The organism is Mesorhizobium sp. B2-4-18 (assembly GCF_006441385.1).
In the GTDB taxonomy this organism is placed as follows: domain Bacteria; phylum Pseudomonadota; class Alphaproteobacteria; order Rhizobiales; family Rhizobiaceae; genus Mesorhizobium; species Mesorhizobium australicum.
The window spans coordinates 228,189-284,620 of sequence record NZ_VFUW01000009.1 but is presented as its reverse complement, the minus strand read 5'-3'; the positions used below and the strand labels follow the sequence as shown (position 1 = coordinate 284,620).

53 protein-coding genes and 2 pseudogenes (2 of these 55 cut by a window edge) are annotated in these 56,432 nt (G+C 61.5%); 30 read left to right on the top strand and 25 right to left on the bottom strand.

The features are described from left to right. Positions 1 to 282: the 5' end (the start) of an SDR family oxidoreductase gene (locus tag FJ527_RS22335; protein ID WP_246677778.1), read on the bottom strand. It extends 477 nt beyond the left edge of the window; 282 of the gene's 759 nt are visible here — the first part of the coding sequence; the start codon lies at positions 280 to 282; its stop codon lies beyond the left edge, outside the window. On the opposite strand from FJ527_RS22335, the gene FJ527_RS29395 reads away from it, so the two are divergent. The 4 genes from FJ527_RS29395 to FJ527_RS22320 all read left to right on the top strand — a co-directional run bounded on the left by FJ527_RS29395 (position 233) and on the right by FJ527_RS22320 (position 6,516). Next, a complete protein-coding gene (locus FJ527_RS29395; RefSeq protein ID WP_181166445.1) occupies positions 233 to 742 on the top strand; it encodes a hypothetical protein in 510 nt (169 codons plus the stop codon). The two genes, FJ527_RS22335 and FJ527_RS29395, sit on opposite strands and share 50 nt — an antisense overlap. A 286-nt stretch (positions 743 to 1,028) precedes the next feature. Further along, a complete protein-coding gene (locus FJ527_RS22330; protein WP_140620371.1) occupies positions 1,029 to 2,288 on the top strand; it encodes a DNA repair exonuclease in 1,260 nt (419 codons plus the stop codon). After that, positions 2,285 to 5,755 (top strand): AAA family ATPase, encoded by a 3,471-nt coding sequence (locus FJ527_RS22325; protein WP_140620373.1) that lies wholly within the window; start codon positions 2,285 to 2,287, stop codon positions 5,753 to 5,755. The genes FJ527_RS22330 and FJ527_RS22325 overlap by 4 nt, the downstream gene beginning before the upstream one ends. 290 nt (positions 5,756 to 6,045) lie before the next feature. After that, the gene (locus FJ527_RS22320; protein ID WP_140620375.1) at positions 6,046 to 6,516 is read left to right on the top strand and encodes a hypothetical protein; all 471 of its coding nucleotides are present in this window, start codon (positions 6,046 to 6,048) and stop codon (positions 6,514 to 6,516) included. Positions 6,517 to 6,697: 181 nt separating this feature from the next. Here FJ527_RS22320 and FJ527_RS22315 read toward each other — a convergent pair whose 3' ends face one another. Both FJ527_RS22315 and FJ527_RS29710 read right to left on the bottom strand, forming a co-directional pair. Then, on the bottom strand, positions 6,698 to 6,964 hold the full coding sequence (locus FJ527_RS22315) for a hypothetical protein (protein WP_140620377.1): 267 nt from the start codon (positions 6,962 to 6,964) through the stop codon (positions 6,698 to 6,700). A gap of 527 nt (positions 6,965 to 7,491) precedes the next feature. Next, entirely contained in the window at positions 7,492 to 7,887 is a 396-nt protein-coding gene (locus FJ527_RS29710; protein ID WP_246677772.1) for a hypothetical protein, read from the bottom strand. Positions 7,888 to 8,124: 237 nt separating this feature from the next. Between FJ527_RS29710 and FJ527_RS22305 the strand changes: the two genes are divergently transcribed. Next, complete coding sequence (locus FJ527_RS22305; RefSeq protein WP_224682167.1) at positions 8,125 to 8,349, top strand: hypothetical protein; 225 nt, start codon at positions 8,125 to 8,127, stop codon at positions 8,347 to 8,349. Between the two features lie 291 nt (positions 8,350 to 8,640). Then, on the top strand, positions 8,641 to 9,135 hold the full coding sequence (locus FJ527_RS22300; RefSeq protein ID WP_140620381.1) for a hypothetical protein: 495 nt from the start codon (positions 8,641 to 8,643) through the stop codon (positions 9,133 to 9,135). A 121-nt stretch (positions 9,136 to 9,256) separates the two neighbouring features. Here FJ527_RS22300 and FJ527_RS22295 read toward each other — a convergent pair whose 3' ends face one another. The 3 genes from FJ527_RS22295 to FJ527_RS22285 form a co-directional block, all read right to left on the bottom strand. Next, entirely contained in the window at positions 9,257 to 9,796 is a 540-nt protein-coding gene (locus tag FJ527_RS22295; protein WP_224643157.1) for a thermonuclease family protein, read from the bottom strand. Between the two features lie 164 nt (positions 9,797 to 9,960). Then, the gene (locus tag FJ527_RS22290) at positions 9,961 to 10,494 is read right to left on the bottom strand and encodes a thermonuclease family protein (RefSeq protein ID WP_140620385.1); all 534 of its coding nucleotides are present in this window, start codon (positions 10,492 to 10,494) and stop codon (positions 9,961 to 9,963) included. Continuing rightward, positions 10,491 to 11,105 carry a hypothetical protein gene (locus FJ527_RS22285; protein ID WP_140620386.1) on the bottom strand — a complete coding sequence of 205 codons (615 nt, stop codon included), beginning with the start codon at positions 11,103 to 11,105 and terminating at the stop codon, positions 10,491 to 10,493. Before FJ527_RS22285 ends, FJ527_RS22290 begins: the two co-directional genes overlap by 4 nt. Positions 11,106 to 11,253: 148 nt before the next feature. On the opposite strand from FJ527_RS22285, the gene FJ527_RS22280 reads away from it, so the two are divergent. From FJ527_RS22280 to FJ527_RS22220, 13 genes are read left to right on the top strand one after another with little or no spacing between them, the layout of a single operon-like run. After that, positions 11,254 to 12,162, top strand: a complete 909-nt coding sequence (locus FJ527_RS22280) for a lytic transglycosylase domain-containing protein (protein ID WP_140620388.1) — start codon at positions 11,254 to 11,256, stop codon at positions 12,160 to 12,162. A gap of 11 nt (positions 12,163 to 12,173) precedes the next feature. After that, a complete protein-coding gene (locus FJ527_RS22275) occupies positions 12,174 to 12,512 on the top strand; it encodes a TrbC/VirB2 family protein (protein ID WP_140620390.1) in 339 nt (112 codons plus the stop codon). A 3-nt stretch (positions 12,513 to 12,515) separates the two neighbouring features. Next, positions 12,516 to 12,815, top strand: coding sequence for a VirB3 family type IV secretion system protein (locus tag FJ527_RS22270; RefSeq protein ID WP_140620392.1), 300 nt, complete (start codon positions 12,516 to 12,518; stop codon positions 12,813 to 12,815). Between the two features lie 2 nt (positions 12,816 to 12,817). Beyond that, positions 12,818 to 15,232, top strand: coding sequence for a VirB4 family type IV secretion system protein (locus tag FJ527_RS22265; RefSeq protein WP_140620393.1), 2,415 nt, complete (start codon positions 12,818 to 12,820; stop codon positions 15,230 to 15,232). Continuing rightward, entirely contained in the window at positions 15,229 to 16,305 is a 1,077-nt protein-coding gene (locus tag FJ527_RS22260; protein WP_140620395.1) for a lytic transglycosylase domain-containing protein, read from the top strand. Before FJ527_RS22265 ends, FJ527_RS22260 begins: the two co-directional genes overlap by 4 nt. Next, positions 16,302 to 16,997 (top strand): type IV secretion system protein, encoded by a 696-nt coding sequence (locus FJ527_RS22255; protein ID WP_140620397.1) that lies wholly within the window; start codon positions 16,302 to 16,304, stop codon positions 16,995 to 16,997. Before FJ527_RS22260 ends, FJ527_RS22255 begins: the two co-directional genes overlap by 4 nt. Continuing rightward, positions 16,994 to 17,221, top strand: coding sequence for a hypothetical protein (locus FJ527_RS22250; protein ID WP_140620399.1), 228 nt, complete (start codon positions 16,994 to 16,996; stop codon positions 17,219 to 17,221). The genes FJ527_RS22255 and FJ527_RS22250 overlap by 4 nt, the downstream gene beginning before the upstream one ends. A 7-nt stretch (positions 17,222 to 17,228) precedes the next feature. Then, on the top strand, positions 17,229 to 18,230 hold the full coding sequence (locus tag FJ527_RS22245) for a type IV secretion system protein (RefSeq protein WP_140620401.1): 1,002 nt from the start codon (positions 17,229 to 17,231) through the stop codon (positions 18,228 to 18,230). A 45-nt stretch (positions 18,231 to 18,275) separates the two neighbouring features. Beyond that, on the top strand, positions 18,276 to 18,971 hold the full coding sequence (locus FJ527_RS22240) for a type IV secretion system protein (RefSeq protein WP_140620403.1): 696 nt from the start codon (positions 18,276 to 18,278) through the stop codon (positions 18,969 to 18,971). Beyond that, on the top strand, positions 18,971 to 19,783 hold the full coding sequence (locus FJ527_RS22235; protein WP_140620530.1) for a TrbG/VirB9 family P-type conjugative transfer protein: 813 nt from the start codon (positions 18,971 to 18,973) through the stop codon (positions 19,781 to 19,783). The genes FJ527_RS22240 and FJ527_RS22235 overlap by 1 nt, the downstream gene beginning before the upstream one ends. Next, positions 19,783 to 21,006, top strand: a complete 1,224-nt coding sequence (virB10, locus tag FJ527_RS22230; protein ID WP_140620532.1) for a type IV secretion system protein VirB10 — start codon at positions 19,783 to 19,785, stop codon at positions 21,004 to 21,006. The genes FJ527_RS22235 and virB10 overlap by 1 nt, the downstream gene beginning before the upstream one ends. Further along, on the top strand, positions 20,972 to 21,997 hold the full coding sequence (gene virB11, locus FJ527_RS22225; RefSeq protein WP_140620405.1) for a P-type DNA transfer ATPase VirB11: 1,026 nt from the start codon (positions 20,972 to 20,974) through the stop codon (positions 21,995 to 21,997). The genes virB10 and virB11 overlap by 35 nt, the downstream gene beginning before the upstream one ends. Further along, positions 21,994 to 23,946, top strand: coding sequence for a type IV secretory system conjugative DNA transfer family protein (locus FJ527_RS22220; protein ID WP_140620406.1), 1,953 nt, complete (start codon positions 21,994 to 21,996; stop codon positions 23,944 to 23,946). Before virB11 ends, FJ527_RS22220 begins: the two co-directional genes overlap by 4 nt. 33 nt (positions 23,947 to 23,979) lie before the next feature. Here the strand turns inward: FJ527_RS22220 and FJ527_RS22215 are convergent, their stop codons facing one another. The 3 genes and pseudogenes from FJ527_RS22215 to FJ527_RS22205 all read right to left on the bottom strand — a co-directional run. Then, positions 23,980 to 25,293, bottom strand: a complete 1,314-nt coding sequence (locus FJ527_RS22215) for a type II toxin-antitoxin system HipA family toxin (RefSeq protein WP_140620408.1) — start codon at positions 25,291 to 25,293, stop codon at positions 23,980 to 23,982. Further along, positions 25,293 to 25,544 carry a helix-turn-helix domain-containing protein gene (locus FJ527_RS22210; protein ID WP_140620410.1) on the bottom strand — a complete coding sequence of 84 codons (252 nt, stop codon included), beginning with the start codon at positions 25,542 to 25,544 and terminating at the stop codon, positions 25,293 to 25,295. The genes FJ527_RS22215 and FJ527_RS22210 overlap by 1 nt, the downstream gene beginning before the upstream one ends. 155 nt (positions 25,545 to 25,699) lie before the next feature. After that, positions 25,700 to 26,193, bottom strand: a pseudogene (locus FJ527_RS22205) (helix-turn-helix domain-containing protein); the annotation flags it as partial. Between the two features lie 449 nt (positions 26,194 to 26,642). Here FJ527_RS22205 and FJ527_RS22195 point away from each other — a divergent pair. Both FJ527_RS22195 and FJ527_RS22190 read left to right on the top strand, forming a co-directional pair. Continuing rightward, positions 26,643 to 26,876, top strand: a complete 234-nt coding sequence (locus FJ527_RS22195; protein ID WP_140620412.1) for a hypothetical protein — start codon at positions 26,643 to 26,645, stop codon at positions 26,874 to 26,876. 239 nt (positions 26,877 to 27,115) lie between these two features. Next, positions 27,116 to 27,445, top strand: coding sequence for an ArsR family transcriptional regulator (locus tag FJ527_RS22190; RefSeq protein WP_246677771.1), 330 nt, complete (start codon positions 27,116 to 27,118; stop codon positions 27,443 to 27,445). Positions 27,446 to 27,795: 350 nt separating this feature from the next. On the opposite strand, the gene FJ527_RS22185 is transcribed toward FJ527_RS22190, so the two are convergent. After that, positions 27,796 to 28,269, bottom strand: a complete 474-nt coding sequence (locus tag FJ527_RS22185; RefSeq protein WP_140620416.1) for an Lrp/AsnC family transcriptional regulator — start codon at positions 28,267 to 28,269, stop codon at positions 27,796 to 27,798. Positions 28,270 to 28,392: 123 nt separating this feature from the next. Here FJ527_RS22185 and FJ527_RS22180 point away from each other — a divergent pair, with 123 nt between their 5' ends. Next, entirely contained in the window at positions 28,393 to 30,789 is a 2,397-nt protein-coding gene (locus tag FJ527_RS22180; protein ID WP_140620418.1) for a 1-deoxy-D-xylulose-5-phosphate synthase N-terminal domain-containing protein, read from the top strand. Between the two features lie 36 nt (positions 30,790 to 30,825). Here the strand turns inward: FJ527_RS22180 and FJ527_RS22175 are convergent, their stop codons facing one another. Beyond that, entirely contained in the window at positions 30,826 to 32,970 is a 2,145-nt protein-coding gene (locus tag FJ527_RS22175; RefSeq protein WP_140620420.1) for a conjugal transfer protein TraA, read from the bottom strand. Continuing rightward, a complete protein-coding gene (locus FJ527_RS22170) occupies positions 32,970 to 33,284 on the bottom strand; it encodes a plasmid mobilization relaxosome protein MobC (RefSeq protein WP_246677770.1) in 315 nt (104 codons plus the stop codon). The genes FJ527_RS22175 and FJ527_RS22170 overlap by 1 nt, the downstream gene beginning before the upstream one ends. A gap of 381 nt (positions 33,285 to 33,665) precedes the next feature. On the opposite strand from FJ527_RS22170, the gene FJ527_RS22165 reads away from it, so the two are divergent. The 4 genes and pseudogenes from FJ527_RS22165 to FJ527_RS22150 form a co-directional block, all read left to right on the top strand. Continuing rightward, complete coding sequence (locus FJ527_RS22165; protein ID WP_140620424.1) at positions 33,666 to 34,364, top strand: ParA family protein; 699 nt, start codon at positions 33,666 to 33,668, stop codon at positions 34,362 to 34,364. Further along, positions 34,364 to 34,699, top strand: coding sequence for a hypothetical protein (locus FJ527_RS22160; RefSeq protein ID WP_140620426.1), 336 nt, complete (start codon positions 34,364 to 34,366; stop codon positions 34,697 to 34,699). Before FJ527_RS22165 ends, FJ527_RS22160 begins: the two co-directional genes overlap by 1 nt. Positions 34,700 to 34,876: 177 nt before the next feature. Then, positions 34,877 to 35,359 carry a helix-turn-helix transcriptional regulator gene (locus FJ527_RS22155; RefSeq protein WP_140620428.1) on the top strand — a complete coding sequence of 161 codons (483 nt, stop codon included), beginning with the start codon at positions 34,877 to 34,879 and terminating at the stop codon, positions 35,357 to 35,359. 172 nt (positions 35,360 to 35,531) lie between these two features. Beyond that, positions 35,532 to 35,762, top strand: a pseudogene (locus FJ527_RS22150) (WGR domain-containing protein); the annotation flags it as partial. A gap of 500 nt (positions 35,763 to 36,262) precedes the next feature. Here the strand turns inward: FJ527_RS22150 and FJ527_RS22145 are convergent. From FJ527_RS22145 to FJ527_RS22125, 5 genes are all read right to left on the bottom strand, one after another. Further along, entirely contained in the window at positions 36,263 to 36,559 is a 297-nt protein-coding gene (locus tag FJ527_RS22145) for a DUF736 domain-containing protein (RefSeq protein WP_140620432.1), read from the bottom strand. Between the two features lie 400 nt (positions 36,560 to 36,959). Continuing rightward, positions 36,960 to 37,874 (bottom strand): zincin-like metallopeptidase domain-containing protein, encoded by a 915-nt coding sequence (locus tag FJ527_RS22140; protein WP_140620434.1) that lies wholly within the window; start codon positions 37,872 to 37,874, stop codon positions 36,960 to 36,962. A 222-nt stretch (positions 37,875 to 38,096) separates the two neighbouring features. Next, entirely contained in the window at positions 38,097 to 38,282 is a 186-nt protein-coding gene (locus FJ527_RS22135) for a hypothetical protein (RefSeq protein WP_140620436.1), read from the bottom strand. A gap of 561 nt (positions 38,283 to 38,843) precedes the next feature. Then, positions 38,844 to 39,431: a hypothetical protein gene (locus tag FJ527_RS22130; RefSeq protein ID WP_140620438.1), complete on the bottom strand. Its 588-nt coding sequence runs from the start codon at positions 39,429 to 39,431 to the stop codon at positions 38,844 to 38,846. Between the two features lie 968 nt (positions 39,432 to 40,399). Next, positions 40,400 to 41,284, bottom strand: a complete 885-nt coding sequence (locus FJ527_RS22125) for a DUF3991 and toprim domain-containing protein (RefSeq protein WP_140620440.1) — start codon at positions 41,282 to 41,284, stop codon at positions 40,400 to 40,402. A gap of 522 nt (positions 41,285 to 41,806) precedes the next feature. Between FJ527_RS22125 and FJ527_RS22120 the strand changes: the two genes are divergently transcribed. Then, complete coding sequence (locus FJ527_RS22120; RefSeq protein ID WP_140620442.1) at positions 41,807 to 42,283, top strand: hypothetical protein; 477 nt, start codon at positions 41,807 to 41,809, stop codon at positions 42,281 to 42,283. Between the two features lie 441 nt (positions 42,284 to 42,724). Here FJ527_RS22120 and FJ527_RS22115 read toward each other — a convergent pair whose 3' ends face one another. Next, a complete protein-coding gene (locus FJ527_RS22115) occupies positions 42,725 to 44,935 on the bottom strand; it encodes an EAL domain-containing protein (RefSeq protein ID WP_140620443.1) in 2,211 nt (736 codons plus the stop codon). Between the two features lie 419 nt (positions 44,936 to 45,354). Here FJ527_RS22115 and ligD point away from each other — a divergent pair, with 419 nt between their 5' ends. Then, positions 45,355 to 47,127: a DNA ligase D gene (ligD, locus tag FJ527_RS22110; protein ID WP_140620445.1), complete on the top strand. Its 1,773-nt coding sequence runs from the start codon at positions 45,355 to 45,357 to the stop codon at positions 47,125 to 47,127. Positions 47,128 to 47,519: 392 nt separating this feature from the next. Next, on the top strand, positions 47,520 to 47,861 hold the full coding sequence (locus tag FJ527_RS22105) for a response regulator (protein WP_140620447.1): 342 nt from the start codon (positions 47,520 to 47,522) through the stop codon (positions 47,859 to 47,861). Between the two features lie 47 nt (positions 47,862 to 47,908). On the opposite strand, the gene FJ527_RS22100 is transcribed toward FJ527_RS22105, so the two are convergent. From FJ527_RS22100 to iolE, 7 genes are all read right to left on the bottom strand, one after another. After that, positions 47,909 to 48,847, bottom strand: coding sequence for a sugar phosphate isomerase/epimerase (locus FJ527_RS22100; RefSeq protein ID WP_140620450.1), 939 nt, complete (start codon positions 48,845 to 48,847; stop codon positions 47,909 to 47,911). Between the two features lie 24 nt (positions 48,848 to 48,871). After that, positions 48,872 to 49,864: an inositol 2-dehydrogenase gene (gene iolG / locus FJ527_RS22095; RefSeq protein ID WP_140620452.1), complete on the bottom strand. Its 993-nt coding sequence runs from the start codon at positions 49,862 to 49,864 to the stop codon at positions 48,872 to 48,874. Positions 49,865 to 49,961: 97 nt separating this feature from the next. Then, positions 49,962 to 50,780, bottom strand: coding sequence for a carbohydrate ABC transporter permease (locus FJ527_RS22090; RefSeq protein ID WP_140620454.1), 819 nt, complete (start codon positions 50,778 to 50,780; stop codon positions 49,962 to 49,964). Further along, positions 50,777 to 51,685, bottom strand: a complete 909-nt coding sequence (locus FJ527_RS22085; RefSeq protein ID WP_140620456.1) for a sugar ABC transporter permease — start codon at positions 51,683 to 51,685, stop codon at positions 50,777 to 50,779. The genes FJ527_RS22090 and FJ527_RS22085 overlap by 4 nt, the downstream gene beginning before the upstream one ends. Further along, a complete protein-coding gene (locus FJ527_RS22080) occupies positions 51,685 to 53,004 on the bottom strand; it encodes an extracellular solute-binding protein (RefSeq protein ID WP_181166437.1) in 1,320 nt (439 codons plus the stop codon). Before FJ527_RS22080 ends, FJ527_RS22085 begins: the two co-directional genes overlap by 1 nt. A 1-nt stretch (position 53,005) precedes the next feature. Continuing rightward, a complete protein-coding gene (locus tag FJ527_RS22075; protein WP_140620459.1) occupies positions 53,006 to 54,097 on the bottom strand; it encodes an ABC transporter ATP-binding protein in 1,092 nt (363 codons plus the stop codon). A 28-nt stretch (positions 54,098 to 54,125) separates the two neighbouring features. Beyond that, positions 54,126 to 55,034: a myo-inosose-2 dehydratase gene (gene iolE, locus FJ527_RS22070; protein WP_140620461.1), complete on the bottom strand. Its 909-nt coding sequence runs from the start codon at positions 55,032 to 55,034 to the stop codon at positions 54,126 to 54,128. A 271-nt stretch (positions 55,035 to 55,305) separates the two neighbouring features. On the opposite strand from iolE, the gene FJ527_RS22065 reads away from it, so the two are divergent. Further along, positions 55,306 to 56,432 carry the 5' portion of a PLP-dependent aminotransferase family protein gene (locus tag FJ527_RS22065; RefSeq protein WP_246677769.1) on the top strand. 316 nt of this gene lie beyond the right edge of the window, so only the first 1,127 of its 1,443 coding nucleotides appear in the window; the start codon lies at positions 55,306 to 55,308; its stop codon lies off the right edge, out of view.

Sequence of the window (56,432 nt, the reverse complement as noted above, 5' to 3'; positions counted from 1 at the left end):
GACCGTGTTGATCATCACCGTGTTGATCCAGGCCGCCGGATCGGTTTTCCAGATCAACTGGATAGGGCCAAAGATGCCGGCCGCGTTGATCAGGATCGATGGCGATCCGAGGCGGGCTTCGACCTCACTTTTGATCGAGGCGACGGATTCGGCGGATGCCACATCGCCAGGGATGACAATGCCGGATCCGCCCTTAGCTTCAATGTGCTCCAGTGTATCGTTGAGCTGGTCCATGCTTCGCGAAACCAACGCAACCCTTGCGCCGCCTCCGGCAAGCCGCATTGCAGCCAATCTGCCGATACCCCTCCCGGCGCCGGTGATCAACGCAACCTTACCTATCAAGCCTTCCATGCTGTCCTCCAGCGATTGCGCAGAAAGGGATAGCGAAATTGAAGTGGTCTGTCCACTTGGTCATTTCGCATCCCTTACTCGGATTTGGAACGCCGTCGCTTGGAAGAAAGTTGGGGCGGCCGCGGGCGTCCCGGGACCTGCCGACAATTATGGCCCGTTGAAAGCTGCGTCCACCGAAAGGCGAAATGAAGCCATATGCTTCGCGCCCGGCAGAGCCGCTTCTGTGTCTGGCGGCGGTTCGATTCCGATTTCCGGATTCGAACCGGATGCTGCTAAGCTATTAAAAATAAAATTAATCCTGAAAGTTGGCTTTTTATCTTATGAGACGGCGGAAATACACCCGATAGGATCAGATACCAACATAAATACCAACATCGGCATAGCGTCTTAGGTAGCACATATACTTGGCTAAGAAATTACGTCTATCAACAAAACTTTACAACAAGAATAATACAACAATAATACAACAAAGGTTGTTGATGCGCAGAGGCGGCAGATTCGAACCAACTCAATCCGACAGCCTTGCCGGGCTTCCGCATTCTCGATGTCACAAGGGCTGGCAAACACGTCCGTAAAAGAGCGAAGTGAGTAACGGCTCATCTCACCACACGCCTCATAGAAAAATTTTTTCTCAAGCCTCCGTCGAACGCTTTATCTTCCATGGTCGGAGACCGCCCATGGCATTTCGATTCGTACACACCGCCGATATTCATCTCGATTCGCCGCTGCGTTCGCTCGCGTTGCGAAACTCCGAGCTTGCCGAACTCGTCGGCGACGCCAGCCGCCAGGCATTCGTCTCGATAGTGGATCTCTGTCTTGCCGAGCATGTCGATGCGCTGGTTATCGCCGGCGATCTCTATGATGGCGACCAGACGTCGATGAAAACGGCGCGCTTCCTGGCGTCGCAGATGGCGCGCCTGCATCAGGCCGGCATCACAGTTTACAAGATCCGCGGCAATCATGATGCGCTGTCGCGAATATCAAAACAGCTGGTGTTCCCCGACACCGTGACGATCTTCGGCGGTCGGCCCCAATCCGTGCTGCAGAAAGCCGGCGGGCTCGAGGTCATGTTCCATGGCTTGAGCTTTGCCAACGCCAAGGCGCCGGAAAGCCTGCTGCCCAGATATCCGGCCGCCCGCGAGGGGGCCGTCAATGTCGGCATCATGCACACCAGCCTGGCCGGGTCGCCGGGTCACGACGTCTACGCCCCATGCAGTGTCGCCGACCTGCACGGCCACGGTTTCGATTACTGGGCGCTCGGCCACATTCATCTGCGTCAGGTCCATCCCGGAACAAGCACTGTGGTGATGCCGGGAATACCGCAGGGCAGGGACATCAACGAAGCCGGCGCAAAATCCATTACCCTGGTGACCATACGAGACGACCGTTCGATCGAGATCGAGGAAAGGCTGACCAGTGTGGCGCAATTCGAGCGCGCGAGAGTCGACCTGACGGGTACGGTCGAATGGCCTGAGGCCGTCGGGCGTGTCCGTTCGGCGCTCGAAACCATTCGGGCTTCCGTCAGGTCGCCTCATGCCGTTATCCGCCTCAGCCTGACAGGCGCGTCGCCTGTGTCCTGGGCGCTGATCCGCGACCGGGACCTGCTGCTCGCCGAGGCCGAGCAGGCAGCCGAACAGGTGGGCGACACATGGGTTGAAAAGCTGGAGCTTGATGTTGCTCCGATCGGGGCCGGAACGGCCGAGGAGGGCGCGGACCCGATTTTGGAGCTCGCTCAGTCGATGCGTGCCGATGCCGGCTCGCAGGCTTTCCGGGCCGAGGCGAGGGCGTTCGTGCAGAAGATGATTGCAGACCTTCCTGCCGAAGGGCGCGACTTCGCCGGAAAGGACGAGGCCGGGCTGGACCTCTTCCTCGACAAGGCCCTGGCCGGCGGCGCCGACCTGGTCACGGCCCGTCTCAAGGCAGGTGGCGCGCAATGAGGCTTCTGCGCCTTGACCTCATCCGATACGGAAAGTTCACCGACAAGGTGATCGATTTCGGACCCAAGCCGGAATCGGGACCTGACCTCCATATCGTGTTCGGCCTCAACGAGGCCGGCAAGTCGACGGCGCTGTCGGGCTATCTGGATCTGCTGTTCGGCATCGAGGAGCGCAGCCGCTACAATTTCCTGCACGAGTACAGCGCCATGCGCATCGGGGGGTTGCTCGAGCTGGCTGGCACGGAGCATGCCTTCACACGCACCAAACAGCGCAGCAACTCGCTCTTGGACGCCATTGGCCAACCGGTGAGCGAAATGGCGATATCGGCTCACCTGGCCGGCCTGTCGCGCGATGCTTATCAGACCATGTTTTCCCTGGACGACGAAACCCTGGAAGCCGGCGGCAAGTCGATCCTGGAGTCGCGCGGCGATCTCGGCAAGCTGCTGTTTACCGCCAGTGCCGGCCTTGGACATGCCAGCGACACGTTGAGCGCACTCGAAGCCGAAGCCGATGGGCTATACCGGAAACAGGCGCATGGTACCGAGCTTGCGCTGCTCAAGAAGCGTCTTGCCGAGCTGAAATCAAGCAGGGATCAGATCGACACTTTGGCCTCGGCCTATGAGAGCCTGGAGGCCGAACGTCGTGAGGCGGCGCAACAATATGATCGAACCATCGCCGAGCGATCGCTGCTGTCGGCCAGGGTTGGCACCATTGCCAAGTACCTGCGCGTCGGTCCGATCCTAGCCGACGTCCGACGCAAGGCCGCCCGGCTGGCCGAGCTGCCCGACATGGCTTCACCGGCGCGGACCTGGACCGGCAGTGCTGCCGGACTGATCGATGACGATGCCAGCCTGAGAACGCGGCTGTCGGCAAATATCGATGAGGTCGAGCGACTGAAAACAAAGATTGCCGCGGTCGATGTCGACGAGGCGATCCTCGGCATCTCCGAGCGCATCCGCGGCCTGGCGGAAAGCAAGGTGCGCCACGTCTCGGCGGGCCTGGACCTTCCCAATCGCAGGATAGACCTGCAAATCCTCGACAATGCGGTTGCGGCCTCGCTTGCCGCGCTCGGACGGTCTTCAGAGACCGATCCCACCGCACTGCTGTTGCCGGCCGCTACTATAGGGGCTGTTCGCGCCATGGTCGAGCAACGGTCCGGGATCGCCACTGCTGCACGCGTTGCCCGTGATGAGGCCACAGCCGCCCTCGATGCGCTGCAGGCGGCGCAAGATCGCGTTGGCGAGGAGCGGGCAGTGCCCGAGCCGGCCAGGGCCAGGCTGAACGCGGCCCTGGCGAAGGCGAGGGCGAGCGGCCACCTCGGTGACATGAAGGCGGCACGCGAGGCGCAGGACGCTGGCGAGGTCAAATGGGAGAGCGCCCTCGGCGGTTTGCATGCGTGGTCTGGCGACGCGCAGGCGTTGGCCTGCATCGCCGTTCCGAGCGCCAGACAGGTTGGCGTCTGGAAAACGCTTGCCGCGCAGCTTGGTAAGAACAAAGCCGTCCTGTCCGAACGTCTCGCCGAACTCCAGGCCAACCACGAAACGCTAGCGGCGCGTCTAAGCGCGCTTCGCGCCTCGGTCGATGTCGCCGACGATGAGGTGGCCGCCGCCAGCCGGCGTAGCCGCAACGAAGCGTGGACAAGGCATCGTGCGGCGCTGAGCGGCGAAACAGCCGACGCCTTCGCCGCGGCGTTGGAACGCGACGACGACGTCAATGCAGGCAGGCTGGCTGGCGCGGGCGCGCTCGCCGATATTCGAGCCATAACGCACGGCCTTGCGGAAGCCGCGGCCGATATCGCGCGTATCGGCGACAAGCTTGCGCGAGTCGACATGGAGGTCAACGCCGCATCGTCGCAGATGCGCGCGGCAGCCAGCGGCCTGCTTGGAGAACGTGTGGAGGCATCGCTCGAGGACCTGATCGAACTGATCGAGCGTCGCACTTCGGCTCGCGCTGATGCGCTCGCCGCCTGGCAGGAGATCGAACTGGCCGCCAAGAAGGTCGGCCGGGCGAGCGAAGACGAGGCACGGCTGAGGCTGGACCTCGCCACGGCGCTGGAGAGCGTCGGCATTGGTTCGGATCCTGGCGACAGTCTTGAGACGATCATGGGCGTTGCTGAGTTGTTTCTGGACCGGCAACGCAAGGTGGACGCCAGACATGCCGAGGCGCTCAAGACAGTCGCCGCCAGACAGGAAGAGCTGGCCACCCGGCGCCGGGCAGTTGGCGTGGCCGAGCGCCGTGAAGAAGAATGGCTGGCCGGCATTGTCGAGGCACTGAGAGGCACCTGGCTTGAGAACGGGCTGTCCGCAACGGGCGTCGGCACCGTTCTCGACCAGCTGACTGAGCTGGCCAGGAACCTTCAGGAACGCGACGCGATGCAACTGCGCATCGACAAGATGCAGGCCGACCGGGATAATTTCGTGGTCGAGGGCGCCGCGGCAGCAACTGAAGCCGGCGAGCCGGCAAATGGCGAAGACGCCGAGCAGCTGGCGATCCGGCTGGGCGAGCGCTTGGCGGATGCCGATCGCGCGCGCGAGGCGAAAGCAAATCTCGCTGCGGATCTGCAGCGCCTCCTCGACGGCCGTGAGCTCCTTGACGCCGAGATCTCGGTACACGAGCGCCGCAAGAACGAGGTGCTGAGCGCCTTTGGCGTTACGACGCTTGCCGAAGTGGTGGAACGCGACGAGCAGTTGCGTGAGCGGGACCGTCTACACGCGACAGTCACCGAACTGGAGGACCAGCTGGCGGCCGAACTCGGCGTTCAGACATTCGAGCAGGCGCGCTCGATCCTCGATGCGCTCGATTTCGGAGGCATAGCGATTGAGAAAGCGGAAGGGGAGCAACGGATTCAGCTCCTTGACGAAGCAATCCAGCAGCAGCTGATCCGGCAGACGCGTGCCGCCGACAAGCTCGATGCCATTGGCGGCGACAGCGCCGTCGCCCGAATAGACGCCGAACGACGCACGATCCTGCTGGAAATAGAAGACAGGGCGGTCCGCTACATCGAATTGAAGCTGGGCGTGATGTCCGCCGGAAATGCCTTGCGCGCCTACCGCGAGCGCCATCGCTCCGGGATGATGGCGCGGGCTTCCGATGCATTCGCGCTGATGACGCGCGGGCGCTACTCGGGGCTGACGACCCAACCGGTGAAAGGTGGCGAAGTCCTAATCGCCTTGCAAAGCGACGGGCAGTCGAAAGTGACCGAGGCGCTTTCGAAGGGCGCCCGTTTTCAGCTCTACCTGGCGCTCAGGCTTGCCGGCTATTACGAATTCGCGCAGTTTCGCCCCTCGGTCCCCTTCATCGCCGACGACATCATGGAGACGTTCGACCACGTCCGCTCAGAGGAGGTTTTCAGGTTGTTTGGTCAAATGGCGGATGCCGGCCAGGTGATCTACCTCACACACCACCAGCATCTGTGCGAGATAGCCAAGACGGTGGTGCCGGGCGTGATGATCCACGAACTCGGATAGCATCGACCTGTGCCAAAGGCGGACTTGTGCCTGCGATGTTGTGGCTTGCACCACGGCTCGGCCGAGATCTGCTTAGCTAAGGGCAACACAGAGACCAATAAGCTCGGCGGTGTTGCATCGGTTCGGCATGAGTGAGACATGGAACTTCGGCCCATCGGCGAGCTTCCAGATAGTCTGCTATGGGCGATGGCTCTCATTGAGCTTGAGGTCAGGGCCGAGGCACGCAAGATTGGGTTGAAGCGGACAGGTGTTTCATTGCCCTCCTTCACCAGCAATACGGGGAGAACGAGATGCGGAATCTTATGCTGGTCTTCGCGGCACTTGCCTTGGCCGCATGCCAATCACCTCAAGAAGTTCGGCAATCCGTCGCTGTTGAACCAGCATCGAGTCCGGCTGTTCTGCCTGCGGCAACGATGGTTCAATCGCCGACAATCACTCCTCCTGGAAAGGACGTGCCGGCAAAGTATGCCGCCTTTTCGGGCAGTTGGGTTGGCATGTTGGAGAGCACATCTGAAGGAAGGCTCGATGTTCAGTCCGTTTCCTCAAACGGGAAGGTGACCGTCAACTACGCATGGGGCGTCCTGGACGATAACAATCCAGGTGAGGCTGCCGGCACAGGAAAGATCGTAGGGAATGCGTTGAGGCTTGGCCGTCTTCCGAATGGCGCGGACGTCAGTTTTCAGATGCTGCCCGATGGAACCCTGGCCGAAACATTCGCGCTTGCCGGTAAGACCTATACCGGCGTGTTGACCAAGCAATGATTAGTCATTCTCGTCGCTATCCGGCGTGAAGCGCACGGTGACGGCCGATGACGCTTGGTGGCGGCCACCCGGAGCCAGCAAGGCCCATAAGGCTTGCCTTCCGAGGGAGCCTTCACCGGACGGCCATTGGCGGCACACGAGACCCATGTGGGAGGTTGGGGCTGCTCTTCAGCTTCAATCTCTAGTCCAATCGCTTGGTTTGCCAAGCAGCATCGAATAGCGCGGCTCCATCCATTTCGATTCTATCGACAAGGACCCGCGCTTGCTCGGTGTCGATGCCGGTTTCCCGGGACAGGAGCATGACCCGAAAACGCTTTTCTTCGGATGGAATAGGAAGGCCGGGCCGACCGCCTTCGGAGGACTCGACAGCCCTCCGCCTCGCTGGCTGTCCAGCTTTGAGCTTCGGAATGTCGTTCTCTGCCGGGGAGGTGGCCTGCTGGACGATCATCGCGTTATCGCAGACCAAGAAAGCTCAGGATTGCGATGACCACGACTACCGCTCCGATGATCCAAATCAATCTGTTCATGTCGTTTCCTTGCGTAAATAATTAACTACATCACCCTCGTTATCAACGAGATCGTGCCCACACTTGACGCTGAATGCGGTGATAGAGACGGGGGCGAGCAACCGCCGCCTCAGTCAATACTGCTGTTCAGTTGGAATCTCCCGCCATCGTAGCGACAACATTCCCAAGCGAGGCTGGTTCCAGGCGCTTTCGAGAGTGGGACCTTTTCGTCTGTCGATTCAGACTTAAGTCCGATCACAAGGGACCTCAGCGGGAATGTGATGTCCTCAGGCCTGATCCTAAATCGCCTCAGCCGTGCTTGTCGGCCCTTTGCAGTTCTTTGCGGCGCCTTGTTGGCAACCCGGTTCAGCCCCTGGCCTTGCGGCCGTCGAGCATACGATGGCGCAGCGGGAGGGGCCTCCTGCACGACCAGGTTCAATAACTTGGCGTCGTTAAGAACCTGGCCTCATTATGCATCGGCGCGTCTTGTCGCCATGCCGATCATTGCCGGCGTGGGGATCGCAATCAAGGCGCTGGAAGCTCTCGCCGCCGGGCGTCCGATCGTCGCGTCGCCACTTGGCTTTCGTGGGCTTCCTCCGGATTTCCAGCCCCTGCGCCGAAGCCGACATCCGATGCTTTTGAATTCGCCGCGGCAATCGATCGGCTGCTCAGCGATGAGCAAGCGCGTGACGAGGCGCTTCAGTCCACGCGGAAAGCTAACCAGGCTCTTGGGATGAGAGAGCGCTTCGAATCTCAGATGGCGCAAGCTGTCGAGCGCCTCGCGAATTGTGCGATCGGCTAAGGCCTTTTCCACGCCTCGCAATCGCATCGCCAGGCAAAGCCCAGTCTTGTCGCTGGTCGCCAATAGGGCAGTCACAAGTCAGCGCGCGCAGACCGGTTGTCTTTATAGGAAGGCTCTGCAACAATTGCATCTGCGCCAGTTTCCGCGATCACCGTGTGAAGCTGTAGAAGGCCAGGGACGACACGGCGAGTGTCTGAGCGTAACCGCTCGGGATCGTGGCTCACTCCAGGTGGGTTCCCCAACGTCCGGCCCGCAGCGCACCGCTGCCCCTGCCGGACCGATCCGCGGGAGGCCTTTGGCATGCCAAAAATCCACTCTGATTTCGCCGCCAGCTACAGCGAATTGACGCTCTGGGAATTGGCGGATCCAGCAGCGACGGTAGAGGCTGCGGTCGAACTCTACGGCCCGGACGCGGCGACCGCCGCGGCATGGTGCGCGCTGACTGCGAACTTCGACGGGCGCGAGGAGGACTATCGCTTCTGGTGCACGGTCTTCTCAAAACTGGGCAACAGACTCCAGTCTTGAACTCTGTTTGAGAACGAATGTCCCCGTTCCGACACAGTCGATGTGCAACGTCCCCGAGCCGCCTCACTGGAGGCGAGACAGGTGGCGGACAGGCCTGAATACTTAATGCACGAACAACATGTTTCCGGCGCTTAACGCCATTTCATCTAACTTTAGTACAGCGCCGGGAGTGACTGCGCTATCCTTCACCGACGCCGAGCCCGGAGGAAGAATGTCTTTCATCCGATTTCGGCCGGAGCAGATCCAAAGCCGGCATGCGAGGAAATTCATTTCACAGGAATGTCGGCCACGATGATCGCTTCTGGTGCCAATCTGTTCAGGTCGACGGGAAGAATGACGGGACAAGAGCACAGTGGGAACACGGCCACCCAGCGCGACCCGTTCAGGGGCGTTGAGCGGGTTTCGCCAACCGCTTCGGACGTCGGCCGCGCCAAAATCGGGAATCCTGCCATCGGGATGGCACGTTGCATCGCACGCCACCGGCGCCTCGTGGCCGCCGTTGAGAGGTTCTCCCGGAAACGGTGCGCCAGCCGTTTCAGCCTGCTGTCGGCTGCCGCCTGGCTGGCTCTGGTCGTAAGCCGGCCTCTTGAACGATCTGCGTGGCGCCGACTGGTCCAGCGCAAGCCTGTTGAAAGCTGCGAGGCCGAGCAGAAAATTCTTTATCTGATTGCTGCAATCCTGGCGCGGAAGACGCATTTGCGACCTGCGGAGGTCGACGAAGTCAAAGCCAGTGTCATGGAATTCCAGTCGGGCATTGCTGATTTACTGCGGAGAAAAGACCCGTGACTCTCTGATGTGATCCAGAGGCCGTACTCATCGCGTCAGTGGCCGTTCGACTGTGCCCGGTGGGTGGGCGTCACATCTAGAGCGGCGACTTTGGCTGTTGCGAACTTGCGAGGGCTCGGCGCTACCGAACCGAGCTGGAAGCGCGCCTTCTGGCGTCCACAAAAGGCGGCGTGATCTCATATTTGCGCTCGGCGATTAGATTGGAATCTGCAACTGGCCTTCGCGCCAAACTACTGTCGATGGCCTTGGCGCGCCACTCGTCCATGTCGAGGACGTATGTAGACCACATTCCATAGCGCGCCGACATGGCGTAGCGTTGCCATTTCAAATAGTGCGAGTGGACCGGGGAGCCGGTCTCCACCCGCGCCCAGCCGACGCGCAGCATCTCCACGGCAAGGTCGTGCCCGTCGGCGACACACCTGCCTTTGAGGGCACCGTCGCGATCAGGGAACTCGCCTAGGAGACAGACAACTTGTCTGTCGCCGACCATCCGCTTCAGCCAGGCTTTTGCCAAGGCCCCGCACGGAACCGGCTTCAGAACAGCACTTTCGCCGCGCCGCTTGGCATCGAAGGCCCATTGCGGCAATTCGCAACTGTCGATGCCGGCAAGGCGAACTTTTTGAGCCGATCGAGGAAACCACAAGGTGCGGCCGTCGATCACGCTGGCCCGTCCCGCAATCGCCTTTGAAGATCGCCCAGCGGTCAGGGAAGCAGGCTCACCACTTTGCCCGCTCCCAGCCGCTCTGGCGATATCGGCGCCGGGCGAAGGAGAGGGGAGGCAAGAGCAAGCCAGCGCGGTCAGCGCCCAAAGCAAATGCCTCGCGGTCATGGCCGCGACGCTTTTGCGCCGGCAGCCTGACCAAGCAGGATCGCCGGATGCTGGACGTCCTTGAACTGCCACAGCCCGGCGTGTCTGGCGCGCGCCGCCTGCTCGGCGACGGCGTAGCCGGCGTGGTAGGGCAATCCGTCGGCACGCAGGGCCGCGAAGGCAAAGCCGCTTGTGATCATGAGATTGCCGAGATCAAGCCGATCGCCCTCGATCATGACGAAACAGGCAACATGCACGGTGTCGCCGACCCTCAGCACAGGGGCGCATTCAGGCCTGGTGTCGGCGATCAGGGCGCCGAACACCGCGAGCGAAGCCTCGCCACAATCGGCACGGCGGCCGGCGGCATCGGTGTAGAAAGTTCCGCGAAGGCACGCCTGGGTGCCGTATAGACGATACTTGGTGCCGGCTTCGACCCAACTATCGCCAGTCTCGAGCGTCACGCCCGGTCGCAGGTCGAAATATCCGGGCGGCGCGGCGCCTGCCGGGCCTGCGGCGAGCGCACCGGCCAGGAGAATACGAACGGTCCTCATTGCGCTTGCGCCTTCATCCTGGGATCGGCCCACATGCCATAACCGCCGCGACCGATCTTTTCTGCTTCTGCGAGATCCTTGCGCACCGCAGTGCCGTCAGGGTTCCTTGCCACCCGGTGGCTACCAACCGAAACCAGCTGCTCCTCGAACATGTCCACCGTGTCGAGGCTGCCGGGGTAATTGTAGTAGCCGTAGCAGGTCGCATCCTGAAGCGGCGCATTCGCCTCGCTGACGAAGGCCCGGCAGAAGATCACCTTTGGCGATTGCAACAGCGTCTCCAGTCCCTTCCTGGCATAGTCGGCGCAGGTGCCGGAGAAATCCTCGCGGCGGTTGACCAGATCGCCCTCGCAGGGCTCGATGCCATAGAGGCGGAGTACGGTTTTTGAATCGACGCGGAAGTCGATCGGCGAGACGGCCTTGAAGCCGCTCGTCGAAGCGAAGCCCTTGCGCTCGGCAATGCTTCCCTGGCCATCGTAGTATTCGACGACCAGGACCGTCTTTCCCGGCGCGGCGAGTGACCTGATGTAGGCCTGATCGACGGGTTCGGCCGCGATGGCCGGCACCAATGACGCCAGGCAAAGGACGAAGCTGCCGCCGACGCTGGCTCTCATATTTGACACTCCCAAATAGCATCTCGTTTCGATCCAGCTTGCCAATTACGGATCCTTTGCGCAACAAAAAACAATATCGATTTGACATTCTTTTTTCCGTCAGCTACCGATTTATCGAAACTTCGACCCACCGGCGTGGAAACTTGCGATGGTTTCTCCATTGTTCATATTGGCAAACCGGCGGCTGCTCCTGCTGCTGAGTTCGGCCCTCCTGAGTTGGCCGTCGGCATACTCCGCAAGCAGCGCGGCGGAAAACCGCGACCTGCGCCAGCCGCCGCGCAATTCAACGGTCTCGGCGGTCAGCGCGGGAGAGGCCGGCATAATCGACAGCGTTTTCCATAGCCGCTGGGCGGAGAGGGCAGGAGAGTATGTGCTCGATGGCCAAGGCAGACTTCGTCAAACCCAAGCCCCCACGCGCAATGACGTGGATGTGGCGCCGCCGGGGCAGACGGCGAGCGCATCGCGCTCCATCGATCATAGTCAATTTGACTTCGCGTCGGCTAACAACGGACTTCCCGGCGACGCTGAATGCGGGCCATCACCCCTCAATTCGGAAGAGATCGCACGGCTCGTGGCGCAGGCTGCATCCAGGTATGGCGTCGATCGCGATTTCGCACTTGCAGTCGCGATGTCTGAAAGCCGCCTCGACCACAGCCGGAACTCTCCAAAAGGGGCGCGTGGCCCGATGCAATTGATGCCGTCGACGGCAGCCCATTTCGGCGTCAGCGACATCTGTGATCCGGCCGAAAACATCGACGGCGGCGTGCGGCTGCTGCGGGATCTGTTTGCCACCTATCGCAACCCGCTGATCGTTGCCGCCGCCTACAACGCCGGCGAGGCGAGAATCCTTCAATATGACGGCGTGCCACCCTTCCCGGAGACGGTCCGGTTCGTCGCCGACGTCATCAATCGGCAGCTGAAGCTGCCGCCGCTCAGGCGGCAGGCCGGCAGCGGCATAGCAGCTGATCCTGCCGACACCGGCAAGGCGCCTCCTCTCATCGGAGCGAACTCTAAAGGCAAGCCGCGGCAGTGGGTCGGCGGCGTCCTGCAATTTTGACGGAGGAAGACATGAAGCGAGCCCTCTCGAACGCTCGACGGACACGGGCATTTCGAATTGCAGGCACCGCCCTGGTCCTTGGCGTATCGCTGTGCGCCATTGCCGAGCCGGCGTTGGCGCAGACCTCCGGCGCATTTGCACCGCTCGAAACCGCGGTGCAAATGATCGTCGATTTCATAACCGGCCCATTCGGACGGCTGCTCGCCATCATCGCCGTCATCGGGCTTGGCTTTCTGGCCTTCGCCGGACGCCTCTCCTGGTTCACCGCGGGCGCCGTGGTGATCGGCATCGGGCTGGTGTTCGGCGCGCCGGCGATCGTCGACCAGATGATATCGGCTGTCGGCAACTGAGCCATGAGCGATCATTCTGACGACAGGCCGCAACTGACACCGCTGGTCATCGGGCTCACCCGGCCGCCGATGATGTGGGGAGTCCCGCTCAGCGCCTTCTACCTCATCCTCGGCATCACGCTCATCGCGTTCCTGGTGACCAGCAGTTTCTGGGCAGCCGCAATCGCGCCTGTCACCTATCTCGCCCTGTTCGCGCTCTGCAGCCGTGACGTGCGCATCCTCGATCTGGTCCAGACCGCGGGGCGCCGCACACCGCGCACGCCAAACAGGACCTTTTGGCAAACCAATTCCTACGGGCCCTGATCATGCTCAACATTGTCGCCGAAGAACTGGGCTTCGGACGCCAACGGCGCCGCGACAGACCAATGGCCATGCACGTGCCCTACATGCGCCACCTCGCCAACACGGTGATCGGTCTAGAAAGCGGGGCGCTGCTCAGCGTCATCAAGCTCGATGGCTTGTTCTTCCAGACCGAGGACCAGGCCGAACTCAACATGCGGGCCAGCGTGCAGAACACCATGATCCGGGCCCTAGGCTCGAGCAGGTTTTCGCTGTGGTCGACCGTCATTCGCAGGCAAGTCATTCCAGAGATCGGCGGTTCTTTCTCGGATCCGTTCTGCGCTCTCCTCAACACACGCTACATGGCCGAGCTCAAGCAGCGCCGCATGTTCACAAACGAGCTGTACCTCACCATCGTTCGCTCCCGCATGCGTGGTGCGCTGGGCGTAGCCGATAGCCTTTCTGCCGTGTTCAGCCGGACGCGTGACAGGGACAGCCAGAAACAGCAGGTGCTCGAGCGCATCAACGAGTTGGAGGAAATTGTCTCCACTGTCGCACGCGACCTGCAGAAATATGGAGCCCGGCCGCTTGGCATCGTCTACCGCGACGGCCAGCCCTATTCGGAGCCGTGCGGGTTCTTCAACACGCTTCTGACCTGCGGGACGTCTGCCCCCATGCGGCTGCCGCGCATGGCGATCCGCAACTATATCGGCACCTCGCGGCTGCACTTTTCCAAAAGGACGCTACAGGCGCAGGGTCCGACGACGGCTGACCACCGCTTCGGCGCCATGCTCTCGATCAAGGAATACCCGCCTTTTTCAGGACCGGGCATGCTGGACGGGCTGCTGCAGCTCAATCACGAATTCATCCTGACGCAATCTTTCACCATCGCCGACAAGCCGATCGCGCAAGAACGGATCGCAAGATTGCAGCGGCAGATCCAGGCGTCCGACGAAGCCGGCAGCACGGTCGAGACCGACATCGATTCTGCCTTCAACAGCCTCGTCAACCAGGAGGCCGTGTTCGGCTATCATCATTTCAGCCTCCTGTGTCTGGCGCACGACCTTGCCGGCGTCGACAAATCCGTCTCGGAACTCGGCGCCTGCCTCACCGACATGAACATCAACTGGCTGCGCGAAGACCTCAATATGGAGGCCTCATTCTGGGCGCAGCTGCCAGGCAACCACAGCTACATCGCCCGTTCTTCCATGCTGTCGAGCGCGAATTTCGCCGGCTTTTCGTCGATGCACAATTTCGCCACCGGCACGGCCACGGGAAATCACTGGGGCTTGCCGGTCGCGCTGCTTGAGACAACCTCGCAGACACCCTACTGGTTCAACTTCCACCAGCGCGACATCGGCCACTTCCTGGTCACCGGGCCGACCGGATCCGGCAAGACCGTGGTGCTGAGCTTCCTGCTCGCGCAGGCGCTTCGCATCTCGCCAGAGCCGCGTGCGGTCTTCTTCGACAAGGATCGCGGCGCCGAGATCTTCATTCGCGCCGTCGGTGGAACCTATGAAGTGCTGGAGCCCGGCGTCGCCACCGGCTTCAATCCGCTGCAGATGGACAATACGCCGGCCAACCGCGAATTCCTGCTGCGGCTGGTCAAGGCGATGCTGCAACCCGCCGACGGCCGCGGCTTCTCGCAGGAGGAAGAGCATACGCTGGAAGGCGCGATCGCGCGCATTTGCCAGGTGCCGGCGCAGCAGCGCACCTTCGCCAACCTCTCGGCTCTGCTGATGGGGCGATCGCGCTCCGACGCCAACGACCTCCAATCACGCCTCAGGCCATGGTTCGAGGGGGAGAGGGCCTGGTTGTTCAATGCGCCGCGCGATGTCCTGTCCTTCTCCGGCAGCCGCATCTTCGGTTTCGATATGACGCATGTGTTGGACAATGCCGAGGTGCGCACGCCTGCACTGATGTACCTTTACCACCGCCTCGATGAGCTGCTCACCGGCAATCCGGTCCTGATCTTCATGGACGAGGGCTGGAAGCTTCTGCAGGACAAGACCTTCTCCGGCTATATCGTCGACAAGATGAAGACGATCCGCAAGCTGAACGGGATCGTCGGGTTCGGCACGCAGTCGGCGGCCGACATCGCCAAGGCACCACAATCGCACACCCTCATCGAGCAGTCCTCCACCAACCTGCACTTTCCAAATCCGCGCGCCGATGAGGAGAGCTATGTCGGCCGCTTCGGGCTGACGGCCAAGGAGTTCGCCTTTGTCAGGAACACGCCACCGGAGCGGCGGACGTTCCTGATCAAGCACGGCAACGATTCCGTCATTGCCCGACTTGATCTCTCGACCATGCCTGACATCCTCAAAGTGCTGTCGGGCCGCAAGGAAACGATCGAGGCATGCGCAGCCCTGCGGGCGCGACTGGGTGATGATCCGGCACTCTGGCTGGCGGAATTCTGCGGTTGGAGGCAATCGACATGATCCGGCGTCTCCCCCTGCTTTTGCTGCTTCTTGCCTCGCCCTCGGCAGCCGATGTGGTGACCATCGACGGCTCGGTGCTCGAAAGGCGAAAGGACCGCAACGGCAATGTCACGGCAATCGAGAAGGCCGATCGCGATCGCTACAGCGTCGATCAAAGCATCACATGCGCGATGTATCGGCCGGGCCGCAAGGACGATCCGGTTGCCGCCGCCAACGTCAACCCAACCATCGCCGGCCTCGTCCGGCGGGTGGCCCGCGAGGAGGGCGTCGACGAGAACCAGTTTCTGGCCCTGGTCTACCAGGAGAGCAGGTTTAACCCCTGTGCAAGATCGAGCGCTGGCGCCATCGGGCTGGCGCAGCTGATGCCGGGAACGGCGGCGGAGCTTGGCGTTGACGCAAACAGCGTCGAGCAGAATCTGCGTGGCGGCGCGCGTTACTTTAAGCAGCAGCTCGAACGCTTCAACGGAAACGCCTCGCTTGCACTGGCCGCATACAATGCAGGTGCCGGCAGCGTCGAAAAGTACGGCGGCATCCCGCCCTTCAGAGAAACGCAGGGCTATGTCGCGGCGATAACGCAAAAGTGGCTGCCGGCCTTTGGCGGCTCGGACAAGTCGGGCATTCCATTGAACTATGGCGGAACGGGTGCCGCCTTCCAGGGCATGCGTACCGCAACGCTGGACGCCATGGGACTGACCAGTGCGGTCGGCGACGGCTCAAACGATGTGGCGTCCTGGTTTGAGCAATTCGGCTCGGCTGCCACCGGCACGGTTCAAGACAGCTGGGACAAGAATTCAGGCGCCCGCAACGCCAATGTCGAAATGCTCAACCGGCTGATCCAACTGGGCGCCAGTTTCGCAGACCTGGTCAACTCGAGCAACGCGGTGACGCTGAGCGACCTTTCAGGCGCCAGCCGTTCGGGTGGCCGTCCGAAGCCCGACGACCAGCCGCCGACAGGCGGATTTTGCGATGCGCGCGTCGGTCTGGTCTGGAGCCGGCAAGCGCAAGCCTGCGTCCACGAGCTCGAGCAAGAGGTCGAGCTGTTCTTCAACCCGCAACAAGGAGGTCTCCAATGAAACGTGCTCTTGTGCTGGTCGCCGCGACCGTGATGGTCACCTCGGCCAAAGCCGACATTCCGGTGATCGACAGGACGAACTATGCCGTCGCCAAGGACACCGCCGACAAGGCCGCGAGAATCCTGGACACCAACAGGGATATTCTGACCACCGTCGAAAAGACCCTGCAGGCAGTTACCGGCAACCGCGGCAGCGACGTCGGCTCGCTCAAGGACTTGGCGATCGGCAATGGTTTCAGCGTCTCCTCGGTGCCTTCCTTCGACAGCGTGCTTCAAAATGGCGTTCCGGATTTTGGCTCCATGGGTCCGGAGATCGCCAAGGCCGCGACGACCTTCATCAACGGCATGCAACTGGTGAAATCGCTTTCTGGCAAACAGCAAAGTTCTCTGGCGAGCGACAAATCGTACGAGGAGATGGTCAAGACGGTGCTCGGCGTGTCGGCTCTGATCACTGGCTCGCGACAGGCTGTCGCAACGCGGCGTGCCGCGCTTGAGCGAGCCGGGCAGGGGATCGGCCAGGCTCAGGACATCAAAGGCTCGATTGACCAGAACACACAATTGCAGGTGCAGACCGGACTGACCCTGAACGAGATGATCGGCGTCATGAATGGTGCCGTCCAGGCGCTGCAGGCGGAGAACCAGCGCAGGTTAACTGATATTTCAAACACCAAGAAGGCGCTGACCTACGAATGACACGAGGCCGGCACGAACCGATCGCGCTTAGCGTCGTGGCGCTGCTGCTTGCCGGGTGCGCCACGCCCAAGGAAAAATCCGCGCCCTGCAAACGGCCGGCCGCCGTGATGAGCTACGCGGCACAAGCCACCCACCTTGAGTGCGGGCCGATGCGGCCGGTCAACCCCGACAGAGCGGCGGCATGGGCAATGATCGGCGGCGATTTTCCCTCTCGAACGGAATAGGGCTGACGTGGATAATTTCATCGGCGAACTGCTGCAGCGCATCGATGCTTCGGGCGAGAATTTCTCCGAGCGTGCGTTCGAGGTTCTGAGCAGGGACATCGAGCCACTGCTTCGGCTGCTGTTCATGCTGGTCGTGCTCTTCTACGGAGTGCAATTGGTGCTGGGAACGTCGAGGCTCAGCGCTGCCGAGATCGTGGGCCGCGTCGCCCGCGTCATGGTGATCCTCGTTCTGGTCAGCACCTGGTCGCACTTCCAGGCTCTCGTCTATGCCTGGATCACAAAAGTCCCGGAGGCGGCGGGGCGGGCAATACTGGCCGCATCGGGCACAGGGGTGACGGAACCCAGCAACGGCCTCTCGGAGATCTGGCAGACCGCCAATCTGGCAGCGTCCACATTTGCCGAGCAGGCCGGCTATTTCTCCGTGCTGCCGGCCTTGATCGGCATGATCATCATGGCCTTTGCCGGGCTGTTCGTCTCCGTGGCGCTGGGCATCCTGGTCCTGGCCAAGGTGATCCTGTGGGTTCTGCTTGGCACCGCGCCGATCTTCATCGCCTGCATGTTCTTTGATGTGACGCGCAACTACGCGATGGGATGGTTGAACCAGTCGCTGCTCTACGCACTGATCCCGTTGTTCGTCTACGTGATCGCCGCCTTCCTGATCGCGGCGATGGCGCCGGAACTGACCAAGATCAACCAGATCTCGGGCAATCGCGAGCTGAAGCTCAGCGACCTTGCAGCCTTGGTGATGTTGTGCCTGGCCGGCAGTTTCGTTCTCTTGCAGATCCAGTCGCTGGCGCAAGGCATTGTCGGCGGGCTCGCGATGCCGGTTGGTCAGCGTTCGCGAGCCCTTACCGGCCGCGGCGTCCTTTCGGGGCGCGCCGCTGTTGCCGGCTCGGCCACACAGATGCAGGCCGCTATCAATCGTGTGCAGGCCCGATTGCGCAGCCCTCAAACGCCGTCGCGCGAGGCCATGCAGCGCGCCATCACCGCCAATGCACAGACGCGGTAACACCAAAACGCAACAGAATTGTCCTCCAACGCTCCGCAACGTCCAATGGCAGAACCCCTCGACGAAAAGCTGAGATCCTACTTCCAGGACGGTGACGTCTGGGAGCACGAGATCTTCAAGCGCGCCATGCGCTCCAGCCGCATCGCCTGGTTTTTCACGCTGCTATTTGCCTCGATCGCGGCCCTTGCCCTGTTGGCGCTGGTGCTGATGGTGCCGCTGAAGAGCTTCGAGCCCTATGTGGTCGAGGTCGACAGGAACACCGGCTATATCGAGGTCAAGTCGGGATTGACGAGGACCTCTGATCTCACCGGTCAGGAGGCTGTCACCCAGGCCAATGTCGTTCGCTACATCCGCAACCGCGAGGGATATGATCCTTTTGCCATCGACGAATATTTCGGGATCGCGGCGCTTTTGTCGACCGACGAGGCGGCCCGCGACCTGCAGATGCAGTTCAGCGCCGCCAACGCGCAAAATCCGGCGAAGATCTATGGCCGGCTGAAGCGGGTGCTTGTCGATATCAAGTCCGTCACCTTCCCAAACGCCAGTACGGCGATCGTGCGCTTCTCGACCACAGAAAAGAGCGAGACGGAAGCCATTCACAGGCATTGGATCTCGGTGGTGAGATTCCGCTACACCGAGAGCCCGCTCAAGAACGAATGGCGCTTCGAAAATCCGCTCGGCTTCCAGGTCTACAGCTACCGCCGCGACCAGGAAACGGTGACACCGGGCGGTTCCGAATGATGGCACGCGGTCTGGTCGTGGTCGCTTATCTGATCCTCTTCGAGTTCACCGCTGTGGCCTTCGGCGCGCAGACGCCGAAGGCCGGTCGCCTGGACGCGCGCATCACCAGCGTCACCTATCAGGAGAACAACGTCGTCCAAGTGCATGCAAGCTATGGCGTATCGACGATGATCGTCTTCGACGAGGAGGAGAAATTTCAGACCATATCGCTCGGCGACAGCGAAAGTTGGCAGGTCGTTCCTGCTGAGCAGGGCAACATCCTTTTCGTCAAGCCGATCGCCAGGAACGTGACGACGAACATGAACGTCGTGACCAGCAGGCGCATTTACTTTCTGGAGCTGAAGGATAGTGCTCCCGCAGGAGGCCGACAGGTGTTCGGCATTCGTTTCGCTTATCCGGAGAAGGACCGCGACGCGGCGCTGAGGAGCGAAGCTGAGCAGCGCGCGGCCTGGCCCAACATCGCCGCGATCGACAAGGCCAATGTCAACATCGACTATTCATTTTCCGGCGATGCGGGTCTGAAGCCGGCGTTAGTGTTCGATGACGGCACAAAGACTTTCTTCCGTTTCGGCCGGCGTGCCGCGGCGATCTTCGCCGTCAATTCCGATTTCTCGGAGATGCTGAGGAACTTCCGCAAGGAAGGCGAGTACATCGTCGTCGACGGTGTCGCCGCCCAATACACGTTGCGCGACGGCAATCAGTGGCTGTGCATCTTCAATCTTCGAAAGCCCGATTTCGGCGCGCCCGATGCCGACGCGCTGGCGCCAGTGCGAGACGACATGGCAACGGTCCGCAGGAGGAGCGGAAATTGATCCAGCGAAGTCCCGAACTGGAGGCTTTGGCCGGCAATGACGACCCCGCTGTTGCGGACGGGTCCGTACGTCGCAAGCAGCTTGCCGGTGGTGCCGTCCTGATCCTGTTGGGGCTTGTGGCGGGCTATTTTACCTTGGCTGGGCGTCAACCGTTGCAAGGCCACGTGCCAGCCGGTGACGAGGAGTTCTCGACCACCAGTTTTCGGCCGCCTTCGTTCATGCGTGAGCGAGAACAGCCGGCGAAGCCCACCGCGCCCGAAGTGATCGAATTGCCGCCACCGCCACCACCGCCGCCAGTGCCGAGTCCCAATGTCACGCCTTTCGATGTGCCACCGCCCGCAGCGCCTCTATCCGCTCCCGACGCCCCGGCAGCCCCAGGCGATGAGTTTCCCAAACGCTTTCGTTCCAAGATGATCGTCTTCGACGAAAAGGGGGCGACCAGCGACGAGCAAGGCGCCTCGGCCGGCGATGCGCAACCGCGCGCCGTTGCCGGCGAAGACCGTAACAGCAAGTTTCTCGCTGCAGCGGCCAACATCGGCGATCGCTCGGCACGGGCCAGGAAGATCGCCCGGGTCGATGCACTGATTGCGGAAGGCACGCTCCTTCCCGGCATTCTCGAGACCGCGGTTGTCAGCGACCTTCCCGGTCAGATCCGCGCCATCGTCGCCGAGGACGTCTATTCATTCGACGGCCGTCGTGTACTGATCCCGACAGGCACGCGGCTGATAGGTGAATACCAGTCCGAAATCACCCGCGGCCAGAAGCGCATCTTCGTGATCTGGACACGATTGCTTCGCGATGACGGTGTCAGCGTCCGCTTGAACTCGATCGGCGCCGACAGTCTTGGCCGCTCCGGGCTTACCGGCCGGGTCGACACCAAGTTTCGGGAGCGCTTCGGCGCGGCCATCCTGCTTTCGATCGTCGGCGGCGGCGCCAGTTACCTGACCGGCTACGGCAGCCAGACCGCGACAGGCAGCGACGAGGCAAGGCGCGCTGAGGATAACGCACGCTCGACGATTGCTCAGACGGTCTCGGACATGGCCAACCAGGCGCTTGGCGAGAGCCTGAAAATCCCGCCGACGATCAGCGTGCCGCAAGGCGAGCGGATCTTCGTCTTCGTGCGCCAGGACCTCGACTTTTCCGCTGTCTACGACGATCCGGTTTCAGAGGCATTGGAGGAAATTCGTCATGAGCGCGGTTTCGATCGAGCCTGGCAACAATGACCGGCACTATTTCCTTCACCGGTCTCTCGAACCGCTCAGGCCGCTGCTGACAGATCCACAGATTGTCGAGATCTCGATCAACAAACCTGGCCATGTCTATGTCGAGCGCCTTGGTGCCGGTCACATGGAATACCATCACATTCCAAAGCTGACAGCCTCCGAAATCGTCCATATGGGCGAACGGGTCGCGGCCGCCACCAATCAGTTCATTGGTCCCGCAAACCCGATCCTCAGCGCAGCCCTTCCAACTGGGGAGCGCATACAATTCGTGCTGCCGCCGGCAGCGCCCGAGGGGGGCGCGGTTTCGATCCGAAAGCAAGTCGTTGGCGAGTTCACGCTTGAGGATTATCGCGACGCTGGCGCCTTCAATAAGGTATCCGTTGGCATCAGCGGCATGAACGATGCCGATCGCGGCTTGACGGAGCTTTTGCGGAGGGACGACGCCTATGGCTTTGTCCGTAGCGCCATTTTCAGCCGCGTCTCCATGCTAATCAGTGGTGGCACCTCAAGCGGCAAGACCACATTCATGAACGCCTGCCTCAAGGCCGTCCACGAGGGCGAACGCCTGATCACGCTGGAAGATACTCGCGAGCTGTTTCCTCCCCAGCGCAACACCGTGCACCTGCTTTCATCCAAAGGCGACCAAGGCACGGCGAGTGTGACGATCCAGAACCTGCTCGAGGCCTCGTTGCGCATGCGCCCGGACCGGCTGTTCGTGGGCGAAGTGAGAGGAGGTGAGGCGTTCTCGTTCCTGCGTGCGGTCAACACGGGCCATCCAGGCTCGATGTCGACAGTCCACGCCGACACGCCTCGCGGCGCCTATGAGCAGCTCGCCATGATGGTGATGCAATCGGGTCTGTCGGCAGCTTACTCGAAAGCCGACCTTATTTCCTACATTCGCAGCGTCATTCCGATCGTTGTCCAGCTGAGGCGCGAGGGCGGACGTCGTGGCGTGTCGGAGATCTATTTCTCAAGAATGGATCGATCATGACCGGCACGTTCCGCATCGCCTATCTCGTTTTCTGCCTCGCGATTGGTTTTGTCGTCTGGCTGCTCGCCTACGGGGTGGTGCTACAGTTGTTGTATGGCGACGGCCGCATCTTGCAGGTCACCGCGACAACCAATCCGTTCGCAGCGCTCCAGCAGCTTGCCCGTTACCCTCACAACGCCGTGTTGCAGCGGACCAGTCTGGGGGCAGCCGCCGTGTCGGTCCTCATCGCCGGTGCGATCGCCTCTCTCGGTTTGAAGCGTGCTTCCGAACCGCTTGGCAATGCTCGTTTCCAAAATACGACCTCGCTGCGGCATGGCAGATGGTTCCGGCGCCACGGACACATTCTGGGGCGTTACGGGCGCCATGTCCTTCGCGTCCAAGACGAGCGCCATCACCTGGTCATCGGTCCGACGCGCTCGGGCAAGGGGACCTCCTACGTCATCCCGAACGCACTCACTCATCAAGGGTCGATGATCGTTACCGACCTGAAAGGCGAAATCTTCCGCTCAACGGCCGGGTATCGCAAGGCAACCGGAAACCAGGTCTTCCTGTTCGCGCCGGGCAGCGAAAGAACACATCGTTACAATCCGCTCGACTTCATCAGGCCCGACCGGGGCGATCGCACAACGGACATTCTGAACATAGCAAGCATTCTCGTCCCCGAGAGTGCCGATTCCGAGAACGCGATCTGGCAGGCCACCGCGCAGCTGGTGCTGGCTGGGGCTATCAGCTACGTGAACGAGAGCGACTCCTATCGCGGCCGCCGCAATCTTGGCGAGGTGATTTCATTCTTCAACAGCGGCGTCGATCTGCAGGCCCTGATGAGCCTCATCAAAGAAAAGGAGCCGAACCTGTCGCGCTTTACGCTCGAAAGCTTCAACGCCTATATCGCGCTGTCGGAGCGCGCCGCTGCGTCCGCGCTGCTCGACGTGCAGAAGGCCCTGCGTCCCTTTCGCAACGAGCGCGTGGTCGCAGCCACCGAGGTCACCGACATGGATCTTCGTGCGCTGAAGCATCGACCGATCTCGATATACCTGGCGCCCAACATCACCGACGTGGCGATGCTGAAACCGCTGCTATCGCTTTTTGTCCAACAGTCGCTGGACACGCTGCTGCTCACCCAGGACCAGAATTCGCTGCCCATCTACTTCCTGCTGGACGAGTTTCGGCAGCTGAGAAAAGTCTCCGAGATCACCAGCAAACTGCCCTATGTGGCCGGCTACAACATAAAAATGGCCTTCATCATCCAAGACCTCAAAAACTTGGATGAGATCTACGGCGAAACCGCCCGCCATTCGCTTATGGGCAATTGCGGATATCAGCTAGTGCTTGGCGCAAACGACCAGGTCACGGCCGAGAGCGTTTCAAGGGGACTGGGCAAGAAGACAGTGCGTTACAGGACGGAGTCGAGAACGATCGAACTGATGGGGCTGCATCGCCGCACCAAAGTCGAACAGGTGCGCGAACGCGATCTGATGATGCCTCAGGAGGTCAGGCAAATGCCCGCCGACAAGATGGTCATCCTCGTAGAAGGGCAGGCGCCTGTTTTGGCAGACAAGTTGCGCTTTTTTGCGACTTCTCCATTCAAGGCAATGGAGCGGTTCTCGCGATCCAATACCCCCGATGTACCAGCGACGGAGCTGCTGCCGCGGGCTGCGATACCCGCGCTCACAGACGCCTATTCCCAGTCGGGCGCGTCCGAAGATCGCCGCATTGCAGCATTCGGCACAGCTCATCCGCCTACGCCTCCCTCCGGAGCTGCGATAGAGGCGCGCTTTGTTGCTGCAGCTCGAAAACTGAAACAACTGACCACCACGGTATCCGAGAGATCCAGCGGCAAGGCAAAGCGGAATTGGTCCGCGATTTTTGATGAGATCGTGCCTGACGATCCGACCGGGCAGGAAGACGATGCATGCAGTCAGGGCCCGTCAACTTTCGGCACGAGCTAACTTGTTATCCATCCGGGGTGGTTCTTGTCCTACTCAGGACACCGCCTCTTCAAACGCCCTCAGCCGCGGTAGGGCGGCGGCACTGACGCTGGCGTGGATCGCTTCGGGAAAGTCACGAGGAAGGAGTTCAGTTACCCGGGTGAAGGCGCGTTCGCCACGTTCTGCGATATGCGCCATGGCCCCATTCACCACGCTGTCCGGCAGTTTGACCGCGGCGGCGGTCTGAAGGAAATGCCGCGGGTGAATTTGGTCTATCCGGTAGTTACGGTTCGTTCCCACTGCCATTGCCAGCTTCATCTGCTTGCGCGTGATCTGGTTCAAGTCGAGGCTCGGCTGAGCGGTTAGGATGTCGTAGAGCGGGGTCAGTTGGTAGCCGCCACCGGGCGCCAGAAACACGCTGAAATTCTTTGCGTGGCCGTCAGTCGCGCCTAGGATCCAGAACAACATCTGGGCGGCGAGGAAGGTCTTCTGGTCTTCTGCCGGCGTATCACTGCCTTTGAGGAGATTGAGGATTGCCGCCATGCCTGGCCCGCCCTCGTGTTGGTACTTGAGGGTCGGCGGCACAGAGAGGGCTTGGCAGCAGTCTTCCTGTGGAAGGCGGATGAGGCGTCCGCTCTCGGTCCAGCGTCGATCGAAGCGTTCGATGGCCAGCGCCTTGGTCTTGCCGAAGGTGGCAATGCGCGCCGTGTTGACGGGCAGGCCAAACGCTTCGGCCAGCGCCAGGCAGTAAAACTCGTTCTCGACGCTGTTGGTGAGGTCGATGCCGTTAGGCAGCGTGCCGATCTGCGTCTTGAAGATGTGTGTGGTGGGGGTGGTGCCGTGCGGTTTGAGCCACCGTCCGTCATGCCGGAGCAGGGCCGTCTTCTCCTGAGCGCCGGCGACAGAGATGCGGAAGTCATCATCGCGGCTCAAGCCGAGCGGAGCCTGTGCCAGGTTCTTGAGGAGTTTCTCAATCTCACCGTCATCGACGGCTTCGCCGCTGATAGCTTCGATATCTGGTAAGTCATCGTCTCCGGCAATGAATTGCAGTGCGCCCACGCAGTCGCGGCCAATCCGCGCCAGCAGGCTGTAGGCGTCTATACCCCGCGCGCCGACTTTCTCGGCCACACGGCGGCGCAGCGCGTCCGAGTCAGGCAGCAGATTCTCGAAAACGGCGTTGACGGGTTCACCCCGGTAGGCATCTTCGCGCAAAGGCAGGGAGAGGGAGACCGGAAACGCGCCCCGCCGCGCAAGCCAGTGATCCTCGTAGCGGAAGCGAACGGCGCCGCTGGACTCTTTGCTGAGCTGGCCGACAAGGCGGTTGTTCAGATAGACCCGCAACGGCACGTGAAGGGGCCGCCGACCCATCAGCTGAGCAGGTCTTCTATTTCAGAGGAGGACCGCTTGGAGCGCGGCGCGACTTGGAACTCCAGGTCGAGGGCTGCCAGCAAAGCCAGCACGCTGTCAAGTCGGGCGGCTGGGTTCCCGCTCTCAATAATGGAAACGGAGGGCTGCCGCATACCGGCACGATCGCCAAGCGCGGCTTGGCTGAGGCCTTTCTGCTTGCGAGCGCGGCGGATAGCATTTCCGATTTGCTCAGGGGTACGGGCGAGGACCATGCTCGAATTATGCGTCAGCTTCTATATTTTGTAAATATGTGTTAGATCGAATATCCTGAACTTATCTGCTAAGTCGGATATACGCAATTATCCAAGGAAGCGCATAACAGATGCTCCCACGGGAACCCCCTTAATGCCTCGGCTGATCGCGTCGCGATATAGACGAGCAAGGCGCATTTGGGGCCGCGGCTCTCGAACCACCAATGGTGAGAGCCATCGATCTGCACGAGCTCGCCCAGACAGTCACGCCGACCGCGCGGCTGATGCAGTTGGCGCTTCCGCTCACGGCGTGAAGTCCAGATTCCGGCTCCGTCATCCATTTGCGTAGTGTCTCGGTGCTGACGGCAATCTGGTGCCATTCAAGCAGCTTCTCTCGGGCGAGCGTCGGGCCGAAGTCCCGGTAGCGATCGCTTACCAGATCCAATGTGGTGTTGCGGAAATCCTCATCATGGCGTCGATTGCTCGGCCGACCGCGCTTCTTGGACGCCAGCCCGCCGGCGCCGTCCTGGTCATAGGCCTGCAACAGCCGGTGAACCTGACTGCGGCTGAGGTGAAGGAGCTCCGCTGCATGTACGACGCTCAGCCGTCGGTCGCGGATCTTCTGGATGGCTTCGGGACGATGCAGCTCTTTTTGCGACAAGGTGACCAAAGCATGACGGCTCCCGCAATAAGCCCGCCCTCACGCCAGACTCTGTGAAGTCGCTAGCCTTCCCTTCCAGCTTCATGTTGACCAGCCTCGGACGCGGGAAGTGTCGCATCTCTAACTGGGGCAACTGTCGCATTACTAAATAGCTGCTAGAACCATTTTGCGGCATAACATACATTATGGAACGGAATATTGTCGTTTAGATTCAACCATATAGAGAGTTGAGCTGGCCGCCGCCTGTAAGTCGTGCCCGACTGCCAAGTGAGGGCTGCCAGTATCTTCCTCGATCTCAGTGCTGCTGATGCCGACCTTTTTGGCGTCAGTGAAAAGCTTTTGTGTCAGCTCGGCGACTGAGATGACGCTCCTGCGGCCTTCCAGCTTGCTTTAATCATTGCTAATGCAGCCCCTTGCTGCATTAATCCTCGATCATGCTAATTGGACAGGGAGTAACGATGGCCCAGATGATCCGGTTCGCGATCTTTGCGGTTTCGGCCGCTGTCGCCGGCTTGGCGTGTTTCGCCTTGCATTCCTGCTGGACGTGGACCGCGCCGCTCCTGATCATATCCGTCGGGTCCATGCTTGCCGAACATGCCTTCAACCGGCTGGCCTCGAACGAAGAAAAGCAGCGCGATCTGGAAGATCGCGTGCGCAATCTGCCAATGCAAGCCAATGTAGAACGATCGTGAACCTAGACTTCCTTGTCCCCTTCGCCCCAATGGCACGCCAGTGGGTAGGGGAACATCGACCAGCATTTCATGGGCAAGGCGTCCAGCCCTTACGCGTACCGCGATGAAACAGCGTTCAGGAAGGCCGCCGCGCGCTCCCCGACGGACCCCTATGGCGTGGCTACAGGGCTCAAAGACGGGCGCCCGCCGACGTGACGATGGGCATATCGGTCGCCGAACTTCGCTCGGCAGGGGGGCGCGTGAAACAAATTGGGGCTAAAGCTAAAGAGGCTGCAAGATTTGTGACGGCGATGGCCAATGCTCGACGCCTGTTGATCATGCACCTCGTGCTCGACCGCGAATTGCCGGCTGAGGCGCTTCGAGAGCAACTGGGGCTTAGCTCGTCGGCACTGTCACAGCACATGGCCAAGTTACGCGCACTCGGCCTGGTCCGCGTCCGCCGCGACCGTGACAACATAGTTCACTATTCCTGTTGCAATGACTCGGCCCGCAAACTGCTTGCCCTGCTGGACCACGCTTATGGAAGTGGCCCTTCGAAGCAAAACGCAGACTTGGGAATTCCAGATTGAGCCCTTGCGGACCCCCCATGAGGGACTGTTAAGTCTATGCGGGAATCGACAGGGAAGGAACCGAGTTCATCCGTTGGAATACCACCGGGCCTGTGCGGCGGCCTTCGTCAACCAATTGATGATGAGCGGCCCGGCTACCGAGGGGTTGATTTGGGCTTGAAGGTCCCCAACCGGGCCATGCCGGCGATCCCCCCCGGCAGAAGGATCATGAACTAATATTAGCAATAGCGCAAATACGAAACGGCGCCGGCATCAACGTCGTCAATATCGTAGCCCGATAGGATTCGTTCGCTATCTGGCACCATAGGCTTACCGTGCCCTGGTCGCCCGCGAGATTTACAGGCCGGCTGTCAGACGCCGATCGGCAACCCGTGAGCATGCTTCACCTGGCCCAACGCAAAGCTGGATTCGATCGAGGCCACGCCGTCGAGCCTGGTGAGTTTCTGCTTCAGGAAGGTTTCATATGCCTCTAGATCCTTGACGACGACACGCAGCAAGAAATCCATTTTTCCGGTCATCAAATAACATTCGACGACTTCCGGCCAACGACGGACCGCGCTCGAAAAACCATCGAGCTCTTCCTCCCGTTGTCGCTCAAGCTTGACGGAAGCAAAGGCGCTAACGGGCAATCCAACCTTCACCTGATCAACGATTGCCACGTAGGCTCTGATCACGCCTGATTTTTCGAGCATCCGCACTCGGCGCGCGCAAGGCGATGGAGAGAGCCCGGCGATCTCGCTGAGATCTTCCGTTGTCGCGTGAGCATCCGACTGAAGTGCAGCCAGCAACCTGCGATCGATATCGTCAATCACATCTTTTGGCATAGGTTTTTGTTTCCTGCATAAAAATTAGCTGAGTCCGGCCGAAGCGGCTCTAGCTTATCGCGCTTTTAGCCGCAATCGCCCGCTGGATTTTCCTATCCTCCCTCCTCTCGGTGGAGTTATAAAATGAACGATCCTCAACTCGCGTGCCTCAAGGAACTCGAAAGCAAGGTACTGTGGCTTTCCACATGGATGGTCCACAACGCCAACAACCTTCGGCCGAATGACGACGGGCTCAAAGTTGGAGGGCATCAGGCCTCGTCAGCATCGCTCACCACGCTCATGACTGCGCTATACTTCGCGGTCTTGCATCCAGAAGACAGGGTCGCGGTGAAACCGCATGCAAGTCCGGTCTTTCACGCCATCCAGTATCTCTTCGGCAACCAGACACGGTCGAAACTGGAATCCTTCCGCGCTTATGGAGGTGCGCAGTCCTATCCATCACGGACGAAGGATACGGACGATGTCGACTTCTCGACCGGGTCTGTCGGACTGGGCGTCGCGCAAACCCTGTTTTCCTCATTGGTGCAGGATTACCTTCGAGCAAAAGGCATGGCCAAGGACCGTCCGGAAGGCCGCATGGTCGCGCTTATTGGCGACGCCGAGATGGATGAGGGTAACATTTTTGAGGCTCTTCTCGAGGGTTGGAAACACGGTCTGCGCAACACGTGGTGGATCGTTGATTATAATCGCCAAAGCTTGGACGCGGTCGTAAGGGAGGGCTTGTGGGAGCGCTTCGTCTCTCTGTTTCGCGATTTCGGCTGGGAGGTGGTAATCCTCAAATACGGCTCCCTGCTCGAGCAAGCCTTCGAGGAGCCTGGGGGCGAGGCTTTACGCGCCTGGATCGACAATTGTCCCAACCAGCTCTATTCGGCTCTGGCTTATCAAGGTGGGGCAGCGTGGCGCAGACGCCTGCTCGATGAGATCGGTGACCAGGGTCAAATCTCCCGGTTGATTGAAAAGCGTTCGGACGAAGACCTTGCGTGCTTAATGACAAACCTTGGCGGTCATGATCTGCCCCTGTTGTTGAGGACCTTCGAAGAGGCCCGCAAGCATGACCGGCCGATCTGCTTTCTCGCCTACACGATCAAGGGATTCGGCCTGCCGCTGGCGGGCCACAAGGACAATCATGCAGGTTTGATGACCACCGCGCAGACCGAAGACCTGCGCGCTCGTCTTCGGATTCGGCCGGGCTGCGAATGGGAATTGTTTGAAGGTCTTCAGCTGCCTGCCGCTGAGCTGGCTGCTTTCCTCAAGGAAGCTCCATTCAATGCCCGGCGCCGTGGCCGCCACCGGGCACCGAAAATCGCTGTCCCTGAGGCGTTTGCCATAGAGGTGCAATCTCCTGTCTCCACACAGCACGGCTTCGGAATTCTCATCCACGAGGTCGCCAAGACGGAGACTGATCTGGCGAGACGGATCGTCACAACGTCGCCGGACGTCACCGTCTCAACCAATCTCGGCGCATGGGTCAATCGTCGGGGGCTCTTTGCCCGGGAAGAGAAGGCGGATCTATTCAAGAAGGAGCGGATCCCGTCGACCTTCAACTGGCAATTCTCGCCCAAAGGCCAGCATATCGAACTCGGCATCGCCGAGATGAACTTGTTTATAAACCTCTCGGCTCTGGGGCTTTCCCATTCGACATTTGGCGAGCGGCTTTTGCCGATAGGGACCCTTTATGACCCGTTCATCGAACGTGGGCTCGATGCGCTGAACTACGCCTGCTACCAAGATGCGCGCTTCATTGTCGTTGCCACCCCTTCCGGGATCAGTTTGGCGCCTGAAGGCGGCGCCCATCAATCGATAGCAACTCCACTTATCGGCATGGCTCAGGATGGGCTCGCCAGCTTTGAGCCAGCCTTCGTCGACGAGCTTGCAACCATTCTGCGATTTTCGTTTGAATACATCCAGCGCGATGGAGACACCCAGCCCGATCCCGTGAGCTGGCTCAGGGATGCCACTGGAGGCTCGGTATATCTCAGACTGTCGACTCGGCCGATTGAACAACCCAAACGCGTCATTGATCAGACGTTGGCTGAAGACATCCTCAATGGAGGCTATTGGATGCGAAAGCCAGGGCCAAATGCCCAGATTGTGATCGCCTATACGGGAGCGGTTGCACCCGAAGCCATTGATGCGATTGGGTTGATTGCAGAGGATCGCCGCGATGTGGGCCTTTTGGCGGTAACGTCTGCAGATCGCCTGAATGCGGGATGGACGGCCGCGCAGCGCGCCAGGGAGCACGGCGTCGCCCATGCACAAAGCCCTGTTGAGCGCCTGCTTGCCAGCGTCCCCTCATATTGTGGGCTCATCACCGTGCTTGACGGCCATCCCGCCACGCTTGCTTGGCTCGGATCCGTCGAGGGTCACAAGACCCGTTCACTGGGCGTGGAGCATTTCGGCCAGTCGGGCACCATCGCGGACCTTTATCGGCACCATGGAATTGACGCGCAAAGCATCGCGCGAGCCGCGCAGTCGCTTTCACCTGGAAGGCCAATCCGACACTTACGAGCGGCCGTCTAACATCTCGGCTCTACAAGGCGCGAAGGTGTCATTGGTCTAGCGCTCGCGCTCGTTGCGGTCACGCGGGTGCCTCTCTTCGATTTCCTGCTCCAATCCTGGCGTACGCTGCGCGGATTGCTGGTGTGGATCCTGTCGTGGCGAACTCGGCTCCGGCAGCCCTCTTTGTTGACCCGCTATTTTCCTGGGCAATCCCGTCCTTTCACCCGCACGTAGATCGCGGGGATCAAGAGCTTGATGGGCGCTGCGCAGCCGATCCTCCTGGGCAACCTCCCGGCTGCGGACCACAGGCGCATTCCCTGAAATCGGCTCGTGCTTTGAGTTCGATGTGGTTTGAGGGGTTCGAGATCCGCTCTCAAACAACTGCGAAAGCTCGCCACTGCGAACTGGGGTGTTGTGGTCAGCTTCGCTGGCGGCAAGCTGTTGTTCCGAAATGCGGAGGTTTTCCCGCCGGACGGTCATCACTTCGCGCGCGGCTTCAACGACTTCGTTGAATTGTTTGCGCTCCCATGGCTCGATTGAGCGCTCAATGTCCGCCAGAATAGTCCCTATCCGCTTTTCGTATGCCTCGAACTCAGGACGTGTCATAGCAAGCATGGCAGCTTCCTCGCCTCCAAAAAGTTCCCGGGCCAAAACGGCTTTGGGGTCGTCCCCGTCCGGTGTTTGCCGAGAGAATTCATTCTCAGTCGCGATCTGGGTGAAACGTGACGCGGCCCGGATTCGTTCGAGCTGATCTGCGGCGAACTCGGCCACCTTCTTATCTTGGCTATCGCGCGCAATTGCGCTCCATGCCTGACCAACTTCCGTCACGTATTTGGTACTGCGGATGGACCTCGCCGCGTGACGGAGATTGGAACGTTTGGCTGCATAGCGTGCCTGTGCCGGCTGGCTGGTGCCCTCATGCTCGCTTCTGCCGACATAGCTGACAGGACGCACCTGAGTACGAGCATAGGCCGGCGCACTTGCAAACTCGCGGCGGTCGGTCAGCTCCATGCGGATTCCGTGCTCCCGGGCCTTCTCAGCCATCAGTGAGCGCCATTCCCGAAACTCCCGCGGGCTCGTCTCGATGCGTTCTCCTGTCTCCGCACGCATGGTGACGATCGCGTGGGCGTGGACATGGGGCCGCTTGCCACCCTGCCCTGCCACTTTTGGATCGTCAGACGGATCGTGCATGGCATAAACATACCGATGCCCGGGGAATTGATCGCCAAGGAACTCCCGCACGGCATCTCGAAATGCAGCTTGATCGGTGCCCGCGCGCGCCGAGGCGACCAGATGCATGATGTCGCGTCCTGTGCGGCTTTGCATCTGCTTGCGCCAGTCTTTCTGGACGAGATCGCCGGCTTGTTTGACAGTCTCGATATGGCTGTCCGTATCATCACGGACCCGCCCTTCGAAGCGCTCCACCATTTGGCGAATCCGGCTCGTTGCAAAGGCAACGCCATTGCCGTGACCGTGGAACAGAACCCGTGCCTGGACGTCGCTGCCGATCTTGCTCCTGTTCAACCGCTCTTGGGCGATTGCCGCGGCCTTCGCGTCGCCGGTCAGGCGCTCGCCATCCGGCCCGCGCAGGAGCAGGACCCCCTGCACCCGCAAACGCTCGCCGTCCGCTTGCTCCATTGCATAAACGAACCGGCGCTCGCCGAAGGCGGCGCGCAGGACGTGGCGAACGATTTGGTCATGCTCGCGATCGCTTGCCTTTAAGTTCACCGTCACCTGGAACAGACTTACGTCCCGGCTCGAGGCACGATTATCAAAAAGATGCTCCCATTCGGTGCGAAGTTGCAGCAGGCCCGCCTTGCCGATGATCTGCTCGCCCTTGTCGGTTTCTACGGCCAGTTCGCCATTCCGGGAGACGTAGCTCACCATCGCACCCATACGCGCTCCACGACCATAGGACGTGAGCTTGACCACCGCAGGCTGGCTCCCTTGAGCCACGGCTGTGAACCGTTGACGCATCGATCGGTTCGGCGCGACAGCTCCGGTGCGACAGGAACGCGCGCTGGCATTGTGGCCGGCGCGCGCCCTGTCCCCTCGCTTTACCGTTTCGTCTGGTGCCAACGCCACCCCGCCCCTTCGCCGCCAGTCACATTCATGCGCGTCGCGCCCCCGCTGCATTTCATGAAGCAGCGCTGCGCGACGCCGTTCCCACTCCCGTTCGAAAGCCCCCAGGAAAAATTCCATTAGCCAGCCCCCGAGCGCCGCGCCGCGCCGGCGCGTTTCGTCATCTGGGACAGCTCTGCAGCGACCGTCAATGAAATTGCGCGGGCATCATCGGCAGCTGCGGCGATATCCGAAACCGAGCTTAACCGCCCCGTGTTGAGCGCGCGTACGGCTTGATTGAGGCCATTGGCAACAGCACTCAGATCCGCGGCGAGGAGTTGTAGGATCGCGCGATCGGCATCATTGAGAAACGGGCGGATGCCCGCACCCTCGCAGGCGAGTGTGCGGATGAAGGCGGACACTGACATGCCGGCGCCATTCGCGGCCGATTTCATGACGGCAAGCTCATCCGGGGCGAACCGGATATGTGCGACCCTCTCCCGCCTCGGCGGCCGTCTTGCGATAGCTGCGCCGGCTCTCGTCATTACGCTTCTGCCTTGTTCGCGGCCGAAGCCGCGGATCGAGGGCCAGTCCCTCGATCGTCAGAAAAAACGTATCACGTTTTTGCGTATCCTGCCAACCGCTTTGACATCGAATTTTCCTGCCAACCGCTTTGACATCGAATTTTCCTGTTTACCGCAATTGAACTGATTTTTCTTGTAGTTTTGACTGTGTTTTTCTATATTGATGGAAATCCATCTGTCCACTGATCCACTTTCGAACAGATCTGGATTCAAGTGGATGTAGGAACACACGTTTATGAGGAGAGCTCGCTCATGCCTGTCGTGATCTCCGCCATCAATGGCAAGGGGGGCGCCGGCAAGACCACCGCCTTGATGAACATTGCTGGCGAGTACGCACTGCGCGGTTCAGCCGTGGCCATGGTCGACATGGACGGGAGAAGCAATCTGACCAAATGGTGGAGCGAGTGCCACGACAAGAACGCGCAGCCGGAAGGCATCAGCGTTTTCAGCCACAAGACCGCCAAGTCCTTGGACGCGTTCGTTGAGCGCCATGGCCACCGTTTCGATTACCTCCTCATCGACACGCCTGGAGAGGATATTTCTACGATCGATCCGGTGATTGGTTGGTCCGACCTGGTGATATCTCCTGTGCAGCCGTCTAAACGCGAGGTCCTTGGCGCGATCGACTGCTTTCACTCCGTACTCAGGATCAACGAGGCTCGCGCCAGCGCATGCCGGCATGGTGTTTTGCGAACCCGCATCTCGATGACGGTTCGCCAGACAGAGCTCTACCGCAAGATTAGGCCAATCATCGAGGACAAGGTCGGAACCTATCTGTTTCGTACCGAGGTTATGGAGCGTAACGTCTACAAGGACATTCAAAACGGCATCGGCACTCTCCAGATGCAGACGCTGTCCGAGGCTGTCGCCAAAGCGCGGCGCGAGACCCAAGAGATCGTGAGCGAAATCGATGCACTGCTGAGCTCCGGCGCAGAAGCGGGGCCCGCTTGATGAGCGGCAGGGAAACCCTGTCGCTCGACGAGTTCGCGCTCGCTGCCAGGAAGCAAGCGGTGAGAGGTGATGAAGATCGTGCGTCGGATCTAGTCAGCACTGACCCTAACTCAGACCGCACGTCGCCGAACCGGAGCGACCTTCGACAGGAGGCCCGAAAAGCCTTGCGCCGGATGAAACGAGAGCGCGTTAAGGGGCAAAGCTGCTTTGTCAATGTGAACCTCGACCGGCCAACCAAGCGCCGCTTGAAACTGGCAGCCTTCCATGACGACACAACGATGCAGGCAATCGTGGAAGCGGCGATCGTCAAGTATTTGGACGAGCTAGGCCTATAACTCCAGCCACGTGGTTCTTCCCTGGCGGATCGCGGAATTTGATATCAGACCCCTCCCCTGCTAGACTCGCGGTCAAGTTGGCTCTGATTTTTCTCACATCGGGCAATTTGAGGTGGAAAGGCACGTCCTATCGATGTGCTTTCTCGACACGCACAGGAGCTGGCAAAAGCCCTCGAAATGGCAATCAAGGACCTTCAGAAATACATTCACGAGCACGCACTCACCGAAACGGAAGACGCCGAATCCGAAAAGCCGGTCTACAGGAAACCCGGCTTCGAAGGCGTACGGAGCTTCGGCGATATGGAGAAGGCCTTCGGTCGGTTTGTGCGCGAACGCCGCGAAGCCAGAAGGCTCAATCGCGCCCAGATGGGAACCATGGTCGGCCTGCATGAGACTATCTTTGCACGCTATGAGCGGGCCTTTTCGAAGCTGCATGCGACGAGACTCATTCATGTTTGCGAGATTCTCGACTGCTCACCGATCGAAATGATCCATTTTGCTGCCCCGCATTTTTTCGGCCAGAACCGGCAAGAAGCTGACGATAAGCTGAAACTGATTTTGCGTGTGCTTGATATGCCGGCTTCGTCGGCATCAGGCCTGTTGAACCTTGTCGAGGGTCTCGCCGGCGCAAGTGCCGGAGACGATCCGGGCGATCGATGATGCGATCGCCGCGCCCTGTCCCCGATTCCCGGCCGGCGGCAACGTGCTCATGCCGGCCGCAACTGGCCCGGCCCGAAAGCCCGCTATTCGATCAAAGTTTTGAATCGGTCTCGAACCACCGATTCAGAAAATGCATTGGACGGTATTTGGGCGAACGCAGATAATCCGATGCATGAAGCACGCGACCCATCCACTGTTCCTGCGGCGCATAGACAGTGCCCGCAACATGGCGCGGTACTATGTCATGGCATTGCAACCCACGCTGTTCGGTGACGTGTCCCTTGTACGGCAATGGGGCCGCATCGGCACACGTGGGCGTCAGAAAGTCGAGTTTTTCGACGATTGCCTGCAAGCAGCTGCGGCGCTGTCGCGGCTGGCCGCGCAAAAGTCCAATCGGGGATATTCGGGCAATCCCCATGAGGTCTCCCCGGCAGGTGCGCCCGATCCGGCGTGCCAGCCGGTGCCGTTTGCCGGCAAGGCATCACAGATGATCATCACGACCCCTGGCACGAAGTAAGCAGGCAGGCGTGGCGCATCGATGCTGCGCCCAATTCCAAATGACCTCATGCCTCGCCTTTGCGCCAAGCGCCCGGCCTGTTCGGCGGGCGCTGCGCGGTCGGTTGCCGATGCCAGGCCATCGAGAACGGAACAGCGAAAACCTGCCCCCTCCTTGTCCCCAACAGGTTGGCGCATTGGGCCGCTGAAGCGACGATCGTCTGACGCCCCGGGATCGTCGGGGACCCTGTTGGCTTGAGCGCCGTGGGTGACCCTTCGCCGACAAAGGGCTCGCGACCCGTCGGATGAGCAGGCTTGCGGTCGAGCTTTCGCCGCCGGAGTTCTCGCCTTGTCCCTTCGCAGGATCGCGGCGCCCCGGGGGAGCGCCGCGTCCAATGCGTGGCCGCCTCAGCGCGACCATATGAGAGCGTATCCCTCGTCATTCTCGACCAGGCTCGCGTAGATCGGAGCGGGGAAGCTTGGATCATCAAGCTTGACGGAGTGGTATTCTCGGCCGGTTTCCTTGGCTGCCTTCTTCCAGCCGGCGCCAATCTCGATGGTCCCTGCGAGGGCCCGAAGGTCGGGCGACTTATCGCTTTCCTTCTCGGCCTGGATCAGGCGGGCCTTGATGTTGAGGTTGAGCGTCTTGATAACTCCGACAAACGAGCCGTCTTCGTTGCGAGTGAAAGTGCCGATCTGAGCCATGGGTTTTCTCCTTGCTGTATCAGGTCGCGACCATCGCGGCCTTGATGGCGATCGCAGGGCACCACGCGACCGGCCCGCACCCGCAGGGCTAAAACGCGAGTGGAAGGCAGCGCAGCGCCGAGCTTCTTGGCGCGCGAGGAAGCCGCGCGCAGCACGGCGGGGAAGAAGGTCGGCATGGCTGTTGCGGGATCGAAGTCGGGCTGCGCAGCAGCTGGACGCGGTGTGAGATACGCCACCAAGAAAGGCCGTAGTGGACGCTCCTCTGGTAACTGCGTGGAGCAGAGGACCCTCGGCGAGGCCAAAACCGCCGCTGGCGATGCTATGTCCAATATCCAGGCGCGATCCCGGCAAGTGTGACCGTGATAATGCGGGTATCTCGGAGGGGCCGCGAAGCGATGGCTCAGTCCGGTGGCATTGAGGGCGCGGGCTGAAGATCGTGCAGGAAGGCGACGGCTCGCTGTGCATGACCGGCAGCGGAAAAGATCGCCCGCTTGTCGCTGGCAAGGACCTGAAGCCAGGAGGCGAGATAGCTCGCGTGATCCGGCCGCGGCTCGAGTTCCGGCGCGATGCCCAGATCCGCGCAAAGGAAGCAGCTGCCAAGTTCGGCAATGAGCTCCTCCCGCGCCCGCTCGCTGCGATCCTTGGCATACCGGCTGAGGTCGCGGTTCACCCGTTGCGGCGCCGATGTCCAATGTGTGGCCTCGTGGCTGAGCGTCGCGACATAGGCCGCCGCATCGCGGAAGGCTTGGAGCGGCGGCATCTGGATATGGTCGGTCGCAGGCGAAAAGTAAGCGCGATCGCCGCCGTGTCGGATGACCGCACCGGTGTTGGCAAAGAAGCGGTCGGCGTGAACGATATGCTCGACCGGCTCACGAACCGGCTCAACCCGCTCATAAAGCTGGTCGGGCAGACCCTCGATCTGGCCGGCGTTGAAGACGCTGTAGGCTTTGAGAAACGGGATCTCGCGGTCGAACTCCTCGCCCGAGGCGTCGATTTGCGTCTTGGTGAGGCGGCCTGCGAAGACCACCAGGGTGCCCGACTCTCCCTTGCGCACCGCCCCGCCGAGCTCGAGCGCCTGCTTGAAGGTCATCCACATCGGGCTGGAGAAGCCCCGCGCGATTGCCTCTGACCACAGCAACAACACGTTCATGCCGTTGTAGGGCATGCCGTTATGCCGTATCGGTCGGGTCACCCGACCGACGGCGGTGGCGCAGTGCCATGGCTGCATCCAGGGGCGGACGCCCCTCTCGAGATCGGCGACAATCCGATCGGTGATCCGCGCATAGATGTCGACGCGCGGCCCTTTTCTGCTCATCTCTCTGAACCTCTGGTTTTGGAGGCCGCGCCGATCGCGGCCCCGTCACGGTCCGCCGGTGGCGAAGGAAGACGGGCAGCGCACCCGCAGGGCCATAGCGCCAGCGAAGGACGGCGCAGCCGTTGCGCTGACTGTCTTGCTGCGCCAGGACCGCGGGAAAGACGGGGCGCGAAAGAGGCGGCGCTGGGCGCCGCCTCGATACGTCTCGCAAGAAGGGTCGGCTCAGCGAATCGCACGGCCGCCCCGGTAGGGATCGTATTCGCAGAGGATTTCGACCTCTGCGTCATCGAGCTCGTCGGCGGGCAGGATGCCGAATTCGGCGTCGACCTGGAAGAGAACGACTGGGGCCATGAGGGTGCGGGCGAGATGCCAGGCGGCCTTCTGGGCAAGAGTGAGATCGTGCGACATCTGAGGGCTCCATCTTGGAGCGGGCCAATCCCCGCTCAATGGCTGCGTCGGGGTGCGGCGGCGGGCGCGATCATCGCGAGGCGACAGCCGAGCGGCCGCAGCTTGCTAGCGGACCCCTTGCGGGTTGATCGTGGAAGACCGCGCCGCACCAGGAAAGCCATCACGAAAGAGCGGGATTGGATTGCTCAAGTCCGGGCCGGCAGTGCTCGGCCGCATCCGATGTCACTGGCCTGAAGGCGGCTCCATGGATCGGCAGCGTGACCGCGGCGGCCATTCTGTCGGACATTTGGCGCGGCCGGGCGACCTGCCGGACCCAAGCTGAGCAGCGTTGGAATTGCCGCGGCAACGTGATCTCTCAACGGCTGTGTAGTGCCTGACCCATCTTTATCGATCCTTGAGGCAAATCCGCATGCGCCACCAACACTCGAGCCAACGGGTCGCCCTAGGACCATCCGTTGAGTTGGCGGGTCCCGGGTTCAGTAGACCTCCCCCGCCGAGGCAGGCGGGAGAAGTTGGGGCGCGGCAAGCGAAGAGCGGGGCAGAGCCCCGCCCTGAAGGCGCCTACCCGAGAGCTGCCATCTGCAGCTCGGCCGCCTTGCGGTCGACTGTGGGGCCAGAGTTCTCGACCGACCGCTCGAAAGGCTTCCAGACCTCGCCAACAACGTGCTCATAGGCGATGATGGCCCCCTCGGCGGCCATGCGCAAAGCGTGGGCCTGGAGTGCCATGTCCGCAGCGAACTCGCGCTGGCGCTGGGCGGCGCTGTCGAAACCAACGGGACCACCGACATCTTCGTCCCGATCGTCACAGGCGGACTTGGCGGTTGCGTCGCGAGCTTGGGAGACCGCCCGGCTGTAGAACTGGCCGGCGCCGTAGGCGGACCCGACGAAGGCCCCGACGACGCGCTGCAGGTGGATCTGCATGGCGCGCTCGCCAAGCCCCTCGTCCAGCGCTGCTGCGGTGTCGACGATCAGCTTTTCGTGCAGGTCGCGGATGCCGTCGCTGTCGAGGACAGGCAGGCCGAAGCTCTCGGAAACGAGAGAGCACTGCGCGGCATCGGGGCAGGCGAACCGCACCATCTGCAAGGTGGTTGCCTTGCGCAGCGGCACCACGCGAGCGGTAGAGCGAGGATTGGCAGCTTTCTTGATCATGACACATCCTTTCTTCGGTTTCCGAAGCGCAGACCGGCTCCGTGCCGGCCCGCCCTCGGGCGCGGACCCACAGAACCGGCCGAGCGGCGTTCGCTTCAAGGTCCGGGTGGACCGAGGCGAGCAGGGCAGGTTTGCGGCCAAGCAGGGCTCCTTCCCAGCCCTCGCGCGGGACGCGGGGCTGCTATGCCGAGACTGGATCGCTCCGGCCGCCGCGCGGCGCGGAACGCGGCCTTGAAGTGAACGACCGCCGGTTCAGGACCGCTTCAAGCCCGGGGAGGACCGGCACGGGCCTAGTTATCGAAACGGAAAGGGAAGGACAGGCGCTCAAGACCATGTGCCTGACCAGCGGGCTGGACCTGTCCCATTGTGCCGCGAGCACCCTTACCAAGACGGTGCCGGTGTGCTTGCCGGATGCGGTATCGCCGGCAGCGCGCCAGGTCTCGCGCGAACAACTGCATCGCTCCACCTGCTCGCAGATATCCCCGCCTCGCCCTGCAGGTCGACAACTGTTGGCGATTGCTTGTCCGCCGTGCCAGCTAGCCGCGGCAACGCGTCAATCTCCGGCTGCCGCTCCGCCAGGAAGGGTGTGAACGGGCCCCGCAACTCCGTCTCGACGGCGCGGCTTAACCCGACGAGACGCTTTGGTCACCCAATCGGATAGCCAAGCTCCAAGAGCCATGCTTGGCGGCTGCGCGACGCGGGGCCGATATGAACGAGTTCGACATAGTCGCCGGGCCGGTCGAAGACCCGCACCGATCTCGGGGCGCTCGATGGCGGTGGAGCGCAGAGCTGGGCCTGGCGAGCAAGTGCGGTGGACCCGGATCGCGACCACTCCGCGGCTCATGGCCGGCTTCATGCAGGCACATCCCCTATGGCTCACCATCTTCTTCAGCCCTTCCGGACAGCTTCCTGCGGCTGCCACCGCGACCGGAGGGGTCAAGACCGCTCCTCCCCATCCTTTTGCGCCTTCATGTCAGGTCGGCATTCCAGTCGTCTAATTCTGGGCGCAGCCGCTCGGCGCTGCATCCGACCGCCTCGGCGAGCGCTAGAACCCTGCCGGCATAGACCTCGCCCTGGGCATTGTTGTCGGTGGCGGCGACGAGTTGGACACCTGCCCTGACCGCAAGCGCGTGGATCGCTGCGTGCGTACCCGGCGACCAGCCACCGGCCGTGCTGAGGTACAGAGTGTCGGGACGAAGCTGTTCCAGCGCAGCGAGACTTAGGGCGTCGATGGCCGCCTCGGTGACGCAGAGGCGGGACGCCTCCGGGCGGCCGAAGCGGAACAGTACCTTGGCACCGGCGGTGGCAAAGCCGCGCCAGTGCAGTCCACGTTCTTCCCAGCCGGTGACGGAGCCATCTGCATCAGTGTGCGCCGCCCACATGCTGCCATGCGGCCCCTCGCGCAGGAGACCGGCCATAACCGCGGCGCGCAGAATCGGCTCGGGGAGATGGCGACCGTCTCGCAGGTAGCGCCAAGTCGCCGATCCGAGCCATGGCTTGCGCCGGGCCTGCCAGCGATCCGCTATCGACAGTTCGGGCTGCCGCTGACGGAAGCTGCGCTGCCACACCGGCGCGGTAACCGCGATACCAACGAGGTCCGCGACTTCGTTGATCGCCGTGACGAAGGGAATGCCCTCGAGATGCTCAAGCAGCCCGAAGACATCTCCCTTGGCATCCGAGAGCGGGTCGAACCAGCCCTTGCCCTCGTGGATAACAATGATTATCGATGCATCGCGGCGATATTTCATCGCCTTGCGCGTGCTTTCCTTGAGATCGAGGGCGAAGCCCGCGTGCTCAAGCACGGCGGCGCAGGGCACCTTGTCCTTCAGCTCTTCAAGCTTTACTTTTTCCATCTTCGCTCGCGCACCTTGTCGCGCTCCCTGTTTCAAGTCCGCCCAATATTCTCTGGACAGGGACCGGAGGCCGCGAAGAGCAAGGCAGGCAAGGGCGCGGGCGTGATGCGCATTTGTGCCGGGTTTGCGAGGCAGACGAGACCGCGGCGCCGCTTCCCTTGCCGGGCGCAGCACGCAAGCGGCAGCGATGACCAATGATTTCGGCAGCACTTCTCGTCAGCAACGCACACAGTGTGGATATGTCCGTTTTCGTCGAGGCGCGATCCGTGGCTCCTGGAGCGGTCACCTTGGCGCAGCGCGGCAACCCGGCCGCTGCCGGTGCCGGCCGGCAGCGCTACCTGTAACTGGCGCGCGCCATTAGGCCCCGACGCGGGTGCCCGGCATATTCTTGATTCCTAATGGAACAAAGAGCGCCAAGTCAGATTTGAAAAGGTCCGCTGGCTTTGGAGCCGCGGGTGGCTGCCCTCCGCCAGGCCGGCCTGCGCTGTCAGGCGCAGGCCACACGACGACAGGATTACACCCATGAAACGTCTCCCCCTTTTTCTGCTCAGTTTGGGCGCCATGATGATCCCCACAACACTGCTGGGTGCGGCGCAATGGGAGGGCTTTGGCATCAAGCATCTCGGGTTCGTATTCGACGTTCCCCCGGGGTTTGTACTTGCCCAACGCACCGATCAAGGGGCAGCCTTCGAAGGCCGACACAAAGCATTTCTTGCCGTCTGGGGGGCGCAACTCGGCAAGGCAAGCTTTCGCACCGAGATCGAGCATCGCATTGCCGTGAACGAGAACGACGGCTGGAAGGTGACCTATAAGCGAGTGACGCCGCAATGGGCCAGCTATTCAGGAGTGAAGGAGGGCCAGATCCTTTATGTCCGGGCTATCAAGATTTGCCGGAACAGAGCTGCATTGTTTACCGTCAACTATGCTCGCACCGAGAAGGTCCCTTATGATCCGCTTATCATTCGCATGGTCAAATCACTGAAGGTCCAGGGCTGCTGAGGGTCGGTTACATGGCGCGCCAGCCGAATTGCGTTTTTAGAGACAGGCGGCTCGCTTCTGTGTCGAACCATGCAGAACGTCAGCAACCTCGTTGTCCCGTCGCCAATGCGCAGCACCGACTCCTCGGCCGCTCCTCAAGTTCAACGGATCGGCTACGCGCTGCCAGCGGCGTCCAGCGAGGTCGGTCACCTCGGGCTCGCCAGCGGCCACCTGATGCAAGGGGCAGCCGTAGGAGCGTCAGCCCTTGCGGCGCCGCAGGCGCGACGCGGGACCGACTGCAACGACGAGACCGGTTAAAAGGGTAGCCTAAGGAGCGTCAGCATGGCGCCGCCGCAGGCGGGACGCGGGACAGACTACCCCCGGCCAGGAGTGCCGTATCGATTGCCGGAACGCTGCGCTGCGCGTTGGTCAGCCTTCTATGGCTCGGCCCGGCTGGGCTTCCTATGCAGAGGCGCGCGCTGACACGACCCCGAGAAGCTCTTGAAGCTCCCCCTTGGGCAGTGGCCTCGACAGTAGAAAGCCTTGGAGCTGGTCACAGCCGAGCTCGCGCAGGTAATCGCATTGGCTTTCGGTCTCGACCCCTTCGGCAGTTGTACTAAGTCCCGTCGCACGGGCCAGGTTGATAATCGCCTGAACGATGGCCTCGTCACCGTTGGAACGACCAAAGCCCTGCACGAAGCTTCGGTCGATCTTGATCCTGTCGACTTCCAGCGTCTGCAGTCTTCCCAAGGAGGAGAAGCCGGTGCCGAAATCGTCGAGTGCAAAGCGCACCCCGATGCTGCGCAGAGCCTCGATGTTGTTTCGGCATTCGCTCCGGCGCTCCGACAGAGCGCTTTCGGTAACTTCGATTTCGAGCCGCCGCGGGTCCATGTGCGTCTCCAACAAGATACTGGTCACCCGCATGGCGAAACTGGGATTATTCAGCTGCAGGGCCGACACATTCACCGCCAAGGTCTCGATGGGCCAGTCCGCCGCGTCAAGGCACGCCTGCCTGAGAACCAGTTCGCCAAGCTTTTCAATCAGACCGGTTTCCTCCGATAGCGGTATGAACAAATCCGGTGCAACCCAGCCCCGCTCCGGATCAGACCAGCGGGCCAGCGCTTCGACACCCGTCATCCGGTTTGTGTCAGCGTCGTATAGGGGCTGATAGTGGACCTGGATCCGACCGGTTGAATCCAGCGCGTTGCGCAGGTCTTGTTCCATGCCTTTGCGCATCGCCAGCGTCCGATCCATCTCATGCCCAAAGAAGGCGTAGCTGCTGCGGCCCCCCGCTTTGGCATGGTAGAGCGCCACGTCGGCTTTCCGCACCAACTCGACCGTGTCCAACCCGTCCTTGGGTGCAACCGCCACGCCGACACTCACGCCGACAAAGACTTGGATCCCGGCGACCTGAAACGGCCGACGGGCGGACTCGATCAAGTGCTCGCACAGCGCCTTGACCTCATCCTCGCCGCCGACCGAACGCTGAATGATGACGAATTCATCGCCGCTCAGACGCGCCACCGTGTCTCCTTCAGTCGTCAGCCGCCTTAGCCGGTCGGCGAATTCCCTGAGCAATTCGTCACCCGCTGGATGGCCAAAGCTGTCGTTGACCTGCTTGAAGCGGTCGAGGTCGAGGTAAAGAACCGCGAGCTGCTCGCCCGTCGACGGCAGGCGCGCCAATGCATCTGCCAGACGCTCGTTGAACTGACCGCGATTGGGCAGCGCGGTAAGCAGATCGTTATGAGCGAGGTGGTAGATCCGATCCTCGGTTTCGATCAGCTTTAGTGTCCGCCTGCGAAAACCGACGAGGGCCATGATGACGCCCGCCAGCACCAGGCCGAACAAGGGGACGAGAACGGGCACGAGTTGAAAGAGGACAAATGCTCCGGGCCGGTACGGCCGCCAAACGAAGAAGCCGATAGTTCCAGATCGGTCGACAACGGGATAGGAAGCCTCTCCGGACGCAAGCTTATCGGCCCAGGAGAACCGCGCGCCATCGAGCAGATAGTCTTGGCGCAAGGCGGTGAGAAAACTGCCGTCGAGATAGCGAACGGCCACATGCAGGAATTCCTGGCCTGGCACCTGCGCGATGCGGCCACTGTCGGAAACCACGGGCTTGATGCTGACGACCGCGGGATGGCCGGCGACAACGGCCAGATCGGAGGCGCCTATGGTGAGCACCTGTTCCGTCACACCTTCGGTATCGCCTCGTTTCAACCTTGCCCTCAAAGTCTGGACCAGGGGCGTGGTGGTCGCGCGTATGGCGCGGTAGCTGCCCGGGTCAGCTGTCGACCCATCGGTGAACGCGTAGACCGGCGCATCATTGGCATCGAGAATATAAGCCTGGTCGTGACCGAAATAGGTGTGCATCCAGCTGCCGAGATTGGTATCGAGCCATTTCGCATCGCCGCTGCGCAGTGCGTTGACCGCGTCGTCCCAAACCGTGACGCTCTCCTGGTCGTGCGCTACTGCGCTCTCCAGCTTGGACGTGATCAGTCCAACCAGACTTTTCTGCCGCGCCGCGGCAACGTGGTCAGTCTGGATCGTGGACCAAAGCAATAGACCTGTCGCGGCTGCTGCAATGAGCAGTGTCAGCCCAATGACGGGCAAAGCCGTTCGCATCAGGAAGAGACGACCGGTCGGTTCGGCAAAATGTCGCAGCAGTTTCATGAGATCGCTATAAGCGATGAACACTTCTGGACCGTTAAAAGGCCCTGCGCGACAAGGGGCCGCGCGTGCCCTGCCCGGCAGGCTTGTTCGGGGTCGCTACATCGCCGCGGAGCCGACGCGCCAGTCCGGCGACGAATAGGATGAAAACCGGCGAGAGCTGGACGAGGCGGCGGCAGCCACGGCATCTGAGACCACAACGTCAACAGCTTTTCAGATCAACTGATCCGCTTCTGGGATGGTCTACCAGGACCTATCGCACGGTACAAAGCGCCTTGGGTTAAACTGTGAGGATAGGGATAGACGCGCGACGTGTCTGTCAGCAGGCACATCGCCATCCCGGATATATGCAATTTCGCTAAAATTATCGGAACTCATCGCGGTCCCACGTTTTGACTCCGATTCCAGGAGTTCGCGTGCGCATGAGCAAGACCGAATACCGCCTGTCATTCATCGAGTTCCAATCGCCAACGCTGGTCGAGAAAGCTCCTGACGGCGGCAGCTGGTTTCACGAGATCAAGTATGACGGCTACCGGACCCAACTCATTGTGGAGGGTGCAACAGCGCGAGCCTTCACGCGCCGGGGTTACGATTGGTCACATCGGTATAAGCGAATCGTTGAGACCGCCGCGAGCCTACCGGCAAAGTCCGCGATCATTGATGGCGAGGCTGTCGTTCTTGGCGAGACCGGGCTCCCTGACTACCAGGCCTTGGAACGGGAGCTAGGCAATCCGGCCTCGCCGAGGCTCATCTTCTGTGCGTTCGACCTGCTTCATCTCAACGGCAGCGATCTTCGGCAGCAGCCGCTTTTGAAGCGCAAGGCGGCCTTGGAGAAGCTGCTCATGGGTTCAGCGCCGACGCTAACCTATGCAGAACATCTCGAGGTGAGCGGCATGGATATGTTCGCCCACGCCTGCCGTATGGGCTTGGAAGGCATAGTGTCAAAGCTTGCCGATTCCCCCTATCGCTCCGGCGTTCAGACAAGCTGGGTCAAGGTCAAATGCATCAAGAGCGACACCTTTCCTGTCGTGGCTTTCGTCGAGAAGCTTGGCGCTCAACCGCGCCGGATTGCCTCGCTCTACGTCGGCAGGCGTGAAGGCGACCGGCTGCTTTATGCCGGCAAAGCCCAGAGCGGCTACAGCTTGAGCATCGCGCGACAGCTCCGGGAGCGACTGGACTCGCTAATTGTCGACAAGCCGCCATTGTCGGAGCCGATCGACAAGCCCAAGGCCACCTGGGTTAGGCCGGACGTTCTGGCCGAGGTGCAGTTCAGCGGCGTCACCGACCGCGGCATCTTGCGCGAAGCAGTATTCAAAGGCCTTCGCGAAGATCTCGTCACGATGCCCGCAAAGCCGCTCGCCCCGTCGAAGCGGCGGAACAGGGCCCAGGGAGACGCAGTTCCCCGTGAGAACGTTCTTCAGCTGCTGCCGGACGCGATCTCGCCTTCCAAAGAAGCCCTTATGCACTACTGGGGACAGGTTGCCGAGCAAGCGCTGGTCCATCTCGGCCACCGACCACTGAAGCTGGTCCGCCACGCGAGCGGGACCACGTTCTATCACAAGGGTCCCTTGCCCGATGTGCCGGGCGCCGTGCATCAGCTGCGCGTCCAGAAGCGCGAGGGTGGGGAGGGCGTGCGGGTGTGGGTGGATGATCTCGCCGGTTTACTCGGGCTGGTCGAGATGGATGCTATCGAACTTCATCCGTGGAACGCCACCATCGACGACATCGAGCGGGCCGACCGCGTCGTGCTGGACCTCGACCCTGGCGAGGGCGTCGAGTGGGAGCAGGTGATCGAAGCGGCGCTGGCGCTACGCGACATCCTAGAGGCTTCAGGTCTGAAGAGTTGGGCCAAGGTCACCGGTGGCAAGGGCATCCATTTGATGGCCCCTCTTGAGACAAAGATGACCCACGACAACGCCCGGCAACTCGCCAAATCGCTTGCCCGGTGCCTCGCTGACGCTCATCCCCACCGCTACCTCCTGTCTGCTGCCCCGGCGGCAAGAACGGGACGTATTTTCATCGATTACCTTCGCAACGGGAGAGGCAACACGGCCGTGGGCGCGTTCTCTCCACGAGCACGCCTCGGATTTCCCATCGCACACCCTGTGACATGGGGCCAGGTTGAACGGGGGGTGCGTCCAGACGCCTTCACCATGGATCACCCGTTCAAGGCAGTCATCAGGAAAGCAGCCTGAGGTGAAGCCAGTGCGGCGTGCTTTGGCAGTGCTGTCCAATTTTGCTGCCCTTGCCGCCTCGATTCCGGCGCGGTAAGGGATCGTGCCGCTTCGGTCACGCATGAGGTCGCCGGGAGCCGAGCACTGCCGGAGCGGCCTCAACGCGGCAATTGTCATTGGCCCGATCCGCGCGCCTGCAAGGCTGGTGCAAGCGATCCCCTGCCGGAGCGGTCGGCGATTACTCCCGACGTGCATTGGCCCGATGGCTTCCGCAGCCGCGCTCGGCTGGAAACGACCATCATCTTCCTTGTCTGCGACTGGATACCACCATTTGTTATGGGGGGCATACGGGAAAAATGGCAACCAAAGACTGTGCAGAACTCGATTAGCCAACCCCTGCCTGCCTGATACGGATGCCTTCGGAAAAACCCGTCGTCCTCATCCTGGAAGATGAGGCCCTTATCGCTTTCGATATCGAGGCCGCGCTGAATGACGGTGGCTTCAACGCGGTTGTGCTGGCGTCATGTGCGGAAGGTGAAACCTTTTTGGCGGCAGCCCGACCAGACGCCGCCGTGCTGGATGTCTCGTTGAAGGACGGAGAATGCTCCGCCTTGGCAAAGACGCTCGTAGCTCGCGGCGTGCCGTTCATTGTCCACACCGGCAGTGACCCCGTGGCCAAGGATGACGTATTCAGTCGCGGCATTGCGTTCGGCAAGCCATCCAACCCGGGCTGCCATCGCGGTCAGCTCCAATGACGGGGGCGCGCCCGATGCGCTTGCAGCCAACTTCGCCAAGTCGCCGATTAAGACAGGTTGATTGCGACGTTGCGCAGCAGCGCAACGGATTTTCGCATACCTTCCATCGGGGTCAGCATCATGTCCTCGTGCTCAATTGACAAGACGTCGTCGTAGCCAACCTGCTTGAGAGCGGTACAGAACTGCCGCCACCAGGTCTCACCGTGACCGTATCCTAGTGTGATGTAATTCCACGCTCGTTCGGCATAGAGGTGTGGTGGGCGCGGGTCCAGCGTGCCGTCGATGGCTGCGACGATGGGCTCGACCCGGGTATCCTTGGCGTGGACATAGTAGATGGCCGAGCCGAGCGTGCGAATGCCGGCAATCGGATCCGCCCCCATCCACAGCGGGTGACTGGGATCATAGTTGGCCCCGACCGTCTCTCCGACAGCGTCACGCAGCTTGAACAATGTCTGGACATTGTACACGGCCTGATGGCCATGCAGTTCCAGGCATAGCTTGTGAATGCCAAGGTTCTTTGAAAACGCCACGAGGTCGCGCCAGTAGGGAATGATCCGCTCCTCCCACTGATAGCGCTGGATCTTGAGGCATTCCGGCGGCCAATCGGTGATGATCCAGTTCGGGTTGGCGTCGCCCGGTCCGCCCGGCAAGCCTGACATCATGACGACACGGTCGATCTCCATCAGGCCGGCCAAGCGAATGGTGTCCTGTGTCACACCATGATGGAGTTTCCCCTGGGGGCCCGGGTGCAGTGGGTTGCCCGAGCAATTGAGCGCTGCAATCGTCAGCCCGTGATCCCGGATCTTGGCGACGAACTCCTTGCGCGCGGCAGCGCTCGCGAGCATGGCTTGCAGGTCGATATGGGGCGCCGACGACCAGTTTCCGCACGCGAACTCCAATGTCTGAAGCCCAAGCTCGGCGGAGGCGGCTAACATCTCGTCGAATGAGAGGTCGCCGAGGCTGTCCGTAATCATGCCGATCTTCATCGGAAGCTCCTCATTTCGGTTGATCTAAAACCTGACGGTCTCGAACCGGCCCGACTTGGCGGAGGCAAGCGCTGCCTCGCATAGGATCATCGCTTTGCGGCCGTCGCTTGCCGTGACGTCAGGCCGTCGCCCCGTTTCAACGCAGGTAATGAAATGATCGATCTCGGCCGCGTAGGACTCGGCATAGCGCTCGACGAAGAAGTAGTAGGGCTTGTCGCGCGATATCGCCTTTGCGCCTGACATTTCGACCGATGTCGGCACCCTGTTGCCGGCCCTCAGCATCCCGTCCGCGCCATGCACCTCGACGCGCTGGTCGTAGCCGTAGGCGGCCCTGACGCTGTTATTGATGTGACATTGCCGGCCCGACGCCGTGCGCAGCACGAACATCGCGGTATCGTAGTCCCCCAGCTTGGCATATTGCGGCGCGACAAGCGACGACCCGGTCGCGAAGAGCTCGACCGGCTCCTCGCCCAACAGGTTTCGTGCCATGTCGAAGTCGTGAATGGTCATCTCCCGGAAGACCCCCCCTCCTCCCGCCAGCGCTTCCTCGGTTTCCGGCTCCGGATCCCGGCTGGTGATGATGACCTGTTCGACGGCACCGATCTCGCCTTGCGCAAGTCGCGCCTTCAGCGCCCGAAAGCTCGGGTCGAACCGACGGTTGAATCCGATCTGAAAGGGCACAGCTGACTTCTCGACAGCCGCCAGACATTGATCGGTGCGCTGGAGATCGAGATCGATCGGCTTTTCACAGAAGATCGCCTTGCCGCTGGCGGCCGCGGCCATGGCCAGGTCGGCATGCGTTCTCGTCGCCGAAGCAATGAACACCATGCCGATTGATGGGTCGTTCATCACAGTCTGGGTGTCGGCGATCTCGGCCCCTGTCAGGGCCGAAACCTTCGATGCAGCCTCGGGGTTCGGATCGACGATGTAGCGCAGGCGCACGCGGGGGTGGCGCGCGAGGTTGGCCGCATGTACCTGGCCGATAAGGCCCGCTCCGAACAGACAGACATCGATCATCTCTTTGATTTTCCTAAAAGGCAGCATGGTGCCGGGGCGGCCGTCAGCCTGGCCGGGACAGCGACTGATTGACGTGAGCGGCTGCCCAGCCGGGTCGTCATTTCACGGCTCCCATGGTGAGTCCGCGAACCAGGTGGCGCTGCACCAGCAGCGCGAAGACGACGATCGGCAACGCGCCGATAACGCCGGCGGCCGACATCGAGGCCCAGTCGGTGTCGATGCGGCCGATCAGCGTGGCGGTGCCGCGCGGCATCGTCATCGCGCGAGGCGTGGCCGTCAGCGCCAGGGCGAACAGGAATTCGTTGAAAGTGACAAGCACGGCAAAGATGGCGGTCGCCGCGAGGCCGGGAGCTGCCAGCGGCAGCGTGATGCGCCGGAACGCTCCGAAGCGGGAATCGCCATCGACCATGGCGGCTTCCTCGAGATCCACGGGGATCTCCCGAAAGAAGCTCTCCATCATCCAGACGCAGAAAGTGATGTTGAAGGCGGTGTAGGTGGCGATCAAACCCAACCAGCTGTCGAGCAGGCCGAGCTTGAGCATCAGCAGATAGACCGGGATCAGGATCACGACCGGGGGCACGATGCGCAGCGTCAGCAGGAACAGCCCGACCTTGCGCTCCATCATGAAAGGCAGGCGGAAGCGGGCGATCGCATAGGCGCCAAGGGTGCCGCCGAGCAAGGCGATCGTCACGGAGAAGAACGTCACCACCAGCGAGTTGGTCAGATAGGCGCCGAACTGCTTATCGGTGAACAACCTGATATAATTGTCCAGCGTCGGACCGTGTGGATAGAGTGTGCCTTCCTGGGTGATCTCGCGATTGGACTTAAGCGATGTCGAGACAAGCCAGTAGACGGGCAAGAGCACGATGGCCAATACGGCACTCATCAACCCGATCCGCGCCAGACGATTGTTCATGACGCATCGACCCTGCGCAGAAGCCGCACGGCGCTCAGGGCCAGCGCAAGCACGACGAGCCCGATAGTGACGAACAGCGCGGCCGCATAGCCCGTCTGCTGGAATTTGAAGGCGGTGTCGTAGCCATAGATCGAAACCAGCCGCGTCGCCTCGCCCGGCCCGCCCCGGGTGAGCACGAACACCTGGTCGAACGTGCCGAAGGCGTCAATCGTTCGCAGCACGATGGCGATCGCCAGCACGGGCCGCATCATAGGAAAGGTAAGATCGGCAAACACCCGCCACGCGCCAGCGCCGTCGACGCGAGCGGCCTCGAAGGGTTCATGCGGCAGCGACTGCAGGCCGGCCAAAAGAATCAGGAACATCAGCGGCGTCCATTCCCAGACGTCGAGCACGACAAGGCCGATGAACGCCTTGACGGGATCTCCGAGAATTTGCACCTGGCCGCCGCCCATCCACTCGGAGACTGCCGTCAGCATGCCCGCGTCGCTGGCATAGATCAGCCGGAAGACGATGGCGACCACGACCGGCGTTATCACCATCGGGATAATCAGGATGGTTCTCAGCAGGCGAATGCCGCGAAATTCGCGCAGGCAAAACAGCGCCAGGGCAAAGCCCAGAATTGCCTCGAAGGTGACCGCCAGGGCGACGAATTTGACCGTCACCAAAAGCGAATTCAAAAACTGGGGATCGCTCCACAGTTTTATATAGTTCCCCATGCCGGCATCGGCGACCACCGAGCCATAACGATAGGCCTTGGTGCTGGCGCGCAGGCCGTCCCACAAGGGATAGACGAGCACGCCGAGCACGATCAGCACGCCTGGCGCGAGCATGAGATAAGGGAGGGCAAGGTCGAACCCCGCCGCCTGCAGACGGTACTTGCGGTTCTGCGCCCCGCGATTTGGCATCAGTAATAGCCGACTGACGACAGGTAATCCTTGACCTGCTTGGCGGCGGTGTCCAATGCGGCCCCGCCTCCCGAGCCAGCCTGCAGCGCCTTGTTGAGCTCGATGCCGAGCAGTTCCTCAACCTTGGCCCAATCTGGCGTGCGCGGCCTCGGCAGCGCGCCAGCGTCGAGCTGCTGCAAGGCGACGGGGATCAGCCGGTTGCCGGGCTTGGCGACGCCGAAGGCGCTCCGCTTGACCGGGATGGAACCTGCTTCGGACAGCTTGGCCTGGACGTCGGCGCTGACATACCATTTCAGGAACTCGATCGAGTTGGCTTTGTTGGGCGCCGATTTCGGAATGCCGGCAATGAAGATGCCCATCTGAGCGATCGCCGCCGTCTGTTTCGGCACTACGCCGAAATCGAGCTTGCCAGCCACCTTTGTCTGCGTTGGATCGTCGGCCTTCAGCGCATTGCCGGAGTATTGGATGATTGCACCTGCTTCGCCGCCGAGGATCGCCGCGCCTTCCTGGTCCGAGTCGAACTCGACGACACCGCTTGGCGCGTTTTGCTTCATGGTGCCGACGAAGAATTCGGCCGAGGCTTTGCCTTGGGCGGAATTGAAGACCGGGTTCCACTTGTCGTCGAAGAAGGAACCGCCAAACGACAGAAAGACCGGGTACCAGCTGGTCACGATCGGATTGCCTGATACGCCGCGGAAGACGACCGGATATTTGATCTTGCCCGCCGCCACGCCTGCCTTGCCTTTGGCGATGACCTCGTCCCAGGTTTTCGGCGCACCGCCTGTGTAGACATCGTTGCGGTAAGTCAGCGTCTGCAGATCGCCGACGAACGGCACGCAGATGAGCGCCGGCGCGGCGGTTTCAAAACCCTTCACGCGCGGGCCTTTCTGAGGCGGCCAGTAGCCCATGTCGATCATCGAGCCGATCCAGTCCTTGTCGCCGCCATCGATGCCGGCCGCTCCAAGATCCTCGAGCACATTGGCGGCGCCGAACTGCGGCACCCATGGATCGTCGAGAAGATAGAGGTCGTACTGGCCGGCGCTGTTCTTGGCGTCGGCGAACCACTTCTCGAGCGTTACGCCGTATTCATCCTCGAGGAATTCGATGTCGAAGCCAGCATCCTTGGCCAGTGGGATGATCTTCTGTTTGAACGGCGTCAGGCCGCCATCGGCGAAGGCGCCAATGATCACCTTCTTGCCAGCGGCGCTCGCCGGGACAGGCAGGCCGAGGGCGGTAAGGGCCGTCGTGGCAAGTGCAAGGCCAATTCCCCCCTTGAGCACGGAACGGCGAGTAAGTCTGCTAATGCTGGACTGCGTCATTTCACTCTCCATCACTGTTGACCCTGTGGACGGCCGTCAGGCCGGCGGAATTGAAGAAGCATGCATTCGACACATCGAAAGTGAGCCCGATGTTGGCGCCCACCGCCCCCCGGAAGTCGCGGCCGGCACGAACCGAGACATTGCCGCTGCCGATGCGGACATTGACCAAGGTCTCGTTGCCCATCGGTTCGACGACATAGATCTCGCCGGGTAGAGCGGCCCGCGTGCCGGGTGCTACAACACTCATGTCCTCCGGCCGCAGTCCGATCTCGACCGCCCGCGCAGCGCGGCATGTCGCCAGCCGGGGCGCCTGTATCGGAACCATTGCTCCGCCGACTGCGATGCATTGTTCAGCAAGCGCGACCGGCAGAATGTTCATCGGCGGGTTGCCGACGAAGGTGGCAACGAAACGGTTGGCCGGGCGGTCGTAGATATCGGCCGGCGGCGCCATCTGCTGCAGTTCACCGGCGTGCATGACCGCGACGAAGTCGGCCATGGTCAAGGCCTCGACCTGATCGTGCGTGACGTAGAGGGTTGTTGCGCCAAGCCGCTGGCAAAGCCGCTTGATCTCGCCGCGCATGGTCAGGCGCAGGCGTGCGTCAAGGTTCGACAGCGGCTCGTCCATCAGGAAAGCGGCCGGATCGCGAACGATGGCCCGCGCAAGCGCCACGCGCTGCCTCTGCCCGCCCGAAAGCTGGCGCGGCCGGCGATCGAGCAGGTGGCCGATCTCAAGGACCGCGGCGACCTCGTCAATCTTGGCGCGGCGCGAGGCATCCGGCATGCCGCGAATCCATAGAGGATAGCCGATGTTCTCAGCGACGGTCATCTGCGGATAGAGCGCATAGCTCTGGAAGACCATGGCGATGTCGCGGTCGCGCGGCTGCAGCCGGGTTACGTCACGCTCACCGATGAAGAGCTTGCCGGCGCTCGGCATGTCGAGACCGGCAAGGATGCGCAACGCCGTCGTCTTGCCGCAACCCGAAGGACCGAGCAGGGCCAGGAACATGTGGTCGGGGACTGCGAGGTCAAGCGAGCGCAAGACGTTCAGCGCGCCGTAGTTCTTGACTACACTTTGGTACAGGACAGAACTCATTGCCGCTACCCAGCGCGCCCTAAGCGTATCAGTTCTCCCGTTCCTCGACCTCGAAACCGGCTCTGAGGGCCAGGTCGTGCAGGTTGCGATAGCCCATCGTCGCATAGGTAAGGGGATGGGCCTTGCTCGGATCCTGTTCGGCCTCGACCACCAGCCAGCCGGCATAGCCATTGTCAGCCAGCACCCCTAAAAGCGTCGGATAGTCGATGGACCCATCGCCGGGCACGGTGAAGATGCCTTCCATCACCGCGCCCATGAAACTCATATCCAGGGCGCGAGCGCGCTTCAGCACATCGGGCCGCACATCCTTGCAATGCACGTGAACGACGCGACCGATGTGATGCCGCAGCAACGTCTCGGCATCGCCGCCGGAAAACAGGCAATGGCCGGTGTCATAGAGGAGGCCAACGGCTTGCCCTGAACCGGCCATCAGCCTGCCGATCTCGTGATCCGTCTCGACGATTGTCCCCATGTGGTGGTGAAAGGCCATGCCAACGCCAAAATCGGCGAACCGTTCAGCCAGTCGCGTTATCTTCTTGCCGTAGGATCTCCACTCGTCGTCGGCGAGCTTGGGACGCTGCGAGATCGGATCGTGAATGGCGCCATGGCGGCCACGCGACGTATCGGCGTAGACGACGTGCTTGGCGCCGAGGTCGCGCAGCAGCGTCAGATGCGGCAGGATGGCGTCGAATTCCTCCTCGACCTCCTTTTCGCAGATCCGGCCATCGTACCAGCCGGAGACCAGTCTAAGACCATGGGTCGCGAGAGCCACGGCGAGGTCCTTGCTGGCACGCGGGAACTTGCCGCCGAGTTCCGTTCCCGCGTAGCCGGCTTCGGCCGTTTCGGAAAGGCAGACCTCGAGTGGGGTATCCCCGCCCAGCTCGGGCACGTCGTCATTGCTCCAGGTAATCGGATTTATGCCTATGCAGACAGCCATCATCGTTCCTCATCGGACAGGCCGGGCCATTTGCTGGCGGTGCCTCATCAAAACCAATCAGGTCGATGAAGGCGTCGGCTCGTGGTGTCTGGGCCCGTTGTTCCCTCTTCCTTTCATTTAAGCGCCGATCTGTCTCCATCGCGAGAGCCAGTTCGGTGAGAAGTGAAGGTGCCAGTTTCACTTCGCGCGGCGCTCGTCTAAGCTCGATCCGCTCTCATCCCGCGAGGCTTTTCCAATGCAGCTATCGAGGCGTAAGCGCCAAGGCTTTCCGATGGACGCGCTGATGATCAATCGGACTGTGGATGAACCGATTCATCGCCAGCTCTACCGGCAGATTGCCGCGATGATCCGTGAGCGTCGTCTGGCACCGGGATCGGAATTGCCGTCGACGCGCGCGCTGGCTGAGGATCTGGGCCTCGCCCGCAACACTATCGTGGCTGCGTATGACCAACTGGCGACGGAAGGTTATCTTACGAACCGGCAGGGCGCGCGACCGGTGGTCATCGACCTGCCCGTGAACTCGACCGATCAAGGTGGCAAACCCACGGCCGTGGCGATCCGCCGCCCGCTTTCGAGGCGCGGCGAGAGCCTGATGCAGCAACCCTTCCATCATGGAGCGCCAGGGCGCTTCGCCTTTCATCCGGGCATGCCGGACCCACAAAACTTCCCGTTTGGCGTCTGGGGCAGGCTGCTCGCACGCCGGGCAACGTTTGGCGCCGACATGTTGTTCGGCACCTATCATGTGACCGGCCTGCCGGCGCTCAAGGAGGCGATTGCCGGCTACCTGACCTCGGCCAGAGGGGTGCGATGTTCTCCCGAACAGATCGTCGTAACGACGGGGGCGCAGGCGGCGTTCGATCTGCTGGCGCGTCTGCTGCTCGATCCGGGCGACACAGTCTGGCTGGAGGAACCGGGCTACTACGCGGCCAAGGCAACCTTCACCGTCGCTGGCGCCAACATTGTGCCGCTTGTTGTCGACCGCGATGGATGGCAAATGAGCCAGCCCGAGATTTCACCGCGCCTGATCTATGTGACGCCCGCCTGCCAGCACCCCTTGGGAATCACGATGCGCATGGACCAGCGGCTGCGGCTGTTCGAAATCGCCGAGCGCAACAATTCCTGGATCATTGAAGATGATTTCGACGGTGAGTACAGATTTCAAGGAAGGCCGGTGCCCGCCATACAGAGCATGGATTGCGCGGACCGGGTCATCTATGTCGGCACCTTTGCCAAGTTGCTGTTTCCGGCGCTCAGGCTGGGGTTCATGGTCCTGCCCGCCGCCTTGTGCGAGGGCATTCCGCATGCGCTGAGCACCACTGGGCAGTTCGCGCCCCTCCTGCTGCAGGCAGCACTGGCCGATTTCATCGATGAAGGCCACATGACCCGCCATCTGAAGCG

Bases quoted from the DNA above. Each gene is read 5' to 3' on its own strand.
- FJ527_RS29395 (WP_181166445.1), top strand. From the start codon at position 233: ATGCTTCGCGAAACCAACGCAACCCTTGCGCCGCCTCCGGCAAGCCGC.
- FJ527_RS22330 (WP_140620371.1), top strand. From the start codon at position 1,029: ATGGCATTTCGATTCGTACACACCGCCGATATTCATCTCGATTCGCCG.
- FJ527_RS22325 (WP_140620373.1), top strand. From the start codon at position 2,285: ATGAGGCTTCTGCGCCTTGACCTCATCCGATACGGAAAGTTCACCGAC.
- FJ527_RS22320 (WP_140620375.1), top strand. From the start codon at position 6,046: ATGCGGAATCTTATGCTGGTCTTCGCGGCACTTGCCTTGGCCGCATGC.
- FJ527_RS22315 (WP_140620377.1), bottom strand. From the start codon at position 6,964: ATGATCGTCCAGCAGGCCACCTCCCCGGCAGAGAACGACATTCCGAAG.
- FJ527_RS22305 (WP_224682167.1), top strand. From the start codon at position 8,125: ATGCCAAAAATCCACTCTGATTTCGCCGCCAGCTACAGCGAATTGACG.
- FJ527_RS22300 (WP_140620381.1), top strand. From the start codon at position 8,641: ATGATCGCTTCTGGTGCCAATCTGTTCAGGTCGACGGGAAGAATGACG.
- FJ527_RS22290 (WP_140620385.1), bottom strand. From the start codon at position 10,494: ATGAGGACCGTTCGTATTCTCCTGGCCGGTGCGCTCGCCGCAGGCCCG.
- FJ527_RS22285 (WP_140620386.1), bottom strand. From the start codon at position 11,105: ATGAGAGCCAGCGTCGGCGGCAGCTTCGTCCTTTGCCTGGCGTCATTG.
- FJ527_RS22280 (WP_140620388.1), top strand. From the start codon at position 11,254: ATGGTTTCTCCATTGTTCATATTGGCAAACCGGCGGCTGCTCCTGCTG.
- FJ527_RS22275 (WP_140620390.1), top strand. From the start codon at position 12,174: ATGAAGCGAGCCCTCTCGAACGCTCGACGGACACGGGCATTTCGAATT.
- FJ527_RS22270 (WP_140620392.1), top strand. From the start codon at position 12,516: ATGAGCGATCATTCTGACGACAGGCCGCAACTGACACCGCTGGTCATC.
- FJ527_RS22265 (WP_140620393.1), top strand. From the start codon at position 12,818: ATGCTCAACATTGTCGCCGAAGAACTGGGCTTCGGACGCCAACGGCGC.
- FJ527_RS22260 (WP_140620395.1), top strand. From the start codon at position 15,229: ATGATCCGGCGTCTCCCCCTGCTTTTGCTGCTTCTTGCCTCGCCCTCG.
- FJ527_RS22255 (WP_140620397.1), top strand. From the start codon at position 16,302: ATGAAACGTGCTCTTGTGCTGGTCGCCGCGACCGTGATGGTCACCTCG.
- FJ527_RS22250 (WP_140620399.1), top strand. From the start codon at position 16,994: ATGACACGAGGCCGGCACGAACCGATCGCGCTTAGCGTCGTGGCGCTG.
- FJ527_RS22240 (WP_140620403.1), top strand. From the start codon at position 18,276: ATGGCAGAACCCCTCGACGAAAAGCTGAGATCCTACTTCCAGGACGGT.
- FJ527_RS22235 (WP_140620530.1), top strand. From the start codon at position 18,971: ATGGCACGCGGTCTGGTCGTGGTCGCTTATCTGATCCTCTTCGAGTTC.
- virB11 (WP_140620405.1), top strand. From the start codon at position 20,972: ATGAGCGCGGTTTCGATCGAGCCTGGCAACAATGACCGGCACTATTTC.
- FJ527_RS22220 (WP_140620406.1), top strand. From the start codon at position 21,994: ATGACCGGCACGTTCCGCATCGCCTATCTCGTTTTCTGCCTCGCGATT.
- FJ527_RS22215 (WP_140620408.1), bottom strand. From the start codon at position 25,293: ATGGGTCGGCGGCCCCTTCACGTGCCGTTGCGGGTCTATCTGAACAAC.
- FJ527_RS22210 (WP_140620410.1), bottom strand. From the start codon at position 25,544: ATGGTCCTCGCCCGTACCCCTGAGCAAATCGGAAATGCTATCCGCCGC.
- FJ527_RS22195 (WP_140620412.1), top strand. From the start codon at position 26,643: ATGGCCCAGATGATCCGGTTCGCGATCTTTGCGGTTTCGGCCGCTGTC.
- FJ527_RS22185 (WP_140620416.1), bottom strand. From the start codon at position 28,269: ATGCCAAAAGATGTGATTGACGATATCGATCGCAGGTTGCTGGCTGCA.
- FJ527_RS22180 (WP_140620418.1), top strand. From the start codon at position 28,393: ATGAACGATCCTCAACTCGCGTGCCTCAAGGAACTCGAAAGCAAGGTA.
- FJ527_RS22175 (WP_140620420.1), bottom strand. From the start codon at position 32,970: ATGGAATTTTTCCTGGGGGCTTTCGAACGGGAGTGGGAACGGCGTCGC.
- FJ527_RS22170 (WP_246677770.1), bottom strand. From the start codon at position 33,284: ATGAAATCGGCCGCGAATGGCGCCGGCATGTCAGTGTCCGCCTTCATC.
- FJ527_RS22165 (WP_140620424.1), top strand. From the start codon at position 33,666: ATGCCTGTCGTGATCTCCGCCATCAATGGCAAGGGGGGCGCCGGCAAG.
- FJ527_RS22160 (WP_140620426.1), top strand. From the start codon at position 34,364: ATGAGCGGCAGGGAAACCCTGTCGCTCGACGAGTTCGCGCTCGCTGCC.
- FJ527_RS22155 (WP_140620428.1), top strand. From the start codon at position 34,877: ATGGCAATCAAGGACCTTCAGAAATACATTCACGAGCACGCACTCACC.
- FJ527_RS22145 (WP_140620432.1), bottom strand. From the start codon at position 36,559: ATGGCTCAGATCGGCACTTTCACTCGCAACGAAGACGGCTCGTTTGTC.
- FJ527_RS22140 (WP_140620434.1), bottom strand. From the start codon at position 37,874: ATGAGCAGAAAAGGGCCGCGCGTCGACATCTATGCGCGGATCACCGAT.
- FJ527_RS22135 (WP_140620436.1), bottom strand. From the start codon at position 38,282: ATGTCGCACGATCTCACTCTTGCCCAGAAGGCCGCCTGGCATCTCGCC.
- FJ527_RS22130 (WP_140620438.1), bottom strand. From the start codon at position 39,431: ATGATCAAGAAAGCTGCCAATCCTCGCTCTACCGCTCGCGTGGTGCCG.
- FJ527_RS22125 (WP_140620440.1), bottom strand. From the start codon at position 41,284: ATGGAAAAAGTAAAGCTTGAAGAGCTGAAGGACAAGGTGCCCTGCGCC.
- FJ527_RS22120 (WP_140620442.1), top strand. From the start codon at position 41,807: ATGAAACGTCTCCCCCTTTTTCTGCTCAGTTTGGGCGCCATGATGATC.
- FJ527_RS22115 (WP_140620443.1), bottom strand. From the start codon at position 44,935: ATGAAACTGCTGCGACATTTTGCCGAACCGACCGGTCGTCTCTTCCTG.
- ligD (WP_140620445.1), top strand. From the start codon at position 45,355: ATGAGCAAGACCGAATACCGCCTGTCATTCATCGAGTTCCAATCGCCA.
- FJ527_RS22105 (WP_140620447.1), top strand. From the start codon at position 47,520: ATGCCTTCGGAAAAACCCGTCGTCCTCATCCTGGAAGATGAGGCCCTT.
- FJ527_RS22100 (WP_140620450.1), bottom strand. From the start codon at position 48,847: ATGAAGATCGGCATGATTACGGACAGCCTCGGCGACCTCTCATTCGAC.
- iolG (WP_140620452.1), bottom strand. From the start codon at position 49,864: ATGATCGATGTCTGTCTGTTCGGAGCGGGCCTTATCGGCCAGGTACAT.
- FJ527_RS22090 (WP_140620454.1), bottom strand. From the start codon at position 50,780: ATGAACAATCGTCTGGCGCGGATCGGGTTGATGAGTGCCGTATTGGCC.
- FJ527_RS22085 (WP_140620456.1), bottom strand. From the start codon at position 51,685: ATGCCAAATCGCGGGGCGCAGAACCGCAAGTACCGTCTGCAGGCGGCG.
- FJ527_RS22080 (WP_181166437.1), bottom strand. From the start codon at position 53,004: ATGACGCAGTCCAGCATTAGCAGACTTACTCGCCGTTCCGTGCTCAAG.
- FJ527_RS22075 (WP_140620459.1), bottom strand. From the start codon at position 54,097: ATGAGTTCTGTCCTGTACCAAAGTGTAGTCAAGAACTACGGCGCGCTG.
- iolE (WP_140620461.1), bottom strand. From the start codon at position 55,034: ATGGCTGTCTGCATAGGCATAAATCCGATTACCTGGAGCAATGACGAC.